Annotated in this window: 54 protein-coding genes and 1 riboswitch; of the genes, 21 read left to right on the top strand and 33 right to left on the bottom strand. The window is 70.8% G+C overall.

Going from position 1 to position 50,386, the window contains the following annotated elements; all coding sequences use genetic code 11:
• Positions 1-33: 33 nt before the first annotated feature.
• Complete coding sequence (locus tag AB0G04_RS42325; RefSeq protein WP_360995791.1) at positions 34-675, bottom strand: response regulator transcription factor; 642 nt, start codon at positions 673-675, stop codon at positions 34-36.
• Between the two features lie 7 nt (positions 676-682).
• Complete coding sequence (locus tag AB0G04_RS42320; RefSeq protein ID WP_360995788.1) at positions 683-1,906, bottom strand: sensor domain-containing protein; 1,224 nt, start codon at positions 1,904-1,906, stop codon at positions 683-685.
• A 135-nt stretch (positions 1,907-2,041) separates the two neighbouring features.
• Here AB0G04_RS42320 and AB0G04_RS42315 point away from each other — a divergent pair, with 135 nt between their 5' ends.
• Both AB0G04_RS42315 and AB0G04_RS42310 read left to right on the top strand, forming a co-directional pair.
• Positions 2,042-3,292 (top strand): alpha/beta hydrolase, encoded by a 1,251-nt coding sequence (locus AB0G04_RS42315; protein ID WP_360995785.1) that lies wholly within the window; start codon positions 2,042-2,044, stop codon positions 3,290-3,292.
• Positions 3,289-3,516, top strand: a complete 228-nt coding sequence (locus AB0G04_RS42310) for a hypothetical protein (RefSeq protein WP_360995782.1) — start codon at positions 3,289-3,291, stop codon at positions 3,514-3,516. The genes AB0G04_RS42315 and AB0G04_RS42310 overlap by 4 nt, the downstream gene beginning before the upstream one ends.
• A 63-nt stretch (positions 3,517-3,579) precedes the next feature.
• On the opposite strand, the gene AB0G04_RS42305 is transcribed toward AB0G04_RS42310, so the two are convergent.
• Positions 3,580-4,587 carry a GNAT family N-acetyltransferase gene (locus tag AB0G04_RS42305; RefSeq protein WP_360995779.1) on the bottom strand — a complete coding sequence of 336 codons (1,008 nt, stop codon included), beginning with the start codon at positions 4,585-4,587 and terminating at the stop codon, positions 3,580-3,582.
• A gap of 151 nt (positions 4,588-4,738) precedes the next feature.
• Here AB0G04_RS42305 and AB0G04_RS42300 point away from each other — a divergent pair, with 151 nt between their 5' ends.
• Genes AB0G04_RS42300 through AB0G04_RS42290 form a run of 3 tightly spaced genes read left to right on the top strand, consistent with a single transcriptional unit; the run spans position 4,739 to position 6,055 of the window.
• Positions 4,739-4,876, top strand: coding sequence for a hypothetical protein (locus AB0G04_RS42300; RefSeq protein WP_360995776.1), 138 nt, complete (start codon positions 4,739-4,741; stop codon positions 4,874-4,876).
• Between the two features lie 8 nt (positions 4,877-4,884).
• On the top strand, positions 4,885-5,364 hold the full coding sequence (locus AB0G04_RS42295; RefSeq protein ID WP_360995774.1) for a SigE family RNA polymerase sigma factor: 480 nt from the start codon (positions 4,885-4,887) through the stop codon (positions 5,362-5,364).
• 1 nt (position 5,365) lies between these two features.
• Positions 5,366-6,055, top strand: a complete 690-nt coding sequence (locus tag AB0G04_RS42290) for a hypothetical protein (protein ID WP_360995771.1) — start codon at positions 5,366-5,368, stop codon at positions 6,053-6,055.
• On the opposite strand, the gene AB0G04_RS42285 is transcribed toward AB0G04_RS42290, so the two are convergent.
• Complete coding sequence (locus AB0G04_RS42285) at positions 6,042-6,938, bottom strand: aminoglycoside phosphotransferase (protein ID WP_360995768.1); 897 nt, start codon at positions 6,936-6,938, stop codon at positions 6,042-6,044. The two genes, AB0G04_RS42290 and AB0G04_RS42285, sit on opposite strands and share 14 nt — an antisense overlap.
• A gap of 345 nt (positions 6,939-7,283) precedes the next feature.
• On the opposite strand from AB0G04_RS42285, the gene AB0G04_RS42280 reads away from it, so the two are divergent.
• Positions 7,284-7,616 carry a cupin domain-containing protein gene (locus AB0G04_RS42280; RefSeq protein WP_360995766.1) on the top strand — a complete coding sequence of 111 codons (333 nt, stop codon included), beginning with the start codon at positions 7,284-7,286 and terminating at the stop codon, positions 7,614-7,616.
• Positions 7,617-7,732: 116 nt separating this feature from the next.
• On the opposite strand, the gene ligA is transcribed toward AB0G04_RS42280, so the two are convergent.
• The 4 genes from ligA to AB0G04_RS42260 all read right to left on the bottom strand — a co-directional run bounded on the left by ligA (position 7,733) and on the right by AB0G04_RS42260 (position 11,037).
• On the bottom strand, positions 7,733-9,739 hold the full coding sequence (ligA, locus tag AB0G04_RS42275; RefSeq protein WP_360995763.1) for an NAD-dependent DNA ligase LigA: 2,007 nt from the start codon (positions 9,737-9,739) through the stop codon (positions 7,733-7,735).
• Between the two features lie 76 nt (positions 9,740-9,815).
• On the bottom strand, positions 9,816-9,974 hold the full coding sequence (locus tag AB0G04_RS42270; protein WP_360995760.1) for a hypothetical protein: 159 nt from the start codon (positions 9,972-9,974) through the stop codon (positions 9,816-9,818).
• Positions 9,975-10,096: 122 nt separating this feature from the next.
• Positions 10,097-10,330 carry a hypothetical protein gene (locus tag AB0G04_RS42265; RefSeq protein ID WP_360995758.1) on the bottom strand — a complete coding sequence of 78 codons (234 nt, stop codon included), beginning with the start codon at positions 10,328-10,330 and terminating at the stop codon, positions 10,097-10,099.
• Entirely contained in the window at positions 10,327-11,037 is a 711-nt protein-coding gene (locus AB0G04_RS42260) for a TetR/AcrR family transcriptional regulator (protein WP_360995756.1), read from the bottom strand. Before AB0G04_RS42260 ends, AB0G04_RS42265 begins: the two co-directional genes overlap by 4 nt.
• Before the next feature lie 101 nt (positions 11,038-11,138).
• On the opposite strand from AB0G04_RS42260, the gene AB0G04_RS42255 reads away from it, so the two are divergent.
• On the top strand, positions 11,139-12,152 hold the full coding sequence (locus AB0G04_RS42255) for a hypothetical protein (RefSeq protein WP_360995754.1): 1,014 nt from the start codon (positions 11,139-11,141) through the stop codon (positions 12,150-12,152).
• Between the two features lie 55 nt (positions 12,153-12,207).
• Here the strand turns inward: AB0G04_RS42255 and AB0G04_RS42250 are convergent, their stop codons facing one another.
• Positions 12,208-13,203 (bottom strand): ribonucleotide-diphosphate reductase subunit beta, encoded by a 996-nt coding sequence (locus AB0G04_RS42250; protein WP_360995751.1) that lies wholly within the window; start codon positions 13,201-13,203, stop codon positions 12,208-12,210.
• Positions 13,203-15,581, bottom strand: a complete 2,379-nt coding sequence (locus AB0G04_RS42245) for a ribonucleoside-diphosphate reductase subunit alpha (RefSeq protein WP_360995749.1) — start codon at positions 15,579-15,581, stop codon at positions 13,203-13,205. Before AB0G04_RS42245 ends, AB0G04_RS42250 begins: the two co-directional genes overlap by 1 nt.
• 121 nt (positions 15,582-15,702) lie before the next feature.
• Positions 15,703-15,918, bottom strand: a riboswitch (cobalamin riboswitch).
• 178 nt (positions 15,919-16,096) lie between these two features.
• Here AB0G04_RS42245 and AB0G04_RS42240 point away from each other — a divergent pair.
• Together AB0G04_RS42240 and AB0G04_RS42235 are read left to right on the top strand one after the other, a co-directional pair.
• A complete protein-coding gene (locus AB0G04_RS42240; RefSeq protein WP_360995746.1) occupies positions 16,097-16,582 on the top strand; it encodes a cupin domain-containing protein in 486 nt (161 codons plus the stop codon).
• Positions 16,583-16,720: 138 nt separating this feature from the next.
• Positions 16,721-17,191, top strand: coding sequence for an NUDIX hydrolase (locus AB0G04_RS42235; RefSeq protein ID WP_360995743.1), 471 nt, complete (start codon positions 16,721-16,723; stop codon positions 17,189-17,191).
• On the opposite strand, the gene AB0G04_RS42230 is transcribed toward AB0G04_RS42235, so the two are convergent.
• Positions 17,161-18,345 carry a GNAT family N-acetyltransferase gene (locus AB0G04_RS42230; RefSeq protein WP_360995740.1) on the bottom strand — a complete coding sequence of 395 codons (1,185 nt, stop codon included), beginning with the start codon at positions 18,343-18,345 and terminating at the stop codon, positions 17,161-17,163. The two genes, AB0G04_RS42235 and AB0G04_RS42230, sit on opposite strands and share 31 nt — an antisense overlap.
• Before the next feature lie 58 nt (positions 18,346-18,403).
• On the opposite strand from AB0G04_RS42230, the gene AB0G04_RS42225 reads away from it, so the two are divergent.
• From AB0G04_RS42225 to AB0G04_RS42215, 3 genes are read left to right on the top strand one after another with little or no spacing between them, the layout of a single operon-like run.
• Complete coding sequence (locus AB0G04_RS42225) at positions 18,404-18,898, top strand: SRPBCC family protein (RefSeq protein WP_360995737.1); 495 nt, start codon at positions 18,404-18,406, stop codon at positions 18,896-18,898.
• On the top strand, positions 18,895-19,236 hold the full coding sequence (locus AB0G04_RS42220; protein ID WP_360995734.1) for a YciI family protein: 342 nt from the start codon (positions 18,895-18,897) through the stop codon (positions 19,234-19,236). The genes AB0G04_RS42225 and AB0G04_RS42220 overlap by 4 nt, the downstream gene beginning before the upstream one ends.
• Positions 19,221-20,477: a sigma-70 family RNA polymerase sigma factor gene (locus AB0G04_RS42215; protein ID WP_360995731.1), complete on the top strand. Its 1,257-nt coding sequence runs from the start codon at positions 19,221-19,223 to the stop codon at positions 20,475-20,477. The genes AB0G04_RS42220 and AB0G04_RS42215 overlap by 16 nt, the downstream gene beginning before the upstream one ends.
• Here the strand turns inward: AB0G04_RS42215 and AB0G04_RS42210 are convergent.
• The 3 genes from AB0G04_RS42210 to AB0G04_RS42200 all read right to left on the bottom strand — a co-directional run bounded on the left by AB0G04_RS42210 (position 20,401) and on the right by AB0G04_RS42200 (position 23,428).
• Positions 20,401-21,042 (bottom strand): sensor domain-containing protein, encoded by a 642-nt coding sequence (locus tag AB0G04_RS42210; RefSeq protein ID WP_360995728.1) that lies wholly within the window; start codon positions 21,040-21,042, stop codon positions 20,401-20,403. The two genes, AB0G04_RS42215 and AB0G04_RS42210, sit on opposite strands and share 77 nt — an antisense overlap.
• 71 nt (positions 21,043-21,113) lie before the next feature.
• The gene (locus AB0G04_RS42205; protein WP_360995725.1) at positions 21,114-22,436 is read right to left on the bottom strand and encodes an SMI1/KNR4 family protein; all 1,323 of its coding nucleotides are present in this window, start codon (positions 22,434-22,436) and stop codon (positions 21,114-21,116) included.
• Positions 22,400-23,428 carry a DMT family transporter gene (locus tag AB0G04_RS42200; RefSeq protein WP_360995722.1) on the bottom strand — a complete coding sequence of 343 codons (1,029 nt, stop codon included), beginning with the start codon at positions 23,426-23,428 and terminating at the stop codon, positions 22,400-22,402. The genes AB0G04_RS42205 and AB0G04_RS42200 overlap by 37 nt, the downstream gene beginning before the upstream one ends.
• 69 nt (positions 23,429-23,497) lie before the next feature.
• Between AB0G04_RS42200 and AB0G04_RS42195 the strand changes: the two genes are divergently transcribed.
• Positions 23,498-24,040: a CGNR zinc finger domain-containing protein gene (locus AB0G04_RS42195; protein WP_360995719.1), complete on the top strand. Its 543-nt coding sequence runs from the start codon at positions 23,498-23,500 to the stop codon at positions 24,038-24,040.
• A 5-nt stretch (positions 24,041-24,045) separates the two neighbouring features.
• Here AB0G04_RS42195 and AB0G04_RS42190 read toward each other — a convergent pair whose 3' ends face one another.
• Positions 24,046-24,405 (bottom strand): hypothetical protein, encoded by a 360-nt coding sequence (locus tag AB0G04_RS42190; RefSeq protein ID WP_360995717.1) that lies wholly within the window; start codon positions 24,403-24,405, stop codon positions 24,046-24,048.
• Positions 24,406-24,613: 208 nt separating this feature from the next.
• On the opposite strand from AB0G04_RS42190, the gene AB0G04_RS42185 reads away from it, so the two are divergent.
• Entirely contained in the window at positions 24,614-26,002 is a 1,389-nt protein-coding gene (locus AB0G04_RS42185) for an MFS transporter (protein ID WP_360995714.1), read from the top strand.
• A gap of 102 nt (positions 26,003-26,104) precedes the next feature.
• On the opposite strand, the gene AB0G04_RS42180 is transcribed toward AB0G04_RS42185, so the two are convergent.
• The gene (locus AB0G04_RS42180; RefSeq protein WP_360995712.1) at positions 26,105-26,488 is read right to left on the bottom strand and encodes a hypothetical protein; all 384 of its coding nucleotides are present in this window, start codon (positions 26,486-26,488) and stop codon (positions 26,105-26,107) included.
• A gap of 276 nt (positions 26,489-26,764) precedes the next feature.
• Positions 26,765-27,115, bottom strand: coding sequence for a GntR family transcriptional regulator (locus AB0G04_RS42175; RefSeq protein WP_360995709.1), 351 nt, complete (start codon positions 27,113-27,115; stop codon positions 26,765-26,767).
• 65 nt (positions 27,116-27,180) lie between these two features.
• Here AB0G04_RS42175 and AB0G04_RS42170 point away from each other — a divergent pair, with 65 nt between their 5' ends.
• On the top strand, positions 27,181-27,945 hold the full coding sequence (locus tag AB0G04_RS42170; RefSeq protein WP_360995706.1) for a hypothetical protein: 765 nt from the start codon (positions 27,181-27,183) through the stop codon (positions 27,943-27,945).
• A gap of 1 nt (position 27,946) precedes the next feature.
• On the opposite strand, the gene AB0G04_RS42165 is transcribed toward AB0G04_RS42170, so the two are convergent.
• From AB0G04_RS42165 to AB0G04_RS42155, 3 genes are all read right to left on the bottom strand, one after another.
• Positions 27,947-28,288, bottom strand: coding sequence for a hypothetical protein (locus tag AB0G04_RS42165; protein WP_360995703.1), 342 nt, complete (start codon positions 28,286-28,288; stop codon positions 27,947-27,949).
• Positions 28,281-30,026, bottom strand: a complete 1,746-nt coding sequence (locus AB0G04_RS42160; RefSeq protein WP_360995700.1) for a hypothetical protein — start codon at positions 30,024-30,026, stop codon at positions 28,281-28,283. The genes AB0G04_RS42165 and AB0G04_RS42160 overlap by 8 nt, the downstream gene beginning before the upstream one ends.
• A gap of 150 nt (positions 30,027-30,176) precedes the next feature.
• Positions 30,177-30,788 (bottom strand): hypothetical protein, encoded by a 612-nt coding sequence (locus tag AB0G04_RS42155; RefSeq protein WP_360995699.1) that lies wholly within the window; start codon positions 30,786-30,788, stop codon positions 30,177-30,179.
• Between the two features lie 167 nt (positions 30,789-30,955).
• Between AB0G04_RS42155 and AB0G04_RS42150 the strand changes: the two genes are divergently transcribed.
• Positions 30,956-32,356, top strand: a complete 1,401-nt coding sequence (locus AB0G04_RS42150; protein ID WP_360995696.1) for a serine/threonine-protein kinase — start codon at positions 30,956-30,958, stop codon at positions 32,354-32,356.
• A 21-nt stretch (positions 32,357-32,377) separates the two neighbouring features.
• On the opposite strand, the gene AB0G04_RS42145 is transcribed toward AB0G04_RS42150, so the two are convergent.
• Positions 32,378-32,617 (bottom strand): DUF4190 domain-containing protein, encoded by a 240-nt coding sequence (locus AB0G04_RS42145; RefSeq protein WP_360995693.1) that lies wholly within the window; start codon positions 32,615-32,617, stop codon positions 32,378-32,380.
• A gap of 574 nt (positions 32,618-33,191) precedes the next feature.
• Here AB0G04_RS42145 and AB0G04_RS42140 point away from each other — a divergent pair.
• Positions 33,192-33,563, top strand: coding sequence for a nuclear transport factor 2 family protein (locus tag AB0G04_RS42140; protein ID WP_360995691.1), 372 nt, complete (start codon positions 33,192-33,194; stop codon positions 33,561-33,563).
• 38 nt (positions 33,564-33,601) lie between these two features.
• Here the strand turns inward: AB0G04_RS42140 and AB0G04_RS42135 are convergent, their stop codons facing one another.
• Positions 33,602-34,753, bottom strand: a complete 1,152-nt coding sequence (locus AB0G04_RS42135; RefSeq protein WP_360995689.1) for an NAD(P)/FAD-dependent oxidoreductase — start codon at positions 34,751-34,753, stop codon at positions 33,602-33,604.
• Between the two features lie 112 nt (positions 34,754-34,865).
• On the opposite strand from AB0G04_RS42135, the gene AB0G04_RS42130 reads away from it, so the two are divergent.
• Positions 34,866-35,564 carry a hypothetical protein gene (locus AB0G04_RS42130; RefSeq protein ID WP_360995686.1) on the top strand — a complete coding sequence of 233 codons (699 nt, stop codon included), beginning with the start codon at positions 34,866-34,868 and terminating at the stop codon, positions 35,562-35,564.
• Between the two features lie 142 nt (positions 35,565-35,706).
• On the top strand, positions 35,707-35,865 hold the full coding sequence (locus tag AB0G04_RS42125; RefSeq protein ID WP_360995683.1) for a hypothetical protein: 159 nt from the start codon (positions 35,707-35,709) through the stop codon (positions 35,863-35,865).
• A 133-nt stretch (positions 35,866-35,998) separates the two neighbouring features.
• On the opposite strand, the gene AB0G04_RS42120 is transcribed toward AB0G04_RS42125, so the two are convergent.
• From AB0G04_RS42120 to AB0G04_RS42090, 7 genes are all read right to left on the bottom strand, one after another.
• Positions 35,999-36,628 (bottom strand): lysophospholipid acyltransferase family protein, encoded by a 630-nt coding sequence (locus AB0G04_RS42120; RefSeq protein ID WP_360995680.1) that lies wholly within the window; start codon positions 36,626-36,628, stop codon positions 35,999-36,001.
• A gap of 10 nt (positions 36,629-36,638) precedes the next feature.
• On the bottom strand, positions 36,639-37,283 hold the full coding sequence (locus AB0G04_RS42115; protein ID WP_360995677.1) for a DJ-1/PfpI family protein: 645 nt from the start codon (positions 37,281-37,283) through the stop codon (positions 36,639-36,641).
• Between the two features lie 4 nt (positions 37,284-37,287).
• Positions 37,288-38,223, bottom strand: coding sequence for a GlxA family transcriptional regulator (locus tag AB0G04_RS42110; protein WP_360995675.1), 936 nt, complete (start codon positions 38,221-38,223; stop codon positions 37,288-37,290).
• A 130-nt stretch (positions 38,224-38,353) separates the two neighbouring features.
• Entirely contained in the window at positions 38,354-38,878 is a 525-nt protein-coding gene (locus AB0G04_RS42105) for an AAA family ATPase (RefSeq protein WP_360995672.1), read from the bottom strand.
• Positions 38,879-38,917: 39 nt separating this feature from the next.
• Positions 38,918-40,189: a histidine decarboxylase gene (locus tag AB0G04_RS42100; RefSeq protein WP_360995669.1), complete on the bottom strand. Its 1,272-nt coding sequence runs from the start codon at positions 40,187-40,189 to the stop codon at positions 38,918-38,920.
• A 4-nt stretch (positions 40,190-40,193) separates the two neighbouring features.
• The gene (locus AB0G04_RS42095; RefSeq protein ID WP_360995666.1) at positions 40,194-41,180 is read right to left on the bottom strand and encodes a hypothetical protein; all 987 of its coding nucleotides are present in this window, start codon (positions 41,178-41,180) and stop codon (positions 40,194-40,196) included.
• A gap of 21 nt (positions 41,181-41,201) precedes the next feature.
• A complete protein-coding gene (locus AB0G04_RS42090; RefSeq protein WP_360995665.1) occupies positions 41,202-42,644 on the bottom strand; it encodes an APC family permease in 1,443 nt (480 codons plus the stop codon).
• Between the two features lie 488 nt (positions 42,645-43,132).
• Here AB0G04_RS42090 and AB0G04_RS42085 point away from each other — a divergent pair, with 488 nt between their 5' ends.
• Positions 43,133-43,915 carry an MBL fold metallo-hydrolase gene (locus tag AB0G04_RS42085; protein ID WP_360995662.1) on the top strand — a complete coding sequence of 261 codons (783 nt, stop codon included), beginning with the start codon at positions 43,133-43,135 and terminating at the stop codon, positions 43,913-43,915.
• A gap of 186 nt (positions 43,916-44,101) precedes the next feature.
• Here the strand turns inward: AB0G04_RS42085 and AB0G04_RS42080 are convergent, their stop codons facing one another.
• The 4 genes from AB0G04_RS42080 to AB0G04_RS42065 form a co-directional block, all read right to left on the bottom strand.
• Complete coding sequence (locus AB0G04_RS42080; RefSeq protein ID WP_360995660.1) at positions 44,102-45,391, bottom strand: hypothetical protein; 1,290 nt, start codon at positions 45,389-45,391, stop codon at positions 44,102-44,104.
• A 330-nt stretch (positions 45,392-45,721) separates the two neighbouring features.
• A complete protein-coding gene (locus tag AB0G04_RS42075; protein WP_360995657.1) occupies positions 45,722-48,064 on the bottom strand; it encodes an excinuclease ABC subunit UvrA in 2,343 nt (780 codons plus the stop codon).
• Positions 48,065-48,320: 256 nt separating this feature from the next.
• Entirely contained in the window at positions 48,321-48,731 is a 411-nt protein-coding gene (locus tag AB0G04_RS42070; RefSeq protein WP_360995654.1) for a VOC family protein, read from the bottom strand.
• Positions 48,728-49,135: a helix-turn-helix transcriptional regulator gene (locus AB0G04_RS42065; protein WP_360995794.1), complete on the bottom strand. Its 408-nt coding sequence runs from the start codon at positions 49,133-49,135 to the stop codon at positions 48,728-48,730. Before AB0G04_RS42065 ends, AB0G04_RS42070 begins: the two co-directional genes overlap by 4 nt.
• Before the next feature lie 133 nt (positions 49,136-49,268).
• Between AB0G04_RS42065 and AB0G04_RS42060 the strand changes: the two genes are divergently transcribed.
• On the top strand, positions 49,269-50,267 hold the full coding sequence (locus AB0G04_RS42060) for a hypothetical protein (RefSeq protein ID WP_360995651.1): 999 nt from the start codon (positions 49,269-49,271) through the stop codon (positions 50,265-50,267).
• The last annotated feature ends 119 nt before the right edge of the window (positions 50,268-50,386 follow it).

The raw sequence follows: 50,386 nt of genomic DNA, 5'->3' as shown, positions 1-50,386 counted from the left end.
CCCGGTTCCGGGCCGCCACCCCGACCGTCCCGGTCAGTTCTGCAGGTAGCGGATCACCGCCAGGACCCGGCGGTGGTCGGTGTCGGACGGCGGCAGGTCGAACTTGCCGAAGATGTTCGTCACGTGCTTCTCGACGGCCCGCTCGCTCACCTTGATCGTGCCGGCGATCGCCGTGTTCGAGCGGCCCTGCGCCATCAGGCCGAGCACCTCCCGTTCCCGCGGGGTCAGCTCGGTGAGCAGGTCACGGTGCCGGGTCCGGCCGAACAACTGGGTGACCACCTGCGGGTCGAGCGCCGTGCCGCCGGCCGCGACCCGATGCAGCGCCTCCACGAAATCGTCGAGCTGGACCACCCGTTCCTTCAGCAGATAACCGACGCCCTCCGAGCCACCCGCCAGCAGCTCGGCGACGAAAGCCGTCTCCACGTACTGCGAGAAGATCAGCACCCCGGTCCCGGGCCACTCCCGGCGCAGCCGGATCGCGGCGCGCAGCCCTTCGTCGGTGTGACTCGGCGGCAGCCGGATGTCCACGATCGCCACATCCGGCGGCCGTACGGCAACCGCCTCGAACAGGGCCGGAACGTCGACGACGGCGAGCACCTCGTGCCCTCGTATCGTGAGCAGCTGAGCGAGTCCTTCCCGCAGGATCGCGGAATCCTCGGCGATGACGATGCGCATTCGTGTTTTACCGCCTCTGAACCGGCATCGGGCAGGGGATGTCCACGGTCACCGTCGTCGGACCGCCCGGTGGACTGTCGATCGTCAGCCGGCCGTCGACCACCCCGACCCGCTCGGTCAGCCCGGCGAGCCCGCCGCCGGCCCGCTGATGGGCGCCACCCCGTCCGTCGTCGTGCACCCGCAGGTTGAGGACGCCGTCCCGCAGGCCCACCCGGACCGTGGCGTTGCGGGCCCCGCTGTGCCGGCCCGCGTTGGTCAGCAGCTCACACACCGTGAAGTAGGCGATGCTCTCCAGCGCCGGCGGCGGCCGGCCGGGCAGGTCGGTCTCGACGGTCACCGGCACCGCGCTGCCGGCCGTCACCGTGGCCAGCGCCGCCTCGAGACCGTTGTCGAGCACCGGCGGATGGATGCCCCGCACCAGGTCGCGCAGCTCGGCGACCGCGGTCGCCAGCGTTGCCTGGGCGGTGTCGACAGCCGCCACGACGTGTTCCGGAGACGCCTGCGCGGTGACCAGCTCACGGACCATGGCCAGGTGCATCCCCACACCGATCAGCCGGGCCTGGGCGCCGTCGTGCAGGTCGCGTTCCAGCCGGCGGAGGGTGATGTCGGCGTCCTTGACCGCCCGGTCACGGGAGTCCCGCAGGTCGCTGATCCGCTGGCTGGCCCGACTCGGCCCGAGCAGTCCACGGATCAGCAGCCGCTCGACGGCGAGCACGGACCGCACCATCCACGGGCCCAGCAGCAGCAGGATCACGCTGGTCACCATGACGGCGTACGCCTCGGTACCGAACTCACCCTCATGGAACGGCAGATAGACGAGGCTGACCAGGCCGTACAGATAGAAACCACAGGTCAGCACCACGGACAGCACCGCCACCGGCGGCTTGATCAGCGCGTAGGCCAGGGCACGCCACCCGACCGGGTCGCTGAGGACCGCCCGCCGCCAGCCGAAGAAGCCCCTGCCCTCCACGACCAGCCGGGCAGGTTCCGGAACCCGGTCACCGAAGGTACGGGCAGCCAGCTCGCGCCGTCCCGCCCCGAGAGCGGCTGCGCCCCGCAGCACCGCCGCCAGCAACCACGCACCGATCGGGGTGAGCGAAAGGATCGTGCCGACCACGCCGCCGACCAGGAGAAGAAGGCCGCTGAGCACGTCGATCGGTGTGACACGCAGGAGATATCCCAGTCCTTGGCGTGACCGGCGGCCGAAGATCGGGGCCAATATCCTCTTCATCGCGGTTCAGCATGCCCGGTCGGCGCCACCGGGCGCGATGGTGCCAGCACGAGCAACGACGGTGCGGATAACCGAACCATCAGGCGCGTGCCTGCCCGACTGTGTCCACGACTGATTCTCATCAGGCTCAATGGCATGCCTCACGCCTCGGTCACCTCACGGAATGCCTGGCTGACGGCCGGCCTCGCCGGTTTCGCCGTCACCACCGGCACCCTGGTCGGTCTGATCCTGCCGTCGCCGCCGGACGCCCCGGCGTTCCTGCCCGGCGGCCTGGCCGCGCCGCTCGCCCTGTTCGGGCCGCCCGTACCGGCGCCGCGTGCCACCGCGGCGACCGTCCCAGCCTGGCTGACCGACCGGCTCTCCCCTCCGGACCCGGGCACCGCCCGCCCGGCCGAGGTCGCGGCGTTCTTCGCCCGGATCGCACCGGCCGAGGCCACCGCGCTGACCCGGCGCTTCCCGGAGATCGTCGGCAATCTCGACGGTGCGCCGACGGCCCTGCGCTACACCGCCAACGCGATGCGCTTCCCGCAGGCGGCCGGCCGGCAGATCCTGGCGTACGACGAGAGCGCCGGCGGCCGCCTCGTCGAGGTCCTCGGCGATCTCGACACCGCCGACCGCACGGTCATCCTGATCCCCGGCGTGGACACCGACGTGACCAACTTCGACACCGGCCTCGGCAAGGTCGAGCGCCGGGCACCCCGATGGCAGGCCCACCGCCTCCACGACCGGATCACCACGGCCCATCCGGATACGCGGATCGCCGTGGTGGCCTGGCTGGGCTACGACCCGCCCGAGGGTATGGGCACCGCCACCGTTCGCGAGGACCGGGCAGCCGCCGGCGCCGCGGCCCTCGTCCGCTTCGTCGACGGTCTGCTGCTCGGCCACCCGGACCGGTCCGTGGTCCTCGTGGGCCACAGCTACGGATCCACCGTCACCGGTCTCGCTGCGCCTCACCTCGGCGCCCAGGTGACCGACCTGATCGCGATCGGCAGTCCGGGCATGGGCGTGACCGACCGGCCGGATCTGCGCACCTCCGCCCGGGTGTGGGCCTGCGCCGCCCCCGGCGACTGGATCCGCCGCGTTCCCGGTGTCCGGCTCCTCGGCCTCGGGCACGGCACCCTGCCGTCCGACCCGGAGTTCGGTGCCCTCCCGTTGCCCTGCGACGACGTCACGGGCCACGACGGCTACTACGATCCGGGCGCCTCGGCTCTGCCGGCCATCGGAGCCATCGCCGCCGGCGGCATCCCGCGCACCGATCCCGGCGCCGGATCGGCCGCCGCGGGCCTACTGGGACCCGCCGGCGAACGGGGTGTCGCCGGGGAGCACGTAGCCACCGGCGACACGCCGGAATCGCTGGCGGCTCGGACGGAGGGAGACGTCGAATGATCATGGACGCCTTCGCGCTCCTCGCATGGTGGGGCCGGCCACGCAGCCAGAACAAGCGACGAGAGCGCAGCACCGCCGCCCGAACCACCGCCGGCAACACCGCCGCCGCCCGCACCGCCGCCGCCCGCACCGCCGCCACCCGCCCCGCCGCGGCAGGGCCGGCCACCGCTGAGCCCGGCGACGAACCCGCCCTCCCCGCGCGGCCCGCACTGCCCCGCCGGTGATCCAGTCCGCCGGGCCGGCGCCCACCGAGCCGGACCGTCCGCGTGTCGTCCGCACAACACGGATCAGCGGGATTCCGGCCTGACGGACTCCATGGAATGGGTGGTCTCGACCGGACGGAACCCGAAACCCTCGTTGATCGACCGCATGGCGTCGTTCGTCGAGGCCGTCCAGGTGTGCACATGCCGTGCCCGCGGATGCCGGCCGACGAGTCCCCGCACGTTACGGGCTTTGGCAAGCGCACCGAGCCGGTGCCCTCGGTGTGCCTTCCGGATGTAGGTGTCATCCTGGTGAACGTCGATGCCGTCAGCGTCCACGAGCAGCTGGGTGTAGCCTGCCGGTTCGCCGGAGCCGGCCGTGATCAGGGTGGTGACCAGCGCGTACCCGACAGCGGTGAGCCGTTCCTGATTGGTGCCGATCCGCTCGGCGTCCCAGCGGGAGGCCTCCACGTCAAGATCACCTGTCGGTACGTCGGCGGCCATCTCGCTGGTGAGTTCGGCGAGAGCCGGCAGGCTGTGCGGCGGCGTGGGACCGTGCCAGGTCTCGGCCCGGTAGCCGGGCACGGCCCGGTCGTACGTGGTCAGGACGGCCTCGGGAACGGGCAGGTCCAGAACCATCCGCTCCTCGGCGAGCCCGGAGACGAAGCCGCGGGCGAGAGCGAACCGGCCGCCCGGCCAGTCGGACAGCCCCTGCCCGCGGGGGACGTGCACCTCGGCGGTGACGGTGTCCCGTCCAGCGGCCCGGGCCCGGTTCAGGCCGGCGGTCCAGAGCGCCCCGCCGACACCGCGGCGCCGGTGTCCGGGCGGGACCGCGATGTCTATCTCGGCCCGATGCGGGTTCTCGCGCAGCGCCCACTCGACGAGCATCGCGCCGGCACAGGTGTCACCGTCCCAGGCGGCCCACGCCTCCCGGTGCCGGTTCGGGTTGGTGGCGTTGGCGGCGAGCGACCTCAACTGGCTGTCCCGGGCGGTGACGAGAGGCGCGTGCCGGTCCGCGGCGGTGCCGGTGCGCCACGCGTCATACCAGGCGAATGCCTCGTGGCCGTCGAATGTCGCCAGCCTCCGCAACTCCATCCGGCCGATGATATCGATCGCCGGCCCTTGAACCCCGCTGCCTCCCCGGGGCGCCGGTACCGGACGACCGCGACGGCACACCCATCCGCCGCCGGTCGAGGCGTTCGTCACGGCCGCCCGCGGTGCCGGCGCGGACCTGGCGATCGTCGACGTGCCGACCGACCGGCACGGTTTCGACATGCTCGACCACACCGACGAGTCACGCGCCGCCGTACGGGAGGCATTCGGTCTCGTCGTCCGGCAGCTTCGTGCCGGAACGACGCAACAGATCCAGGGTCCCGGCGTGTAGTCATAGGTATGAGAGGTGCCGGGTTCGAAACGTTTCTGCGGCAGAGCGCAGCCGGGCTGCTGCGGCTGGGCAATGCCCTGACGCTGGACCGGGCCGCGGCCGAGGATCTGGCTCAGGAGACCCTGATCAGGGTGGGGCTGGCCTGGTCGCGGGTTCGCAAGGACGGCAATCCGGTCGGGTACGCCCAGCGCACCATGGTCAACCTGTTCCTGAACGAGCGACGGCGCCGAAGTCCGATTCCGGTCGCCGAGGTGCCGGACCGGGCCGGGGAGGACCGGGCGCTGACGTCGGTCGACGACGCGGCGCACGTACACCAGTTGCTGGCCGGGTTACCGCCGCAGCAGCGGGCCGCGATCGCGCTGCGCTATCTGGCCGATCTGCCGGACGACCAGATCGGTGCGGCGATCGGCTGCAGCGCGGCCACGGTCCGATCCCACCTGTCCCGGGGCCTCGCGACACTTCGTACCCAGATGACGGCGGAGGGCTGACATGCCGGAATTCCTGTCCACAACCGATTTCGATCTGCCGGTGACGGAGGACTTCCTGAACCGGGTGCACCGCGGTGTCCGCCGCCGGCGGGCTCTACGGCTGACTGTGGCGGGTTGCGCGGTGCTCACGGTCACCGGTGGCGTCTTCGCGGTGACCCGGCCGCATGAGGTGACGCTCCCGGTTCCCGCCGCCAGCTTCGGCACGGCGAGCACGGCGATCGCCGATGTGGACCGTTTCCGGATCGGCCACCTCCCGGAAGGCATCACCCTCGACCCGAGGGCCGACAGCGCCACCCTGATCATCTCGCCGGACGGCGAGGACGTCACCGATGGCCGCTCGGCGGGGCCGCTGGACGCCACCGTGGCGAAGTCGATGCGCCGCTTCGAGCAGACCAACGGTGGTTCCTACCTGTGGATCACCGTGCTGCGCCCGCTGCCGGCGACACCGGAGCGGGGCACCGCCATCCTGCTGAACACGCTGGCCAACCGCTTCCTCAACGGCACCACCACGGTCGCCACCTTCGACGTACCGACCGGCAAGGCTCGCCTGACCCGGACCTCCGGCACCGAGGACGCCGGTCACGGCCTGGTAATCATCTCGCCCGACCTGTCGGTGATCGCGATCGAGGCCAATGCCCGGGTTCCGGCCGACGTTCTCAAGGCGGTCGCCGCGGGCATCACCCCCGCCTGAGCCGGGCGTCCAGCCATGCCAGCAGGTGCTCGGCCTGCTCCCGCTGCATCCGCCGCAGCCGTGGCTCGCCCGGCCGGGCGCAGTCACGCCACGCCCGCCCGGAGAGCCCGGCCAGGGCGACGTTCACGTCGTCGGCCGGCACATCCCGCCAGCAGGAACGCCGCAGCACGGCCTCCGGATCGTGCCCGCACGCGGCGAGATCCGGTAACAGACGGATCAGGTCCATCCAGCCCGGCGCCGTCCACAGATGCGTCCAGTCGACGATCCGCAGACGGCCGCCGGGTTCCCGGATCACGTTGTCGCGGCGCAGGTCACCGTGATGCAGCGCACCGCCCGGCGCGAGCACGTCGAGCCACCGGCTCTCCAGTTCGGCAAGCCGGGTCACCGGCACGGCCACCGGCGGCGGCCGGGTCACCCCGAGCGTCGTCCAGTTCCCGAGCAAGGGCACAAAATCCCGCGCGTACGGCCGGACGCCCCCGATCGGGCAAGGTTCGAGCCGGTCCCGCATCCGTTCGGCCACCGACAGCAGTTCCACCAGGTCGTCCCCGGTCCAGAAGTCGACGGTCACCCCGTCGACGACCTCGTAGGCGGCCACCCGCCAGTCCCCGCACTCCACCGCCCCGGCAAGTCGCGGCCCGAGATCACCGGCCGCGCCGGCCAGCACCACTCCGGCCGCCACCGCCTCACCGAGCCCGTCACCGACCGGTGCCGCCTCGACGAACAGCCGCCGCCCGCCCCGCCCGGCGACAATGGACGCGATCGACGGCGTGAACCCGGCAGCGGCGGCCCGCTCCGCGACGATCGGTGCACCGAGCAGCTCGGCGACCGCCGCACGAACAGCGTCGGGCGCCTCAGCCAGCACCGGCCGGCGATCGGTGGTCACGGCCGCCACTGTAGAGCGTCGCCACGCGACAGAGAATCGCCACGCGACCGCGCCTCTCCGGGACAACCGGCCGGCCGGAACCCACCGGAGCCCGGCCGAGGCGTCACCTGCCTGCCGTCCGGGACCGAAGACCTGTCCTGGCGGGCCGTTCCTCCCGAGTCCCCGCGTTGGGGTTGCGGCGATCCCAGGCGCATACAAGTGTGGGACCGAGGTCATCCGCCGAGTGGCTCGATGACGAACGGCCCGCCTCGATCCCGGTGAATAGCCTGCCCACACCGCCGAACCGTCTCGGACCGCCTCCACCGGCCCGGACGGCATCACGACCGCTTGATCGAAGGAGTGCGCATGCACAAGACATCACTCGCGGACCTCGCCGGGCAGCACCTCGCCGCCGCCCGGACGTCGCCGGCCGGGCGTAGCGCCGAGACTGTTCTCGGCGGCCATGACGCGGTCCTTCGTCAGACCCTCATCGCCCTTGCCGCCGGGCAGCGGCTCGACGATCACGAGAGCCCGGGCGAGGCGACACTGCAGGTGCTCCGCGGCCGGGTCCGGCTGGTCGCCGGTGATGACAGCGCCGACGCGTCCGCCGGCGAACTCCTCGTCATCCCCGACGTGCGGCACCGCCTCGAGGCCCTGCAGGACAGCGCCGTCCTCCTCACCGTCGCCAAGCGCATCTGACGTCGCGGTGCGCGCGCGGAATCCGCAGGTCTCGGATCGCCGGGCGACGACCCTGGACGATGCCGCCGGGCCTGCCGCCTGGGACCTTTCCTCAGCGCGGGCCGGCGCGAACCGGCCTAGGCGAGCATGCGGGCGAACTCCTCCGGATCGATGACGGGAATGCCGAGTTGGGCCGCCTTCTTGGCCTTGCTGGTGGTGGTCTCCGACGTGACCAGCGCCGTGGTCTTGGCCGAGACGCTGCTGCTGGCCGATCCGCCGAGGGCCTCGATGCGCTCGCTGACCGTGGTGCGGGTGTAGCCGGGTACGGAACCGGACACCACATAGGTCTGACCGGCCAGCGGTTTCTCGCCGCCGTCGTCGACGACCCGCATGGTCAGCCCGTGACCGGCGAGCCGGTCGATCACGTCGCTCATCGCGATCAGGCCGTCGACCACGTGCTGCGCCTTGATCATGCCCATCTTGTCGATCTCGGCGATCTCCTCGACGGACGCGGCTCGCAGCGCGTCCATCGACTTGAAGCGGGCGGCCAGCCAGCGGCCGACGCTGCGGCCGGTCATCCGGATGCCGAGGCCGGTCACGACCCGGTTGAACGGCTGCTGCTTGCTGGCCTCCAGGCCCGCGATGATCCGCTCGGCGTTGGAACGGCCGAGCATGACCGTGCCCCCGGCGGTGGTCCTGCCGACCGGCAGCTCGGCGATGTCGTCGACCGTCAGCGTGTAGAGGTCGGCGACGTTGCGGGCCAGGCCGGCCTCGATCACCGCGTCGCAGAACGAGTCGCCGGCGCCGTCCACGTCGAGGGCCTCGCGGCTGCACCAGTAGGCCAGCGCGTTCGCCGCGGCACACGATGCGGTGTGGCAGCGCCAGAGAAGGCTGGACTTGTCCCACGCCCCGCCGCACTGCGGGCAGTTCTCCGGGGCGACCCACGGGGTGAGACCGTGCGGCTGGTCGCCGATCGGTGAGGTCACCCGGGGGATGACGTCACCGGCCCGCCACACCGCGACCGTCTGGCCGAGGGCGAGGCCCTGCTCGGCGACCCACTGCGGGTTGTGCAGGGTGGCCTTGGTGACCGTGGTGCCGCCGACCACGACCGGGTCGATGATCGCGCGCAGGCTGATCCGGCCGGTCCGGCCGACCCGCACCTCGATGTCGCGCAGCACGGTGGAGGCGGTGTCCGGCGGGTATTTGAAGGCGACCGCCCAATACGGCGTGCGGCTGGCCAGCCCGAGCCGCCGGCGGGTCGACTCGGCGTTCGCCTTGATCACCGCACCGTCGATCGGGAAGACGAGCGACGACCGTCTCCCACCGATGATCTCGATCGCGGCGTTGACCTGCTCGGCGGTGAAGCATTCGCCGGCAACCTCGGGGATCAGCCGGCATGCGGCCGGGAAGCCGAGCTCTTCCCCCCGGTCCATCCGGCCGAGGTGGGTTCCTGCCGGGTCGACGCCGTCGCCGGTGATCTCGTAGGTGGCGAAGGTCATCGGTGCCTCGTAGGCCCGGTCGATGCTGCGGATCGCACCGGCCACCGCTCCCCGCGAGTTGACGAAAGCCTTGCCACCGGCCGCGACCCGGTTGGCGCTTGCCGCCTCGAAGTCCTCCACGGTCATGTAGACCTCGCCGCGCACCTCGCCGCTCCATGGCGTGGCCAGGTCGGCCGGCAGCCCGGCAACACCGCGCCGCACCTGGGCGGTCACGTCCTCACCGGTGGCGCCGTCACCACGCAGCGCGGCCAGAACGAGCCGGCCGCCGGAATACTCTGCACGAAGTGCCAGGCCGTCGAGTTTCACCTCGACCAGGCACCCGTCGCCACCGAGCGTGGCGACGAACGCGTCGACCTCCTCGGGCGTCTTGATCTTGTCGAGGGAGAGCATCGCGGTCGGGTGCCGGACATCGCCGCCCGCAGAGGCCCCCGCGGCCACTGCGGTGGTGACGCCACGGTCGTCCCACTCCGGGTGTGCCGCGACCGACGCCGCGATCCGGTCGGCGAGGTCGTCGTATTCCGCGTCGGTCATCACCGCGTCGCCGGTGTCGTAATACGCCCGGGCGGCGCCGCGCGCCCGCGCCACCGCCTCGTCGAAGGCGACATGGTCGTCGAAGGCTGCGGTTTCCGGTGAACGATTGAGCATGCCGGAAGGGTACGGCCAGGGTCCGACAAGAATCCCGCCTTCCGCCCGCCCGCAGCACCGGTCCCGCCGCCTCGGGTCAGCCGGCCCCGGGCAGGGTCGTGGGACCGCTGAGGAACTCCTCGATCCGGCGTAGGTCACGCGATCGCAGCCCGCGAGTCTCGTTCGGCGCCACGACCAGTGCCCGGCCGTCGGCCACCCAGGTCGCGCACTCGTCGGCGTGGTGGCCGACCTCCACGTCGTCGGTCCAGATCAGGCGCCGGCCGGCGGCGATCCCGCGGCGGGCGGCGGCCAGTTTCGCCTCGCAGGCGGCTGTCCCGGCCGCGGCCGAGGGGAAGGCGCGGGGCAGTTCGGGCAGGGTCAGACCTTCCTCCAGCGCGGTCGCGTCGCCGCACCATGTGGTGCACCCGGTGACCTCGGCCAGCGCGTCCTATGGATGCGGCGGATCATGTCGACCACGCGTGGTTCGTACCGGATCCGGTAGAGATAGTCGTCGGCCGACGAGTAGACCTCGACCAGGCGGGGCCGGGTGTACCAACCGGCGCGGAAGGCGTTGACCACACCGTCGACGTCGAGCAGCCAGACCGGTATCACGACGCGGGCGGCACGGACGCGGGCGGCACGGACGCGGCCGGGGCGGGCCGGGCAGACGCGGCCGGTCCCGGCGACGGGGGTGCGGGACGGAACGGCACGCCGGCTGGGGAGAGCAGTGCGCGCACGCCGGCGACGTAGTCCGGCGCGCACGTGGAGGGCAGCAACAGCCGCTGCAGGAGGTAGCCCTGGACCAGGCTGAGCATGGCCGCGCCGACCTGGTCGGGTACCGCGTCGGCGGGCAGGTTCCCGGCCTCCTGCCAGCGACGGGCGGCCTCGGCGCAGTGCCCGCGGAGCCGGGTCACGACGCCGGAGACGCGGCCGAGCAGCTCCGGGTTGCGGATCGCCTCGGCCCATACCTGTACGGCCAGTCTGGTCAGGTCGGCGCCGGTCCCCGGGTCGCCGATGAGCTGTTCGGTGACGCCCTGGATCATCGTGCCGGCCACGTCGGCCGGTGCCGGGGTGGCGCCGTCGGCCAGCAGCTTTTCGAAGACCTCGTCGGCGGTGGACATCACCAGGTCGGCGACGGCGCCGATCAGCTCCTCCTTGCTGCGGAAGTAGCTGTAGACGGCACCGGCGGACAGTCCCGACTCGGTGATGATCCCGGCCATCGAGGTGGCGTGGAATCCGTTGCCGGCGAAGAGGCGGGCCGCGGCGGCGACGATCTCGGCGCGGCGTCCGGCGCGGTGGGACTCGGTGACGCGTGGCATGCGCCCCAAACTAAAACGAACGACCGTTCTTGACAAACCCACTTCACCGGGGGACTCTAAAACGAACAATCATTCTCTTTGGGATCTTCGAAGGAGTCGACATGACCAGCGACAAGCCGTCGCCCTGGCCGCAGGTCGCCGCGACGGTCGGGCTGCTCACGGTCATCATCAGCGTGCTGCTGACCGCCTTCGCCTGGCCCGCCGTCCGATCCACGGTGCACGACGTCCCGATTGCCGTCGCCGGGCCCGCCCCGGCTGTCCAGCAGGTCACCGCCGCCCTGGAACAGCGTCTGCCCGGTGCTTTCGAGGTCACCGCCGTCAACGGCACGGCGGAGGCAGAGCAGCTCATCCGCGACCGGGAGGCGTACGGGGCGATCGATCTGACCAGCGGAAATCCCCAGGTCATCACGGCCTCCGCAGCGAGCGCGCCGGTGGCGCAGACTCTCCAGGCACTCGCCGCCGGGCTCGCGCAGGGTGAGACGCCCGCGGTGGCGGCCCGTGACCTGGTGCCGTTGCCCGCCGACGACCCGCGGGGCGCCGGTCTCGCCGCCGGAGCCCTGCCCCTGGTGATCGGTGGCATCATGGCCGCCGCACTGCTCACGGCGCGGCTCCGGGGTACCGGTCGCCGGGTGGCCGGCGCACTGCTCTTCGCGATCACGGGCGGGCTGGCGATGGCCGCGATCCTGCAGTACTGGCTGGGTTCCCTCGGTGGTGACTACCTGGCGAACGCCGGCGGCATCGCGCTGAGCGTCGGCGCCACCGCCCTCACCCTGCTCGGCCTGGAGTCGCTGCTCGGCGCCGCCGGCCTCGGTCTCGGCGCCGCCGTGATGATGCTGGTCGGCAACCCGCTGTCCGGCGTCTCCAGCGCGCCCCAGATGCTGCCCGGCTGGTCCGGCGAACTCGGCCAGTTGCTGCCGCCGGGCGCCGGTGGCTCGCTGCTGCGCTCGACCGCCTTCTTCGACGGCGCCGCCGCCGGCCCGCCGATCGCCGTTCTGCTCTCCTGGCTGGCCTTCGGCGCGCTGCTCTGCGTGGCGAGCACCCTGCGTGCCCGCCGCCGGCCGGCCGCGATCGCCACCGAACCGGCCTCGCGGGAGACCGAGGCGGCCACGGCCTGACGAAACCGGCAAAGGAAGCGGCCCCCTCCGGGAGGCGGCCGCTTCACTCCGGACCTCAGAAGTCGTCGTCGAAGCTCACCGAGCCGGAAACCCCCATCTGGTACGCCGAAACGCGCCTCTCGAAGAAGTTCGACAACTCCTGGACGTCCTGCAGTTCCATGAACGCGAACGGATTGCCGCTGCCGTAGATCGGCTTCATGCCGAGCGTGACGAGCCGCCGGTCCGCGACGTGTTGCAGGTATTCGCGCATGTCACCGAGCGACATTCCGGAGACGCCCTGCTCGAGCAGGTCCTCGGCGAACTGCACCTCGCATTCGACGGCCTCGGCGAGCATGTCCCGGACCTGCTGTTCCATTTCGGCGTCGAACAGATCCGGCTCCTCGGCGCGCACCTGGTCGACGACGTCGAAGGCGAACGCCATGTGCATGCTCTCGTCGCGGAAAACCCAGTTCGTCCCGGACGCGAGACCCTGCAGGACACCGCGGGACCGCAGAAAGTAGACGTACGCGAAAGCGCCGTAGAAGAACAGCCCCTCGATGCAGGCGGCGAAGCAGATCACGTTGAGCAGGAACGCCCGCCGGTGTTCCCTGGTCTCCAGCTTGCGCAGATCGAAGACCGAGTCGATCCATTTGAAGCAGAAGTCGGCCTTGCGCGCGATCGACGGGATGTTGTCGACGGCCGCGAATGCGGCGGCGCGCTCGTCGAGGTCGGGTACATAGGTGTCGAGCAGGTTCAGATAGAACTGGACGTGCACGGCCTCCTCGAACAGCTGCCGCGACAGATAGAGGCGGCCCTCCGGCGAGTTGACGTGCTGATAGAGGTTGAGGACCAGGTTGTTCGCCACGATCGTGTCGCCGGTGGCGAAGAACGCGACCAGCCGTGACACCAGGTGCTGTTCGGCGGGCGACAGCTCGGCAAGGTCGGCGAGGTCGGAGTGCAGGTCGACCTCCTCCACGGTCCACGTGTTCTTGATGGCGTCCTTGAACCGGTCGAAGAAGTGCGGATACTTCATCGGCCGCAGGGTCAGGTCCATTCCGGGGTCGAGCAGCATCACTGACAGGCCTCACACGATTCGGGGTTTTCCAGGGAGCAGGCTTCCGCGGCGGTCATTGCCGGGATGAGCGAGACCGGTGCGGCCGGCGCGACGGCGACGGTGGCCTGCTGGATCCGGGTCGCCGGGCGCGAACGCAGGTAATAGGTCGTCTTCAGCCCGGCCTTCCAGGCGTAGAGGTACATCGAGGAGACCTTGTTGATGGTGGGCGCGGCCATGAACAGGTTCAGCGACTGCGACTGGTCGATGTACGGGGCACGGGCGGCGGCCAGGTCGATCAGGGCGCGCTGCGGAATCTCCCACGCCGTGCGGAACAGTTCGCGGACATCGTCGGGCAGGTCGAGAATGCCCTGCACCGACCCTTCGGCCCGCTTGATCGCCTCGCGGATGGGGGCGGTCCACAGACCGCGGGACTTGAGTTCCCGTACCAGATAGGTGTTGATCTGAAGGAATTCGCCGGACATCGTCTCGCGCTTGAACAGGTTGGACACCTGCGGCTCGATGCATTCGTAGGCGCCCGCGATCGACGCGATCGTCGCCGTCGGCGCGATGGCGACCAGCAGCGAGTTCCGCAGGCCGTGCTCGGTGATCCGTTCCTTGACGGCGGCCCACCGCTCGGTCTGCACCGGCGTGACGCCCCACAGCTCCGGGTGCAGGTCGCCCTTGGCGGCGCGGGTCTCGGCGAACGCCGGGTGCGCACCGAAGCTCTCGGCCAGCGCGACGGAGGCCTCCAGCGCCGTCAGGTAGATCTCCTCCTGGACGCGCGTCGACAGTTCACGCGCCGCCTCGGAGTCGAACGGCAGCCGCAGGGTGAAGAACGCGTCCTGCAGGCCCATCAGCCCGAGTCCGACCGGCCGCCAGCGCGGGTTCGACGCGGCCGCCTGCTGCGACGGGTAGTAGTTGATGTCGATGACGCGGTCCAGATGGACGACCGCGGTCCGGACCGTCTCCCGCAGTTTCTCCCAGTCGATGCCGTCCGGCGTGACGTGCGCGCCCAGGTTGATCGACCCGAGGTTGCAGACCGCCGTCTCGTCGTCGTTGTTGACCTCGAGGATCTCGGTGCACAGGTTCGACAGGTGAATCGTGTTGCCCGGTTCACCGGTCTGGTTCGACAGCGCGTTGGAACGGTCCTTGAACGTCATCCAGCCGTTTCCGGTCTGGGCGAGCGTGCGCATCATCCGCCCGTACAGATCCCGGGCCTTGACGGTTCTGACCGCCTTCTTCTCCGCGGCGCGGTAGGCCTCGTCGAACGCCTCGCCGAACAGGTCGGGCAGTTCCGGGGCGTCCGACGGGTCGATCAGCGACCATTCGGCGTCGGCCTCGACCCGGCGCATGAACTCGTCGGGAATCCAGTTCGCCAGATTGAGGTTGTGGGTGCGCCGCGAGTCCTCGCCGGTGTTGTCGCGCAGTTCCAGGAACTCCTCGACGTCCGGATGCCACGGCTCGAGATAGACGCACGCCGCGCCTTTACGCCGGCCGCCCTGGTTGACCGCCGCCACGCCGGCGTCGAGCGTCTTCAGGAACGGGACGATGCCGTTCGACTTGCCGTTCGTGCCCCGGATCAGCGCCCCGCGGCCGCGGACCCGGGACCAGGCGATGCCGATTCCACCGGAGAACTTCGACAGTTTCGCGACCTGGTGGTAACGCTCGTAGATGGAGTCGAGCTCGTCCTTCGGCGAGTCGACCAGGAAACACGACGACATCTGGGTGTGCCGGGTGCCCGAATTGAACAGGGTCGGTGAGCTGGGCAGATAGGCCAGCGACGACATGAGCCGATAGAAGCCGATCGCCTCGCGGGCGTCCTTGGAGAGGCCGCAGGCGACCCGGAGCAGCCAGTACTGCGGGGTCTCCACGACCAGCCGCTCGTGCGGGTGGCGCAACAGGTAACGGTCGGCGACCGTGCGCAGGCCGAAGTACTCGAACCGCAGGTCACCGGTCACGTCGACGGCATCGTCGAGTTTGCGGGCGTTGCGGGCCACGAAGGCGGCGGTCTCGTCGCCGATCAGGCCGAGGCCGTGGGCGTACCGGATCGACTGGCTGAAGCTGGCCACACCCTGCCCGCGGACCTCCTTGTCGACGTAGGCGGAGAGCAGCCGGGCCGCGAGGCGCGAGTACTGCGGTTCCTCACCGATCAGCTCGGCGGCCGTCTGAATCGACAACTTGTCCAGCTCGGCGGTCGTCGCGCCGTCGTACAGGCCGCTGATGGTCCTGGTCGCCACCCGTAGCGGGTCCACTTCGTCCAGGTCGGAGACCCACAGCTCGACGGCCTTGACGATCTTGTTGACGTCGACCGGTTCCAGGTCACCGTTTCTTTTGCGCACCTGCATCACGTGCCGGCGTTGCTCCGGCACGCCCGTCTTCTGCGGCGTGAGTGTCATGCCTGCTCTCTCCTCGCGAGCTCGGCGCGCGGGGGCAGACACCATCGGTCCCCGGGCACACGGCCGCGAGGACACATCCGGCGTCGGCCGTCCCACGCGGCCTTCGACCGCCGCACACCACCATGGCGTACGGCGCGCTGGCAGGTCTTCGGACTCGCGGGCACGGCTGAAAGCCACCTACTGGCCGTCGCTTCCCAGGCTCGTGCGAGCCCAGTGCTCATCTGACGGCGGTCGTTCCCACTCACCGCTGCGGGGCAGTCCCGGTTTCGCACCGGGTTCCCTGTTGCCTCGGTCAGGTGTGTGACCACCTGACCGAACCAGCTGCGAGGAACACCATATATGGGCGGCTTCCGAAACTCCTAACCCAACATGCTGTGTTGACCATGTCACTCCCCCGCGATACCGGAGTGCCCTCCCCGGCGACGGGGAACGGGCGGAGAGCGGTCGGCTGCCGGGTCGTCACCTTCGCCGGAAAGTCGTCCGGCCGGTTCCGGTCTTCGGGTAGACATAGATCCATGACATATCCGCCGCCGCAGTATCACGGGGACGACGGGGAGAAGAGCGCCGTCTACCGGCCGGCCGGGACAGCCCCCGACTTCGTCTATCCGAACAACGGCACCCGGGTTCACTACCTCTCCAGCGGTGCCTCCACCGGAGGGCTTTTCGGCCTCTACCGCTGGGAGTGCGGGCCCGGCGTCACCGGCCCCGACCCCCATTTCCACCGTACGATCAGCGAATCCTTCTACATCCTTTCCGGCGTCATGAGCATCTATGACGGGAACCGGTGGATCGAGGCGGAACCGCACGACTGGGTGCACGTGCCGATCGGCGGCATCCACGGGTTCAAGAACCGGTCCGGTGAACCCGCCTCGATGCTGCTGCACTTCTCCCCCGGCGCGCCGCGCGAAGGCTATTTCGAGGGTCTCGCCGGCATCGGGCAGATGAGCGACGAGGAGAAGGCCGCCTTCTACCTGGAACACGACAACCACTGGCTGGACTGAAAACCCGGCTGGCTCTCACCGCCGTCTCAAGCACGCTGAGACAGTGGGAGCTGCCAGCCCAACAACCCAAGCTGGACCCCACCGCTGCCTCAAGCACGCTGAGACAGCGGTGGGGGCCAGCCGGAAGGGAAGGGGTGGGTGTTGGACTGGACGGCCACGTTGCCACGCAAACGGATGGGGGCCGGGGTTCTGCTCTGTGACGAGCAGGATCGGGTGCTGCTGGTCGAGCCCACTTACAAGCCGCACTGGGAGGTTCCCGGTGGCTGCGTCGAGGCTGACGAGTCGCCACGGGCGGCAGCGGCGCGGGAACTGCGGGAGGAACTCGGGCTCTCCGTACCGGTGGGACGGCTGCTGGTCACCGACTGGGTTCCGGCGCGCGAGGGGCGTACCGAAGGATTGATGTTGATCTTCGATGGCGGAATCCTCCTCGCAAGGGACGCTGCCGGTATCCGGCTGCCCGCCGAGGAGCTGCGGGGATGGGCCTGGTGCACCGGGCCGGAGGCGGAGGAGCGGCTGCTGCCGTTGCTGGCCCGGCGGGTCGCCGCGGCGCTGCGGGCCCGGTCGGGCGGCGGGTCCGCCTACCTGGAGGACGGATTCGGCGCCGCCTGAGAGGAAGCCACCTGCGAAGACGCCGCGTGCGAAGCCGCCTCCTCCACCTCGGCGAGGATTCTGGTCGCCCCGCTCGCGGTGGCCAGTTCCCGGGCCTCGGTGATCAGATCGGTGGCATCCCGGCCCTCGGCTGCCGCGATGTGGATCAGACCGACCAGGTTCGCCGCGACGCCGGTGGTGAATCCGGCCTCGCGGCGCAGCGTGGTCGACTCCTCCAGCAGGGCACGGGCGCCGGACAGGTCACCGGCCCGGTGCGCGGCCACGCCGAGGTGCCGCAGCGCGTAGGAGCGCAGCAGCGGGTCCGGGGCCAGTTCGGCGGAGCGGCGCAGGTATGGCACCGCCTCGGCGTCGTCGTGCAGGACGAACTGGTGATAGATGCCCGTCCAGCACAGCGCCTCGGCCTCGCCGCGCACGTCCCCGGCGCTCCGGTAGAGCGTGAGAGCCCGGTCCAGCAGAACCGGCTCCTCGCTGTGATCGCCGGTCCCGGTGATCAGGCGGGCGTGCGCCAGTTTCGCCCGGGAGAGACACAGGGCCGCCTCGAGCGCGGCCAGGTCCCGCTCGGCGGCCGTCAGCAGAGCCGGGTCGCCGGCGAAGGCGGCCCGGTCATAGGCGGCAGCGGCCCGGCGCAGCGCTGCCGGAACGTCGTGCGGCGCCGGCGCCTCGGCCGGTTGCCGCAGTTCCTTGCGCATCTGCTGGGAGGTGACCCGGTAACCGGAGGTGCGGTAGAGCTCGATGGCCACCGGGTTGGCGCCGAACACGTTGAGCTCCAGCGCGGCCGCCCCGTGCGACCGGGCCGCCGCCTCGCCGGCCGCGAGCAGTGCCCGGCCCAGCCCCTGACCCCGGCGGGACTCGATCACCTCGATGTCGTAGACGAACGCGCAGTCCGGGACCTCCCGCGGGTGGACGAGCCCGATCCACAGGCGGCCGATCGGGGATCCGCCGGCCTCGCCCGTCAGCAGCAGCATGCCGTCGGTCGCGGGGCCGTCGGGCAGGCGTTCGGCGGTTTCGGCGCGGGCCCGTTCGTAGGCGCCGTCCTCCGGCCAGTTCCCGGCTCTGACCTTCTCGGCGGCATAGCCGACGGCCAGTTCGTGCTGCCACTCGTCGTACTCCGCGGGGGTCATCGCACGGACGGTCACTTCGGTCGGCTGGGTCATCCGGAAATTTTATTCGCCGTATGTGTAGTAGACAGCCCCGCCCGTTCGTCATGTCGGTGTGAGCAATACGAGGAACCAGGAAACAGACCTGGTCACGGGTACGGGAGTGGCCGTCACGCTGATCGTGCCACTGCCGCCGGAGCAGGTGTGGAAGCTGATCACGGCGGTCGAGCGGATCGGCGAATGGAGCCCCGAGGCGACCGGCGGCCGCTGGTGCGAGGAGTCGCCGGGCCCGGTCCGTGGCGCGCGGTTCATCGCGACGAACCGTTTCCCGCACGGGCTCGAGACCACGGTGGTGTGCCGGGTGACCGAGGCACGCGAGCCGGAGGTGTTCGCGTGGGACGTGCTCGACGACGACGGTGCGACCGGGTCGTCGTGGCGGTACGAGCTGTCCGGTGGCGGCACACCGGGCACCACGATGGTCCGGCAGTCGTTCCGGCACGGTCCGGGAATGACGGGCGCGCGGCAGGGCGGGCGCTGGGACAGCAGGCTGACTGTCCTGTGTAGCAACATGATGTCCACGATCAACGCGATGACGGGGGTAGAACGATGAAGTACCTGATGCTGGTGTGTGTCGACCCGGATTTCACGCCGGGACAGGACGACGGCAAACCGGAGATCGACGACTGGGCCGGTGCGATGGACGACAAGGGCATCCGGCTGATGGGTGACCGCACCAGGCCGGCGAGCGCGGCCACCACCGTCCGGGTCCGCAACCGTGAGGTGCTGGTGACGGACGGGCCGTACGTGGAGACCAAGGATGTGATCGCCGGGTTCGACGTCCTCGAGTGCGAGGACCTGGATCAGGCGATCGAGGTGGCGTCGCAGCATCCGATGGCCTGGGCCGGCGTCATCGAGCTGCGGCCGGTGTGGCCGTGGGGCGAAGACTGACGATGAGTCACGGCATCGCGGAGATCTACGCCGACGGGTGGAGCCGGATCGTCGCCACGATGATCCGGTTCACCGGGGGTGACTGGGATCTGGCCGAGGAGTGTGCGCAGGACGCGTTCACGCAGGCGCTGCGGGTGTGGCCGGCGGACGGCGTACCGGACCAGCCGCTCGCGTGGCTGACGACCGTGGCGCGCCGCCGTGCCCTCGACCGGATCCGTCGTGCCGGGGTGGAGCGGGAGAAGCTGCGGGAGGTGGTGATGGAACCGGTGCCGCCGCCGTACTCCGGGGACGCAGACATCCCGGACGAGCGCCTCGAGCTGATGTTCACCTGCTGCCACCCGGCGTTGAACGTGGAGGCGCAGGTCGCACTGACCCTGCGTACGGTCGCCGGGATGAGCACGGCGGAGATCGCGCGGGCCTTCCTGGTGCCGGAGAAGACGCTCGGTCAGCGGCTGTTCCGGGCCAAGCAGCGGATCAAGCAGGCGGGCATCCCGTTCCGGGTGCCGCCTGGGCATCTTCTGCCGGAGCGGCTGTCGGCGGTGCTGCACGTGCTGTACCTGCTGTTCAACGAGGGCTGGGCGGGCCGGGAGCAGCTGTGCACCGAGGCGATCCGGATCGTGCGGACGCTGGCCGCGTTGATGCCGGACGAGCCGGAGGCGCAGGGCCTGCTCGCTCTGATGCTGCTGCAGGACGCCCGTCGCGAGGCGCGGACCGGGCCGGACGGCGCACTGCTCACCCTGCAGGACCAGGACCGGTCACGGTGGGACCGCCGCCGCATCGACGAGGGCGCGGCGCTGTGTGAGCGGGCGTTGCGCCGGGGGCGGGCCGGGCCGTTCCAGTTGCAGGCGGCGATCGCGGCCTGCCACGCGACCGCGGCGAGCCTTGACGAGACGGACTGGCCGCAGATCGTCGGCTTGTACGAGGTCCTGCGGCGGGTCTCGCCAGGGCCGGTGGTGGAACTGAACCGGGCCGTTGCGGTCGCGATGGCCTCCGGGCCGGAGGCCGGGCTTGCGCTGGTGGACACGATCGAGGGGCTCGACGGCTATCACCTGCTGCACGCCACCCGCGCCGAACTGCTGGCGCGGGCCGGCCGGGCCGACGAGGCCGCGAAGAGCCTGAGCCGGGCACTCGAGCTGGCGCCGACCGAGTCCGAGCGGCTGCTGCTCAGCGCCCGGTCAGCAGACGCTCGGCGAACCGGGCCTCGAACCGGGCCGCTTTCCGGGCCACCGCCGGCAGGGTGATCACGAGGAACATGGCGACGGCGGCGTTGAAGACCGCATTGGTGAGATAGGCGTCGCCGAAGCCGAGCAGTTCGGGCAGTTCACGATTGTTGTCCGGCAGCGCCCAGCCCCACAGCGCCCAGGTGCAGCCGCCGAGGATGCCCGCCCACCAGGTCGCGAGGACGGTGAACGAGATCGTGCTCGGGATCCAGCGCAGGGTGGCGTGGGCCAGGTCGCGCCACGTCTGCCCGTCGATCAGCACGGCCCACAGCCGGGACAGGAGAGAGGACGCCTCCGCCGTACGGTAGGAGGGGTTCTGGATCTCTCGGCCGAGGACCCGGGCGATGCGCTCGCGCTCGGTGGAGGCGAAGCCGCGGGCCTGCATCAGGGCGAAGAAGGTGAGCGGCACGCCGACCCAGACCACCGCGAGGCCGAGTCCGGCGGACAGTGCCGCGGTGCAGACGACGACCGAAGCCACTCCCAGCGGGAGGCCGGTCAGGACATAGCGGGTGTCGTCGGCCAGCCGGGGCAGGACCCGGGTGACCGGGGCGGGCATGAGAACCGGTTCGAGCTGCGTCGTGGTCATGCCCTAGACGCTATTGAGGCGCACGTCCGTTGTGGATATGGCGGGCCTCCCCTTCGGGGGTAGTGCCAGCACTACCCCCGGAGGACCTCCCAGTCCACCGCACCGTCCACGACCCGCGGCCGGTAGCGCCCCTCGTAGGGTCGCCCCGTCTCCAGCGACGTCGCGGTCTTCTCCAGCAGTTCGATGACCGACGCGGGCCAGCGCTCGAAGTTCGTGCCGTCCTCGGGGTAGAACTCGCCGACCCGGCCGTGACCGCCGGGCCGCTGGTCGGCCACCAGGCTGCCGCCGTCGCCGGCCTGGGCGAACGGCACGAAGTCCGGATGCCACCACGGTTCGCCCCATTCGCCGCTGGCGGTGTCGGTGCCCGCCAGGACCTTGCAGTTGACCTGCCAGTCGCGATAGAGCGACTGCACGCTCTCCGGGGCGAAGAACGGTGGCAGGGCGAACCGATCGGCGCCGTCGTGCCGGCGCAGCGAGGCGACCAGGTCGCCCGGGAAGGCCACCGACATCCGCCGTTGCGTGGCGTCGATCGTGGCGAGCGGCGCCGGTGGACCGAGCGAAGCGTGGCTGACCGGCGCGTTGGCGGCCAGCCACTTCTCGATCCGCTTCCAGGCCCGGTCGACGCGGGCCGTAGTGGCCCCGTCCGGACGGCCGACGGGCACGTGGCCGGCGTACTCGGGGCAGACGTCGGTGGAGACCCGTTGCCGTGCCGGGGGGACGGCCCGCGGCGCGAAGGAGACGACCGCGGTCGGCGTGTACGACGAGAGGGACGAGCTCGTCGTGGTGGTGCTGTTGCAGAACGCCAGACCGCAGGCGGCCAGGACCATGACCGCGAACACGCCGAGAAGGGCGAACACGAACCGTCTGCCGTCGACCGGCCGGGGGCCCGCCTCCGCCGGGGCCGGTTTCTGTGCCTCGGACGGGACCGGCCCGACCGGTCTGACGGAGAGTTCGCCGTTCTCCATCGTCGCCACCGACGCCGGGATGTTCCGGCCGGAGAGGGCGTCGAGCGCGAGGGAGAGATGGTTCTCCGCGTCCGGTCCGGGCGCGGCCGCCACCAGAACCGGCGCGGGCAGCCGCACGGCCAGATCGACGAGGGTCCAGCCGTCCCGGCCGAGCGGCATGAGCAGCCCGGTGCCACCGGAGATGAGCACGAGGTCGTACGCCCTGGTCATCGCACCGATGAGGTCGCGTGTCCGTTCGACGCTCAGCTGTTCGGCTTCGGCCAGGTGAAGGAAACCGGGCACCGCGATCACCTCGCCGGGCCCGACGAGCACCGCCGCGACGTGCTGTCCGGACTGTTCGACCAGGGCCTTCACCGTGCCACTGACATCGATGTCACTCGACGTCGCCGCAATCACCCACGGGCCGCGGCCCGCCCATCCCCGCTCCACTCCGTCACCTTAGACACCGCGGGTCCGGTTTGCGGCCCCGTCGGGACAGCCGGCACGGCAGGCTCCATCGGAACGGCAGGCTCCACCGGAACGGCCGGTTCGGCCGGGATGGCCGCGATGCCGGCGAGGATCAGCAGGCCGCCGGCCATCTGCAACGGGGTGAGAGCCTCGCCCACCACGATCCACGCGAGCACCGAGGCGAACACCACCTCGAGCAGCCCGACGAACGACGCGAGCCGCGAGCCCAGCCGGCCGGAGCCGAAGATCCCCGCCGCGTACGCCACCGCGGTCCCGAAGAACGCCACCACCATCAGCGGCACCCACCACGGCACGATGGCGCCGAGCAGCGGAACCTGACCGAACCGGGCCTCCATCGGCACCAGCCCGACGGCACCGGCCAGACCCAGCGCGAGCCCGCCGAGTACCAGCCCGGCACCGGCCAGCGCGACCGGCGGCAGCCCGTCGGACGGCCGTGCCGCGACCACGAAGTAGACCGCGCAGCCCACCGCGGCCGCGAACGCCAGCGCCACACCCACCGGGTCGACGGCGTTGATGGCACCGGGCCCGATCACCAGGACCAGGCCGCCGATCGCCAGCACCGAACCGACCAGCACCATCGGCCGGGGTACCCGCCGGGTGGTCACCGCGACCCAGATCACCAGCAGCAGCGGCGCCAGATATTCGACGAGCAGCGCCGTGGAGACCGGGATCCGGCGGATCGCCGCGAAGTAGGTGAGCTGCGTGAACGCTACCGCGATGAGGCCCATGCCGAGGATGCGCCAGCGGCCGCGCGACAGCGCGTCCCAGCGGCCGCGCAGCGAGAACAGCACGAACGGCAGCAGCAGGACGCCGGCGACGAGCGCGCGTGCGGTGACCGCCGCGGCCGGCGACCAGCCGGCTTCGAGCAGCGGTTTGATGAAGGCACCGGACGTGGCGAAGGTGGCGGCCGAGGTGACCGCGGCGGTGAGCCCGACGAGCTGCGGCGATTTCACGGCGTCTCCCTGTGATGGGCTAAGTTGAGTACACCCCTGACGCTAGGCCGCGCTGAATAAGGAGTCAAATTGCTTTTTGCCCCTGACACCGAGGAGGCGCTGCAATTCGTCGTGGACCTCGCCAACACCGCACCCGGCGCCTCTCGCTCCGGCGGCGACGAACTGACCACCCTCGGGCAACTCGACGCGCTACTGGTCAGCTACTCCGGCCGCAAGGACCGTGACCAGGCCGAACTCGCGGCCGTCCGGGAGACCCGCGACCTGCTGCGCGACGTCTGGACACTGGACCGCGACGATGCCGTCCAAGCCGTCAACCGGATGCTCCGCGAAGCCCGCGCCGTGCCCCATCTCGTGCGTCACGACGACTACGACTGGCACATCCACGCCACCGAACCCGACGCGCCACTCGCCGAACGCATCCGCGTCGAAGCCGCCATGGCACTCATCGATGTCATCCGGATGGACGAGACCGGCCGCCTCCGCGTCTGCGGCGCCGACGACTGCGACGGCCTGTTCCTCGACCTGTCCCGCAACGGTTCCAAGCGGTTCTGCTCGGTGCGCTGCGGCAACCGCGTCAACATGACAGCCTTCCGGGCACGCAAGAACCGGTAGGACGGTCAGGAGACATACCAGTCGAAGACCTCCCAGCCGTACGGCGAAAGCATCGTCACCAGCATCAGCGCCCCGGCCGTGGTAGCACCGGCCAGCAGGCGCCAGTACTCGTTGCCGGCCCGGTACTCACCGCTGCGCAGCAGAACCAGCCCACCCACCACACCGATCAGCCCGGACAGCGGCCCGAAGAGGGTCGCCAGCACAGCCGGAACCGCCCAGGCCGGCGGCGCCTGCTCCGGAAAGGACGTCGCGTCCGTGGTGGCGAAGGCGACGACCCCGTAGAAGTACGAGGCGGCCACGACCACCTGCGAAACGACGAGAACCCAGGTCAGACGCCGGGCGGGAACGGTGACGGTCGGCTGCATCGTGGCAAGATACCGCTCCGCGGCCGCCGCCAGCGCCCGGCGGAGCGATCTGGGCGCCCACCGATGTGGCTCTCGGCCGCGGCTACGACCTCTACGTCTTCCGCTGCCCGGTCTCGTTCGGCCACCCGACCGCGACCGCCATGCAGTGACGGCCCGGAGTGGTAAGGGCCACCCCCGCGGAGCGGCCCGTACTCGATAGATTCGGCGGGTGCCCCGCCGGAACACTGTCGTCCTCACCGTCTGTCTCGCCGCCGCGTTCACCACCCTGGTGGACCAGGCCAGCCTCAACACCGCGATCCCGGCGCTGCGCGAGTCGCTGGGTGCCGGACCGGCCACGATCCAGTGGATCGTCGCGGGCTACTCGCTGACGTTCGGGCTGGTCATGGTGCCGGCCGGGCGGCTCGGCGACGCGCACGGCCGCAAATGGCTGTTCGCCGGCGGGATCGCCCTGTTCACCGTGGCCGCCGTGGTGGCCGGGACCGCCTCCGAGCCGTGGATGGTGGCCGTCGCGAGACTCGTCCAGGGCGCCGGCGCGGGAATCGTCAACCCGCAGGTGTACGGAATCATCCAGGACCTGTTCACCGGCCGGGAACGGGCCCGCGCGCTGGGCGCCTACGCCACTGCCGCCGGGATCGCCTCGGTGCTCGGGCCCCTCGTGGGTGGCACGGTCCTCGGTGCCGTCGGTGACGAGCACGGGTGGCGGGTCGTGCTGCTGCTGACCGTGCCGTTCGGGCTGCTCACCGTACCGATGGCCATGACGTTCCTGCCTTCCGGGCGGCCTGCGGGGGCGCGCCGGACCACCCTGGACCTGCCGGGACTGGCTCTCCTCGGTGCCGTGACGTTGTGCCTGCTGCTGCCGTTCGTGCTGCCGGCCGGACAGGTTCTGCCGACGGCTGCGTGGCCGGTGATCGCGGTGGCAGCTCTGGTGGCACTGGTCTGGTGGGAACGCCGGTACGCCCGGTCCGGCCGGACGCCGGTGCTGATGCCGGAACTGCTGGGCTCGCGGGGGTTCAGTCTGGGCACGCTGACCGCGATGTTCCAGTTCGGGGCGTCGCTGTCCACGGTGCTGGTGCTCGTGCTGTACCTGCAGGACGGTCTGGGCTGGTCACCGCTGGCCGCGGCGTCGACGACGGTGTTCGGGGCGGTCGGGTTCGCGGTGGCCGCCTCGCAGAGCTGGCGGCTGCTGGCCCGCTTCGGCCGGGCCGGGGTGGTCGGCGCGCTGATCGGTTCGGTGGTCTCGATCACGGCGACGATCGTGGTGGTGCACACCGTCGGAGAACCGTTGATCGGCGTCGCCCTGTCGGTCACCCAGTTCCTGTCCGGCTTCACCGGTGGCTTGATGATGTCGCCGAACCAGGCGCTCACCCTGGCCCACTCACCCGCCGGGGCGGCCGGGCTGGCCGGCGCGTTCCTGCAGGTCTCACAGCGGATCTCGGCGACCCTGGCGACGGCCGCGGTCACCGGCCTGATGGCGGCGAGCCAGCAGGTGACCGCGGCGCTGGCGATCTGCCTGGCGATGATGACGGCCTCGGCCGTCTTCGCGGCCCTCGATCTGCGCACCCCGCGCACGGCCCCACGGGTCCCCGTCCCCGCCTGACCCGACCACCGCGGTTCCGTCGGCCCGTCAGCCGCAGATCCGCCGGCCGCAGCCCGGCAACGTTTCGCGACGCGGATCACCTGTCTGGGCCACGGCTGGCGGTCAGGGGGTTCGCGCGGTGTCGAGGAGGCTGTTGACCAGGGCGGCCACGGTCTCCGGATCGCGGACGGTGGCCACGAGGTAGCGGTCGGACGACAGCTCCAGCCGGACGGCCGGGCTGCTGCCGCGCGTGATGAGCCCACGCCCGCGGCCGTCGAAGCTGAGCCGGTATCCCCAGCCACCCCACTGTGCGATCTGCACGGTGGTGGGTGCGGCGGAGACGATCTCGCGCAGCGGCACCCGGACCTTCGGCCACCCCCACGGCCCGAACCCGATCGTCACTCCCCTGCCGTCGACGCCGAACCGGGCCTGCAGCACCACCAGCACCAGCCCTGCCACGATCAGCAGCGGCACGGCGATCCAGACGTCCACGGCGACGGCGAGCACCGCGGATCAGGGTCCGGCGCATCCGCCAGGACAGGGCCGGGGCGAGGGCCGCACCGAGCGCCACGAGCACGCCCAGCGCCGCGATCACGAGCGTCGTGGTGACCATCGCGGCGATGCCGGCGGTGCGGTCGACGTGGCCGGCGATGTTCCAGTGGATCGGCAGCGGGTCGGGCAGCCGTTCGCTCCAGGCCCGCCGGGTCAGGGGCACCAGCAGGGCGGGCAGTGCTGTCAGCGCGACGGCCGGCAGCCAGCGCGCCCGGCCTCCCTTGTCGATGGTCATGCCAGCCTCCGTACTTCCTCGACTACCTCGTCGATGTCCAGTCCCAGCCGACGGCCCGCGTCGAGCAGGGTGTGCACGGCGTCGACCAGGCGGGCCCGGTCGGCGGCGTCGCCGCGGCGGATCGTGGCGCCACGCCCGCGGCGCAACTCGATCAGGCCCTCGTCGCGCAGTCGCGCGTACGCCCGCAGGATCGTGTGCATGTTGACCTCCAGCGCCTCGGCCAGCTCCCGGGCGGCGGGCAGCCGATCGCCGGGGACGAGGCGGCCGTCCGCGACCGCGCCACGCACCTGCGAGGCGATCTGATCGGCGAGCGGTATGCCGGAGGCCGGGTCGATGCGAACCAACATGTTCGCATTCTATGCAAACAATCAATACAAGCGCAACGCGTATGCCGATCGATACGATGGGTCACATGGTCTGCCCCACCTGCGGCTTGGACAACGACCCGGCCAGCACCCTGTGCGCCCGGTGCAACTCCGCGCTGACGAGGCAGGCTCCGAGCCACCCGCCGCCGATCCCACCGATCCCGCCGTCCCGGTCCCGGCGGTCCGTCCGGATCCCGCTGCTGGCCGGGACGGGTGTGCTGCTCCTGATGCTGGCGGTGGCCGCCGGCCTCTATCTGAGGGCAGGCCACGACGAGCCGGACCCGGTCGTGCAGGCCTCAACCCGGACAGTTCCGGCCACCGCCTCGGCGACGGTGCCGGCCACCGAAGCCACGACGACGCCACCGCCGGACCCGCGGGCACAGGCGCGGGCCGTCGACGCGGTGCTGTCCGACAGCGTGGCCAGCCGCCGCAAGCTCAACCAGGCGATCGAGCGGGTCGGCGACTGTGCGGGCCTGTCCGGCGCGGTGGCCGACATCAGGGCGGTCGGCGAGGAGCGTCAGTCGCAGATGGACACCGTGCGCGACGCCGACCTGAGCGCCCTGCCCGACGGCGAGACTTTGCGGGCCGCACTGATCGAGGCGCTGCGTTTCGCGTGGGAGGCCGATCAGGGCTTCCTGGCGTGGGCTCAGCCGACCCTGAGCGGTGGCTGCGACGCGGCCGACGACTCCGGGTACGCCCGCGGCCGCAGCGCCTCGAACAGTGCCGGCACGGCGAAACGCGCCTTCCTGGCACAGTGGAACCCGGTCGCCCGGGCCAACGGCCTGAGCGCCCGGTCCGCCGACGAGATCTGAATCAGAACGGCCAGCCGGCGGCCACGATGCCGGCGATCACCCCGAGTGCGGCGACCGCCTCGGCCGCCGTCTGCACGGTGCCGAGCTTGCTGCTCAGGCCGTCCAGTGCCTGCTGAACCCGGCCGCGGTTCTCCTCGGTCGGGTGGGCCAGCGCCTGCTCGATGACGACGATCTCCGGCTCGACGGCCGCCGGATCCGGGGCGGTACGCCGGATCGTGTCCAGCCCACCGGTGATCGTGTCCCGCTCGTCGCCGTAGTGATTGGTCTGGCTGACCGTGTTGTGGTCGCCGAAGACCTGCTGACCACCGTGGAAGGTGAAGTTCTCGAAGCGCTGCTCAGCCACCGGCCCCTCCTCTGGACGCTTTCGGGATGTTCGTCTGGCTGATCCGGTTGTGGCTGCCGAACACCTGCTGACCGCCGTGGAACGTCTTGGTGCTGAAGTCGAACGACACATTGGCCGCCTTGGCGCGGAACTCGGTGGTGTCGACACCGTGCTCGTCGAGGAAGTCCAGAATCGACCCGGTGACCGCCTTGTCCAACAGGGCAATGTACTTCGCGGCGTCAAGATGGTGCATGTACTTGCCGGTGGGCCAGTCCGAGCCGTGTTCCCGGACGCTGAGGTCGGCACCGTAGTCGTAGAAGCGGAACTCGTCGGCGTCTCTGGCCGACTTGGTCATCCGGCCCTGCAGCCGGATGACGTTCCAGCCGATCCGGGCCAGGTACAGCACGCCGAACAGGTTGTCGCGGAAGAAGTACCGCAGGGTCGTCTCGGCGGCGTGCACCGGCACGCGCTCCGGCTTGAGGATGTCACCGAGCTGGTAGAGCCGGCGCACCTCGGGCATCACGGTGGCGACGAACTCGGCGTAGAGCAGCCCGCCCTCGAGGGCGAGATGGACGAAGGTGGTGACCGCGACGCCGCTGTCCTGGGCAGGCAGCACGGGCCGGCCCTGCGGGGTGCGCACCTCCTTGCCGTGGGCGGGGACGACGGCCCGCAGGTAGTGGCGCATACCGCCCTGCGGGCACGCTTCGATCGCGGCGAGCGTCTCCGCCGAGGCCATCGTGTACGGCGTACGCGTGGCCGGGTCGATGAGCGGGTCGTCGGTGCGCCGCCACCCGTCGGCGGCGACATACGGCACGACGAACACGTTCGGGATCTTCTCGCCGTCGCTGAGCTGGTCCGATCGCAGGCCGAGGATCGCCGCCGACACCCGCCGGTTCAGTTCCGCGCCGTCGAGCCGGATCCGCCCCGGCTTCGCCTCTCCCTCGGGCTGTCCGGCCGGGTGGAGCGTGATGGCGAACTCCCACCCGTGCTCGAACCAGCCGGCCCCGATGAACGGGTCCTGGTCGTGCACGGCGATGTTGCCGCGCTGCATCCCGGCGACCACGGCGAGCCGGCGCTCGACCCGGGGGCTGGTGCTGCGCGGCGCGGTCGTCGGGACGCCCGGTGCGAGTTCGGTGGTGATGATGCCGAACACGTGGCGGCGGGACAGGAACAGCACCGCGAACATGGCGGAGGCCAGCAGCAGCGGGTAGAGGAAGTCGAAGACGGTCAGCCCGTAGCCGTTGTCGTCGAAGCCGGAGCCGTAGTAGTCGCTCCCGTAGTCGCCGAAGAGGAGCAGGTCCTCCAGGTCGCCCATGCTCTGCAGCACCGAGAAGGCGACCGAGCAGAACCCGACGAACACGACGGCTGCCACGATCGCCCAGCGGACCTGTGGTGCCAGCCCGCGCATCACCCGCGAGCGGACGGCCACCACGAACCCGCACAGCAGCAGCCAGAAGAACGTGGCGAGCGGGCTGAGGCAGTACCCGACGATCAGCACGAAGGTGACCAGCGCGTACCGCAGGAGCAGCAACCGCCGGGCCCGCAGGCTGTGCCGGACCACCGGATCGATGTCGAAGCCGTAGGACGGCGGCACGGCCTTGCGCTCGGACTCGACGACCTCCCTGATGACGTCGTCGGCGAACGAGACGTCCACGTAGGGAGCCGCGCAGAGATGCCGGGTGGTGGCGTTCATCGTCTCGGGCGGCCGGTAGCCGGGGGTGCTCAGCAACGGCTGGGACTGCTCTTCCGGCACGACCATCGCCACCCTCCGATGTGGAACAGGACGGCCAACCTATCGACTTTCGTCCACGGAAGGGGTCCCCCGAGCGGCTCATCGTGTCAGCCGACATGGACGTCGGGCGCCGCCACCGGCCGGACACGTCCACGACGGGCGGCCCGTCGCCGGGGATCAGTGGTCCGGCCCGTCGAAGCCCACGTACTCCCGCTCCCATTCGGGGATCTCGCCGGGCGCGCCGGTGATCCGCCACCGGTAGACGTGGTGGCCGCCGCCCGCATGGTGCCGGATGTGGCCGCGCCCGGAGAAGAAGTGGATCCGCACCCGGTCGCCGGCTCGCTGCACGACCGGGTCCGGGTAGACCTTGGAGCCGGTGAACAGCTCCCCCGCTGGCCAGCCGGCATCCGCCGCGAACGCCTTCACCACCGGCCCGCCGGGGTCGTCGCCGGAGAAGAGCTCCGCGACCACCTCGGCGTACGCGAGCGGATCCAGATCGTCGCCGAGCCGCCGGCCGAGATCGTCCATGGTGGCCCGCTCGTTGAGCAGACGCATCGCACCACCGGCCGTGAACAGCACCCCGTGAACCGGGTCGGAGTTGAGGATCGCCGTGTCCTCGCGGAGCCTGACCGCGTTCCCGATCCGCCAGGCCGCCGACCCGTCCACCATGGCCCGGCCGGCGAAGACCGTGACTGTGCCGCCGGGCCGGACGATCACCCGGTCCGCCCGGCCGCCGCCGAGCGCGTATCGCTCGATCGCCGCAACGACCTGCTTCGCAGTGACCCCCACGCCGTCATTCTCCCGCCCGGCCCCGGTCCGGTGGCATCGGCGCCGGCCCGCCAGGCCGGCCATCCGCGGTACATCACCTCGCTCCCGAGCGGAGCGCGCTGGTCCACGAGCTGAAACGGGCGCTCACCGGATACCTGAACCAGCCGGCCGGCCTCTAGGCTGTCGCGGTGTTTCAGGCCGGCGTACGACTCGGGAACCGCTACCTCCTGCAACAGCGTCTCGGCGCCGGCGGGATGGGCGAGGTGTGGCTGTCTGTCGACGAGGTGCTGCGGCGCACCGTCGCGGTCAAGGTCATGCTGCCCTCGGTGGCGGGCGACCCGGACTTCGCCAGGCGGTTCGAGGCCGAGGCCACCTCGATGGCCCGGATCAACCACCCGGCTGTCGCGTCGATCCACGACTTCGGCCGGGACCAGGGCATTCTCTACCTGGTGATGGAGTTCGTCGACGGCGAGTCGCTGGCCCAGCGACTGAGCCGGGAGGGCCGGATCGCCCCGGACGAGACGATGCGCCTCATCGAGCAGGCCGCGATCGGCCTGCAGGCCGTCCACGATCAGGGCCTGGTGCACCGCGACATCAAACCGGCGAACCTGCTGGTCCGCCGCAACGGCACGGTGGTGATCACCGACTTCGGCATCGCCCGGCACGAGGCCGCAAGCCGCCTCACGGTTTCCGGAGCCATCCTCGGTACGCCCACCTATCTCTCCCCCGAGCAGGTACGCGGTGAGCCCGCGGGCCCGCAGAGCGACGTGTACTCACTCGGCCTCGTCGCCTACGAGTGCCTGGCCGGCGACAAGCCGTTCGCCGGCGACAGCCCGTACGCGGTCGCCCTTCAGCGCCTGCAGGAGGGCCCGCGCACGATCAAGGTGACCCTGCCGGTGCCGGTCCAGGCGACCGTCGAGCGAGCCCTGGCGATCGACCCGCGGGACCGCTGGCCGTCCGCGGCCGCGTTCGCCACCGCCGCCCGCGACGTGGTGTCCGGCCCGCCGTCAGCGCCGGTTCCCGCTCCGGCCCCCACCCCGGCCGTCTCGAGGCGCATGCCGGCGCTGATCGCCGCCCTCGCCGCGCTGCTGCTCATCGGTGGTGGCGCCGCCGTCTGGGGCTTCCTCGGCGGCGACGACAAGGCCGGCGCGACCCTCCTGATGCCGGCGGAATCGGACCCGTCCCGTGGCCCGGAGCAGCAATGGGAGCCGGAGAGGTTCACCACGTGCGGCGACGCGTACTGCCCGGTCGAGCCGATGTGCTGGGGCGGGATGACCTCCACCAGTGGCGTCCCGCTGCCCCCGCGGCGGGTCGGCTGCGAGGAACCGCACTACTGGGAGACGTTCCGCGCCGTCCCGCTCCCCGCCGGCGGCGTGACGATCGACAGTGACGCCCCGCTGATCGAACGGGACGACCTCGCCGAGGCCTGCTCGGAGCTTGCGATGGCCTCCCGCAGTGTCGAGCCGGCGAAGACCCGCCGCTGGCAGCGCGACGCCTGGCCGATCCCGGTCGGCGCCGACACCACGCTGCACTGCATCGCGAGTGCACCGGGTGGCGAGTCCACCGGTGGCTACTTCCGCCGGCCCTGACACGTCCCGGCCCGGCCGCTCCTAGGCCAGCGCACTCAGAACCAGCAAGCCCATCGCGAACGTCGACAACAGCCCGACGACGACGGCGAAGACGGCCCGTCCCGTGCCGTGCGCTCCCTCGCGGCGGGCGCGGGCCAGCGCCCACACGCCCAAGCCGAGGGCCACCGGTCCGAGGATCCACACGACGATCGAGAAGAGGGCGAGATAGCCGGCGACCACCGACTGCCAGGAGCGCCCGACCGGGACCATCCAGTGCAGCACGGTGCCGGGACCGTTCTTCTCCCGCCCGCCGGCGGGAGAAGGCGGCGGGTACGCGCCATACGGAACCGCGGGCGGCGGATACGCACCGTGGGGAGCCGCGGGCGGCGGGTACGCGCCATACGGAGCCGCGAGCGGCGGATACGCACCGTGGGGAGTCGCAGGCGGCGGATACGTACCATGCGGAGCCGCAGGCGGCGGATAGACGCCGTGGGGAGCCGCGGGCGGCGGATAAACGCCATGAGCGACCGCGGGCGGATACGCGCCATGCGGTTGCGGGTAGGGAACGACGCCGGCCATCTCGTAGGTCGGGGCAGGCTGTGGGCGGCCGCCGATCAGGTTGCCGCAGCCGGTGCAGGTGGCCGCCGAGACCGGCACGGCGAAACCGCAGGTAGAGCAATGCATGGCCGCACCTATCGGCGGTTCCGGTCGTGACCTGCGGCTTGAGGCTCCGCAAGAATGCGAGGCGACTCCGGCCGGCGCTTCCGGGCGCGCCGCCGACTTGATCCATTTCGGTCAGCCAAGGGCGGTATGGTGCGATCGAGGGACCAGCGGAGACGACCGTACGGAGGCCACGATGCCCGCCACTGAGGCCGCACTTCTCGACGCCGAGCATCGCCTGCAGCAGGCGCAGCGGGACGGGGACGTGGCGGCGCTGGATCGGCTGCTCGACGACCGGCTGGTCGCGATCGGGCCGGACGGGACCCGGTTCCACAAGGGTGACGACCTGGGTGCGTACCGGTCGGGCAGCTCGAGGATCGACTCCCTGGCCGAGGAGGATCTGGAGATCCTGGCCGTGGGGACGACCGGGGCCACGTTCGCCCTGTGCGCGGTGGCCGGAACGTTCGGTGGGCAGCCGATGACGGCGCGGCTGCGGTACGCGCGCACGTGGACGTACGACGAGCAGACGGGCTGGCGGATCGTGGCCGCCCAGATCTCTCTCGCCTGAGCGCCCGGCCGCCGGGGCAGCCGGGCGGAGGCGGGCGGTCAGGACAGCAGGCGGCCGAGGTTCTCGGGAGCGAAGAACTCGGCCGGTGACGTCACCCCGGAGTTGAGACGGGTGAAGGCGTCCATCGCCTCCTGCTTGCCGGCGATGCCCATGACCAGCTGGATCATCTGCTCGTCCGGCGGCTGCAGCGACGCGATGCCGAGCGTCATCTGATAGAACGGCATGGCGCGCGCGTCCCGGCGGGCCTGGTATCCGGGCAGGTCGTCGCCGGTGATGGCGTCGGCAAGCAGTTCGGCGTCGAGGAACGCGTCGGTGATGCCCTGCGCGGTGATGTAGTCACGGTTGTAACCCGCGTCGCCGACGAGCGCCCAGCCGGGACCGTGCGGCACCCGGAAGTAGTTGTGCACGGACGCGCCGACGAACTTGCTCTCCCGCTTGGCCTCGGCGATCCGGGCGGCGAACGCGGGCGCCGACTTGAACGTCTTGAACAGGGTGCCTTCGACGTCGTTGCGGTGCTCGGCGAGTTCGGCGTACGACCAGCCGCCGATCACGAGCGTCAGGTCGTCGTTGGTCGGGCAGACCGCCCAGCCCCGGCCGGGACGGCTGTACGCCTCGAACGTGTCGGTCGGCAGGTTGCTCCAGTAGGAGTAGTAGCCGACGGTGAGCGGTGGGTGCTCCTCGTAGGCGGGCGCGTTCACGGCCTTGGCGACGACCGAGTTCCGCCCGTCCGCGCCGACCACGAGGGTGGCGTGCTCGACGGTGCCGTCCTGGCCGCGGATGCCGGTCACCCGGCCGTCGTCGAAGAGGATCTCCTCGACGGTGTACCCCTCGCGGATCTCGGCTCCGGCAGCGGCGGCCGCATCGAGGAGGATCTTGTCAAGGAGGATGCGGCGGGGCGCGTAGGCGTACGGCGAATCGGGCGTTCCGGGGGCACCGGTGATGGTGACCGGCCCGAAGTCGGTGGAGTACCGCCCGACCGGCGGCGCGCCGGTGGCCACGACCTGGTCGAGCAGTCCCCATCGCCGCAACGCCGACACGCCCGGCGGGTGCAGGACGTGGGTGGAGACCGTGTCGCTGGGGAAGGTGTCCCGGTCCACCAGCAGGGTCCGGTACCCGCGCCGGGCCAGCAGCGTCGCGAGCGGGGAGCCGGCGCAGCGCGCCCCCACCACGATTACATCGAAATTCGTCATCTTCTCCCCAAGTAGCCTTACGGAACGCGGCCGAGGCGATCTTTCGGCCATAGTGGAGGCTGGGGTGCGGCCTGTCGAGGGGCCGTCCGGACGGGTGACGGAAAGGGCGGGTATGCCGAAACGCCGATGGATCATCGCGGGACTGACCGCGGCACTGCTCGGCCTCGGTGCCGGCGCGACGGCGCTCGCCGCTCCCGCGGTCGCGGCGATCGCCTGCCCGCAATGCTACGGACTCTCCGACCTGGGCGGCGGTGTCTACGCGGAGCAGGACGACGACCGGTTCCGGGAGATCGTCGCGGCGGCGGACCGGCGGATCGGCGCCTTCTACGGCGAGCGGACCACCGACGCCCGGGTGCTGATCTGCGCCACGAAGGACTGCTACTCGAACATCGGCGGGGGCGGCGAGAAGGGGCGGGCGTTCGGCCGGTGGGCTCTGATGCTGTCCCCCGACGGGGCGAACGAGGCGATCGCCACGCACGAGCTGGCCCATCTGGAACTGCACAAGCGGCTCGGATCGGCGTACGACACGGTGCCGGACTGGTTCGACGAGGGTCTCGCGGTGCTGATCTCCGACGACGCCCGCTACCTGCGACCGGCGACCGGGGGCGACCGGTGCCGGGTGCCGTACGCGGAGGCGGCCACGATCACGACGGTCGACTGGGCGGGAGCGGCGCCACGCGGTTCGGACCGTGGATACCTGCTGGCCGGGTGCGTGGTCAGCCGATGGGTGGACGAGCACGGCGGGCCGTCCGCCGTGCTCACCCTGATCAGCGAACTGCGTGCGGGCAAGCCGTTCAGCGAGGTCGGGTGACCGCACCGGTGCGGCCCGTCCCGGCTTTGTGTGCGAGGTGTGCAGGTTCTGTGCGAAGTCTGTCGAGCGGCTCCCCGGCCCGCACCGCCGGGTGATGTGATGCGCGCGGTGACCGGAGTTCCACCGCGCAGAGGAGTCCTCGATGAGATACGTCTTCGTCATTCTGGCCGTCGTGATCGGCGCCGCCGCGTTCGTGTACGGCGGAGCGGACGACTCGCCGGGCTTGCAGCTGCTGGGTGCCCTGATCGTTCTCGGAGCGATCGCGCTCGCTGTGCGGCGGGCCCGGCGGTGCACCCGATGACGGACCGGCAGAACGGCGGCTGCCGCCGGCGGTTTCAACCACCGCGGGACGGGCATCCGTGCGACATGTGACAGGGCGTCCCGCCGCGATGATCCAGCAGCCGGGACGCCCTGTTCCCCGTCACGGTCCCCGCTCAGGCGCGGGCGTACCTCGGCACGTACTCCTGGCCGGAGATCCCGGCGATCGCTGCCATGATCGCCTCGGTGGCGGCCCGCCGTTCCCGGGCGTTCTCCGGATCCGTGGCGATCGCCGCCAGCTGCACCGGCTTCCCGAACACCACCCGCACCCGGGCCGGTCGCGGCACCACCCTGCCCGGCGGCAGCACCCGGTCGGTGCCGAACATCGCCACCGGCACCACCGGCGCTCCCGACTTCAGCGCCAGCCACGCCACCCCGGTCCGGCCCCGGTAGAGGCGGCCGTCCGGTGACCGGGTGCCCTCCGGGTAGATCCCGAAGGCGTCCCCGCGCCGCAGCACCTCCAGACAGGTGTCCAGCGACGCCACGGCGGCCCGCTTGTCGTCCCGGTCCACCGCGACCTGCCCGTCGCGGGACATGAACCAGGAGACGAACCGCCCGGACGGCCCGCGCCCGGTGAAGTACTCGGCTTTCGCCATGAACGTCACCTTCCGCGCCACCGCCATCGGCAGGAACGTCGAATCGGTGACGGAGAGGTGGTTGGAGGCGAGCAGCAGCGGCCCGCTCGAAGGCACGTGTTCGGCCCCCTCCACCCGCAGCCCGACGACCTTCTTGACCAGTTCGTACACGTGCGCCCTCTCAGTGAACCCCGGTAAGGATGAAATTTCGGTAGGCCTGCACCACCGCTACCACCTCCGGAGGCGCGGCATGCGGCGAACCGGCCGCAAAAGGTGGCCGGGGGTCGTACTCGATACCCAACTGCACGGCCTGTGCGACGGTCGCGTCCACTATGCGGGAGGTCAGTTCGAGGGCCATGTCGATTCCGGCGGACACCCCGGCCGCCGTCACATACTTCCCGTCGGTGACCACGCGCTCCTCGGCGGGGAGGGCACCGAGCGGGGCAAGCTGATCCATGGCGAGCCAGTGCGTGGTGGCCCGGCGGCCGGTGAGCAGACCGGCCGCGGCGAGGATCAGGGAACCGGTGCAGACCGACGTCGTCCAGGTGCTGGTGCGGTCGGCGGCACGGAGCCACTGCGGAATCGGGCCGCCGGTCATGTGATCGGTCTGCCCGGGACCACCGGGAACCACGATCACATCGGGATGCGGCACGTCCGCCAACGTAGCCGTGGCGGTCAAGGCGAGACTGCCCACGTCGTTGCGGACCGGCCCGGTCCGCGTCGAGGTGAACACCACCTCGGCATCCGGGATCCGGCTGAGCACCTCGTAGGGGCCGACGGCGTCCAGCGCGGTGAAACGCTCGAAGAGAACGATCGCTACCTGCATTTTCTCAAACCTCCATGGGTACGGGACACAAGCGCCGCTGATATTCCGAAGGGGTGACACCCAGCACCCGCACGAAGGCCCGGCGCATCGCCTCCGCAGTGCCGTAGCCGGCCGATCTGGCGACCTGTTCCACCCCGCCGGTGGTGTCCTCGAGCAGCCGCCGGGCGGTCTCCAGGCGGGTCGCGTCCACGTACCGCCCGGGGCTCTGCCCGACCTCGGCGGTGAACGCGCGGGCGAACTGACGTGGTGACAGGTTCGCGCGGCGGGCCAGTTCCGGCACCGACAGGTCGGCGGCCGGGTTGTCGGCGATCCACCGCTGCACCTCCCGCAGCCCCGGCCGGGACGCGACCTGGGCGGAGAGCTGGGCACTGAACTGGGTCTGGTTGCCCGGCCGGCGCAGGAACATCACCAGGTGGCGGGCGATGAGCAGCGCGGTGTCCCGGCCCCGGTCCTCCTCGACCAGTGCCAGGGCCAGGTCGATGCCGGCGGTGACCCCGGCCGAGGTGGCGATCGGCCCGTCGCGTACGAAGATCGGCTCGGGGTCGACCAGGACGTCCGGATATCGGCGGGCCAGGGTGCCGCAGACCTGCCAGTGGGTGGTGGCCCGCCGCCCGGCCAGCAGGCCCGCCTCGGCCAGCAGGAACGCGCCGGAGCAGACCGACATGACCCGCGGCACGGATGCCCCGTGGCGCCGCAGCCAGGCGACCACGTCCGGGTTCTCCACGCGGGTGCCCTCGCCACCGGGCACGATCACGGTCGCCGGCGACGGGGCCGCCGACAGATCAAGATCGGGCACGAGAGTGAGCCCGCTGGACGTGCGCACCGGTGTACCGCCGGGGCTCGCCGTGACGACCCGGTAGCCGGCGCCGGCGAAGACCTCGAGCGGCCCGGTCACGTCGAGGCTCTGCACGCCGTCGAAGAGCAGGATCAGAACGGTCACGTACCCAGCGTCGCGGCACCGGCCGATGGCGGCAACGCCGAGAATCCCACCTTTCCCGCCATGCGGCGTCCCCGGCGCCCCGCCACCGAGACCCCGCTGCGGGCCTCGGCGGTGCCGTCCCCGAATCCGGTCAGACGCCGCCGATGGCCTCGCTGATCGCCTCGATCAGGCGGGTCGCGATCACCGGACGGTCGGTGCCGACGATCAGGGTGGGGCCGATCCCGAGCGGTTGCGCCTCGGCCGCCCAGCGTGGCCAGTCCTCGGCCAGCCGCCGGCCGTCCTCGTGGACGGCATGCCGGCCCCGGTTCCGGTAGCGTTCGATCGCCAGCTCGGGAGGCACGGCGCACCAGATCTCCACCGTGCGGCGGGCGCCCGACCGGGCGATGCCCTCGATCACGTAACCGAGGTCGCGAGGGCGGAACCACCAGCTCTCCAGGATGACGACACCCGGGGTGGCGGCCGCCAGCTCCCACATCACCTGGGCCGCGACCCGGCCCAGGGCCGCCGGCGGAACTCCGGGCGCGGCGCCGGCCATCGCCTCCTTGAGGGCGTCCTTGCCGATCAGGGGTACGCGCAGCGCAGGCGCCAGTCGTCCCGCGAGGGTGCTCTTCCCCGACCCGGGAAGCCCGTTGATCAGAATCAGCCGGTGCGCCACAGGTGCATGCTGTCACCCGTACGCTCCCCGGTGCACCTATCAACCGGACAGGACCCGGTCCTCTCCAGCTTCGACGGCACGCCAGCCGTTCTGCGGGCGGGTCCGGCACTCGGCCATCACCGCCCAGCGGGCCACGACCCGGCTCAGATCGGCCACGAACTCGTCGACGACCTCGTGTCCCACGCCCGGCATGCAGATGATGTGGCAGTAGTCGCCGTCCACCGACAGCACCCAGCCGAACTCGGCGGTCAGCGACAGCGGCGGGGTCTGCAGCACCACGGTGAACGCGTCCGGGTGCCGGAAGACCGGCCAGCCGGTGGAGCCGATCCGCTCCACCGCGTAGGCGGCGACCCGCCGGGCCCGCAACGCGCGGGCCTGGTGGCCGTCACGGCCGTACATGGCGATGGCCGCCCACAGCACGGCGGCGGCCTGCCCGCACCGGGACCCGAGGACCGTGCTGTCGACCGTGGCGGTGTAGCTGATGTGCTCGCCACGCGACACCCGGACGCTGTCGCGCATCACCACGACACCACAGGGGATCGGGGTGCCCAGGAACTTGTGCCCGGAGATGGCGATGCTGTCGACCGGGCTGCCGGCGCCCAGGCCGAGCGTCCCGTCGAGGGCCAGCGGGATGCCGGACAGGGCGGCGTCGACGTGCACGTGGCGGCGCATCACCCCGTACGCGTCCAGAATGGTCTCGATCCGGTCGGTCTGGTCGACGGCCTCCCACAGGGTGGTCCCGGCGGTGGCGACCACGATCGCGGGCCGGCCCTTGTACCGCGCCACCAGCTTCTCGAAGTGGTCGTAATCCATCTCGCCGTACCAGCTGTCGCGCACCACGACGACGTCCTTGGGGTGCAGCCCGAGCAGGTTCGCGGTCTTGCGGATCGAGTAGTGGCTGGCGTGGGTCAGATACAGCACCGCGTCCGGGAAGCGGTCACGGGCCACCCTGAGTGCGGCGATGTTGCTCTCGGTGCCGCCCGAGGTCACGTACCCCCAGCGATCGTTCTGCGGCAGTCCGACGACATCGGCGAACCACCGGACGACCTCGAGCTCCAGCGAGTTCGTGTGCGCCTCGCCGGACGGCGCGGTGCCCGGGTCGCCGACGTTGTTGAACAGCCGGGTGAACACCCGCTGGGTCCGCGACCAGTCGATGTCGGTGGCCGCCGGGAAACCGATCGTCCGGCGTTGTGCCCGGGCCGCCCGGCTGACCAGCGTCGACATGACAGCGTCGACGTCGGTCAGCCCCGGCGCCCGGTCCAGCCGGATCGCCTCCGCCCAGTCCTCGGGTCTTATTCCAGAGGCGTCCACCAGATCACCAGACCTGGCCGGCGGGGTTGAGGTGATCTCTCAAAGTCTTCTCCAGTTCCAGGAAAGCCGGCCAGGCCTGCCGCAGCTGGACACCCAGCCGGTCCGGCACGTTCTGCGTGGTGGAGTAGACCTGGGTCGCGTCGAGCGGGTTGTTGCAGATCAGATCGTTGCCGCGGCCCCGGCGGTTGTCGTCGCGGACCATCCGGATCTCCGAGCCGTCGACGAGCCGCACCGCGCCCTCCCCGGGCACGTAGCTCATCGCCTGGAGGCTGCTGATGCCCGAGCTGAGCAGGACCGGGACCACGTCGTACCACTGGCGGCTGTCGGTGTTGAGGGTTTCCATGCCGATCCCCACGTAACGCGTCGGTGTCGGCGGGCGCTCGATGTCCCCGACATTGACCATCAGGTAGTCCGGGTCACGCGGGTCCCAGGCCCGGTCGACCTTCTCGTGCTGGGTGATGAAGGTCTCGGCGGTGGCGTTGAGGCCGGTCAGGAACGCGAGCAGGTTGTCGTACTCGGGACCGGCGTACCCCCAGCGGGAGGCGCTGAGGACCTGGTAGCCCAGATGCTGATTGGGTGCCTCGGTGACGAAGAACAGCGTCACCCCGTGCGGTGCCAGCGGCTGGTCCCGCGAGTGCACCCGCTCCAGGGCCCGGGTCACGTGGATGGCGTTGATCCCGCGGAGGCTGGTGCCGGCACTGTGCCGCAGGTACGCCCAGCGCCGGTCCTCCTGGCTGGGCCCGGTCTGGTTCTGGTGCCACTGGGCCGTCTGCGGCTGCTGCTGCGGCGCCGCGTGCTGGTGCCAGGCTGGTGGCTGCTGCTGGTACCCCTGAGGGTAGGGCTGCTGGTACTCCTGCGGCTGCTGGTACTCCTGCGGGTAGGGCGGCTGCGGCGGGTACTGCTGCGGGTTGACGGGCGGCCCCCAGGGCGGGGTCTGCGAACCGTCCTCCCAAGAGGGCTGAGCATGTCGGCCGGGAACGTTGTACGACACGTGGAGGTTTCCTTCGCAGGCTCAGAGGTCGATCCGGTCGGGGACCGCGTACACGCTCGGCACGCCGTGGCTGATGCCCTCGTAGATCTGTGGCCGGGACCGGCGCAGGGTGCTCGCCCGCCAGATCCCGGCGAGCGCGGCGAGGACGAGCAGAGCGGGAAGGGCGTACGGAGCGAGCGAGCCGGGCTTGGCCCCTACCAGGGCGTCGAGCTGAAGCAGCATGGTGACGAGGATGGCGAGGCCGAAGGCCAGGCCGAACAGCGGCGCGATCGTGGTGTTCCAGCCGCTCTCGCCGGAGCCGGTGGTGCGGGCGAAGTAGCGCAGCGCGGCCGCCGCGGACACGATCAGCAGAGCGAGCAGCCCCATCGCGCCGACGGTGCTGGCCCAGCCGAACAGGGTGGTCTGCGGGTCGGCGCCGGAGATGGCCCAGACCAGCACGACGACGGCGGCCAGCGCGTTCTGGGCGCGGCTCGCGCCGACCGGGGCGTCGGCCGCGGTGCCGGAGCCGGTGCGGTAGAGGTACTGGTGCAGAACCTGCTCGCGGCTCATCGCGAAGGCGTACCGGTTGATGATGTTGTGGAAGCTGATCAGCGAGGTCAGGATCGCCAGGACCAGGATGACCACGCCGAGGATGCCGAAGACCGGGTGCACCTGGTCGGACAGCAGCGTCACCGGCAGGTTCGGGTCGTCGGCAGCGGCGGCCGCGACCTTGCCGGAGCCGGTGGCGGACTGCATGGCCCACGCCGCGGCGGTGTAGATGCCGATCAGGCTCAGCGCACAGATCATCATGCCGCGGCTGATGGCCTGTCCGCGCTTGCCGGCGACGCTGTCCTCCTCCTCGATGAACGCGGCCATGCCCTCGGGACCGGTGTACGCGGCCAGGGTCAGCGCGACCGCCAGACCGAGACCGGGAACGCTCAGCCCGGCCGGGTCGAAAGCGGCGGACGGGATGCCGTCGGCCGGGTCGAGGAAGCCGACGATCACGAAGAGGCCGACGACCAGCAGGGACAGGATCAGCACGCCCATGACGATCTGGGTGGACAGCACGATGCGCCGGGTGCCGAGCACCGTGACCACGCCGATCGCGAGGGCGGCGAACAGCCACCAGGCGTCGATGCCGGTGATGCCCGACATGATCGCGCCGAACAGGCCGTAGAGGCTGATCTGCAGTGCGTTGTAGGCCAGGAGCGCGACGAAACCGGCCCCGACGCCAGCGGTCGGGCCCAGCCCGCGGGCGGTGATCGCGTAGTACGGCGCCGAGTGCGGGACCGCCCGGATCATCGCGGCGTACCCGACGAGCAGCAGCGTGACCACGCCGCCGACCAGGGCGAAGAGCAGAGGGAGCGCGGTGACTTCGGAACCGGCGTAGGTGGCGACGATACCGCCCACGAGTACGACCATCGGGGCGGACGTGGTGGCGCCCAGAGCCCAGGCAGCACCCGCTGTCACCGTTCGGCGAGCCATGGCCGCGGCTACTGTAGCCATGATTATCTATCTCCTTGAGGGGGGCAGGAGTCGGTAGGGGGTGTCCTATGTGGACGGATGCAGAAGGTTAATCGGTCCTTTCCGGGCCCCTCCCCTCAGGGGCCAGCAGATCGCTAGATCAACTCGCCGCATGCACCTTACGCGCTGAACGGCCGGTATGGCTATCAGTCACATTCAATGCGACGGGTGGGCGCGGAGACCGAAAACTCACATTCGGTGACCGTGGTCGGGACCGGTTTCGCACTCCGGCCGCGCGCGCCGCACCGGATCATCGGTACCGATGAGTATTCGGAACCCGCAATGGCTGCGCGAGCAGGAATCCGTCGTCGAGCGGCATCGGGGCGAGGGACAACGATCTCCAGCGCTGAAAGGCCCCGGTGTGCACAGACGGTGACATAACTATTCGATCGCGGCGCATAAGATTTTCCGTACCGGAACTCGGGTTCCGATGAATGACCGGAGGCGACATGCGGGTCCATCACCTCAACTGCGGGACCATGCGTCCGGCGCTGACGCCGGGCGGCCTGGTCTGTCACGTCCTGCTCGTCGAGACGCCCGACGGGCTGCTGCTTGTCGACTCCGGTTTCGGCCTGCGCGACGCCGCCGACCCGGCCCGCCGGATCGGCGGGGCACGGTTCCTGATCCGGCCGGTGCTCGACCCCGGCGAGAGCGCGGTACGGCAGGTGGAACGCCTCGGTCACGATCCCGCCGACGTCCGCGACATCGTGCTCACCCATCTCGACGCCGACCACTCCGGGGGTCTCGCCGACTTCCCGAAGGCCAGGGTGCATCTGACCGCCGCCGAATCGGACGCCGCCCGGCGGCCGCGCACCCGGACCGAGCGCTACCGGTATCCACCCGCCCAGCGGGAGCACGGCCCACGGCTGGTCGAGCACTCCCCCGCGACCGGCGACGTGTGGCGAGGTTTCGCCGCGGGCACCGAGATCCGGCCCGGAGTGGTGCTGATCGCCCTGCCCGGCCACACCCGCGGCCACGCGGCCGTCGCGGTCGACGCCGGGGAACGCTGGATCCTGCACGCCGGCGACGCTTTCTACCACCGCGGGCAGATCGACGGATCCACGCGCAGCCCGCGGATGCTCGTCCGGTCGGAGCGGATGGTCGCCCACGACCGCGCCCTGGTCGAGGCGAACCACGCCCGCCTCACCGAGCTCTGGGCGACGGCCGGCCCGGACCTGACGATAGTCAACGCGCACGATCCCGAGTTGCTGCGCCGAGCCCTGCACGGGTGAGGACCGCGTCGTCGCGCGCGAACGTCCCAGCCGGCCCGAGCCCGCCGACGCGGCAGACCCCGCGCGGCCGGACATGTCACGCCGATGCCGGCCCATCGACGCGGCAGACCCCGGCACGGCCGGCCAGGACACGCCGATGCCCGGCCCGCCGACGCGGCGGACCGGGCATCGGTCGGATGTGGAACGTCAGCAGCGGCCGTTGACGACCTTCGGCTCACCGCGGGTGGTGGCCGGGACGGTCACGCAGGCGACGCTGCTGCCCGAGGTCACCTGGGCGACGCCGGTGCGGACGACCTTGATCTCGACGCCGGAGAAGGCCATGTCCTCGGCGGCCTGCTTCAGGTACTTCGACGGCTTGCCGCCCTTGCTGAGCGCCGACACGACGGCCTGCTGGCCGACGAGCTCCGCCCAGGTCTTGGCGTCGCCACCGCCCCGGCCGCCGTCCGGGCCCGCGCCGGTGCCGGCCAGGCCCGAGCCGAGCGCCTCGAAGATCGGGGCCAGGTCGATCTTGGTGGCGTCGGCCGGGGCGACGATGTCGGCGCTGTTCGCGATGTCCACCCGCACCGACGCGCGGCCGGTGTTGCCCTCGACGAACTGCAGCAGGTTGATCTCGAAGGCTTCGAACTTGCCGTTGTCGACCCAGAGGTCCAGGACGATCGGCTTCTCGGCGGGAGCCTTGTCCATCTCGGTGCCGATGGCCTCGTCCAGGATCGAGGCCTGCTCCTTCGTGGCGATCTTCTCGAGCGCCTCGACGAAGCGCTTGGCCTCGGCGTGCGCCTTGGTCGTCGAGGTGGTCACCACGAGGTGCTTCTTGTCCTTCTCGTCGCGGACCACGTCCGCGCCGTCGAGGAGGTTCTGCGCGCTGGTCTTCAGCTCGGCGGCGATCTTGTCGCTGTCCTCCTGGCTGGCCGCGCTCGCGCTCACGCCCGCCTTCTTGGTGAACTCCTCGATCTCCGCGGAGTCGATCGAGATCCAGCCGCCGTCGATGAGCTTGTCGATGCCGGGGATCTCGGCGCCCGCCTCCTTCGCGATCTCGTCGACCTCGGAGGCCGGGGCGCCGAACTTGGCGGCCAGCTCCCGGACCGGGACCTTCACGTAGGCGATCTTGTCGATCACGCGGATCTCAGCGCCGGTGACACCGTCGATGGTGGCGTTGATGAGCGCCTTGTCGTCGGCGACACCCGCACCGCCCTTGTCCCAGGCGACCGTGAACGACGAGTTGTAGAGCTTGCGGAGGATGTCCGCGTCCTCGTCGGTGAAGCCCTCCGAGCCGGATTCCTTCTTGGCGAGCGCGATCAGGTCGTCGACGCTGCCGCCCGGCTTGATGGTGAAACCGGTGCTGCTCGCCGCGCCGAGGTTCTCCGCGGCCTTCTTCAGCTCCAGCTTGGGCTCGAGCTGCTGGAGCTGGTTCGCGCACCCGACCGTGAGGGTCAGGGCGGTGACGCCGGCCACCGCGCCGGCCACAAAGCGCTTCATGCGCAGAATTCTCCATTCCAAAGGCGGACGACACTCCCCCGTGCCGCGGATTGGCAGTGTACGAGCATCAATCAACCGCCCGCGCACCAATTACCCCGGCCCGGGTCGCCCGGTCGCACACTCCGGCCGAAAAGCCCAGCGGGCCCCGCCGGAACGCGGGACCCGCTGGGCTTGTTTGCGCACTTCAGGGCTTTCCGTAGGACATTTCGGCCGACACTCTCGCGCCGCCCGGCGTTTCCGGGCCGAGACCCATTTGTTGCGCAGCCGCGATTCGGCGAGTGCCCAATGTCACGACACGAAATGGTCTCGGCCGGCGAAACGAGAAAAGACTCAGGACCCCACGTAGCTGGCCAGGTGCTCTCCGGTGAGCGTGGACCTCGATTTCACGAGATCGGCCGGTGTGCCTTCGAAGACGATTCTCCCGCCGTCGTGGCCGGCGCCCGGCCCCAGGTCGATGATCCAGTCCGCGTGTGCCATGACGGCCTGGTGGTGCTCGATGACGATCACCGACTTGCCCGCGTCGACCAGCCGGTCCAGCAGTCCGAGCAGCTGCTCGACATCGGCCAGGTGCAGACCCGTGGTCGGCTCGTCGAGGACGTAGACGCCGCCCTTGTCGCCCATGTGGGTGGCGAGCTTGATCCGCTGCCGCTCCCCACCGGAGAGCGTGGTCAGCGGCTGGCCCAGGGTCAGGTAGCCCAGGCCCACGTCGGCGAGCCGCTTCAGGATCGCGTGCGCGGCCGGGATCCGGGCCTCCCCCTCGGCGAAGAACTTCTCCGCCTCGGTGACCGGCATGGCCAGGACCTCACTGATGTCCTTGGCGCCGAGCTTGTAGTCGAGCACCGAGGCCTCGAACCGCTTGCCCTCGCACTCCTCGCACGTGGTGGCCACCCCGGCCATCATGCCGAGGTCGGTGTAGATCACGCCGGCGCCCTTGCAGGTCGGGCAGGCGCCCTCCGAGTTGGCGCTGAACAGTGCCGGTTTCACCCCGTTGACCTTGGCGAAGGCCTTGCGGATCGGCTCCAGCAGACCGGTGTACGTGGCCGGATTGCTCCGCCGGGACCCGCGGATCGCCGTCTGGTCGATCGACACCACGCCGTCGCGCTTGGCGACCGAGCCGTGGATCAGCGAGCTCTTGCCCGAGCCGGCCACGCCGGTCACCACGACGAGGACCCCGAGCGGGATGTCGACATCGACGCCCTGGAGGTTGTGGGTGGCCGCGCCACGGATCTCCAGCGCGCCGCTCGCCGTGCGGACGGTTTCCTTGAGCGAGGCCCGGTCGTCGAGATGGCGGCCGGTGATCGTGCCGCTGGCGCGGAGGCCCTCGACCGTACCCTCGAAGCAGATGTTGCCGCCGGCCGTTCCGGCGCCCGGACCGATGTCGACCACCCGGTCCGCGATGGCGATCGCCTCGGGTTTGTGCTCCACCACGAGCACCGTGTTGCCCTTGTCGCGCAGGCGCAGCAGCAGCTCGTTCATCCGCTGGATGTCGTGCGGGTGCAGGCCGATGGTCGGCTCGTCGAAGACGTAGGTGACGTCGGTGAGCGCCGACCCGAGGTGCCGGATCATCTTGGTGCGCTGCGCCTCACCGCCGGAGAGCGTGCCGGCCGGCCGTTCCAGCGAAAGGTAGCCGAGGCCGATCTCGACGAACGAGTCGAGCGTGTGCTGCAGTTTCTCCAGCAGCGGGGCCACCGACGGTTCGTCGAGGTCACGAACCCACGCGGCCAGGTCGCTGATCTGCATGGCGCACGCGTCGGCGATGCTCACACCCTTGATCTTCGAGTTCCGGGCGTGCTCGGCCAGCCGGGTGCCGTCGCACTCCGGACACACCGTGAAGGTGATGACCCGCTCGACGAAGGCGCGGATGTGCGGCTGCATCGCGTCGACGTCCTTGGACAGGAACGACTTCTGGATGCCCGGGATCAGACCGGTGTAGGTCAGGTTGATCCCGTCGACCTTGATCTTGGTGGGCTCCTTGTGGAGCAGGTCGTGCAGCTCCCGCTTGGAGAACTTGCCGATCGGCTTGTCCACGTCGAAGAAGCCGCAGCCACGGAAGATCCGGCCGAACCAGCCGTCCATGCTGTAGCCGGGGATCGAGATCGCGCCCTCGTTGATCGACTTCGTCTCGTCGTACAGCTGGGTGAGGTCGAAGTCGTTGATGTTGCCCCGGCCCTCGCAACGCGGGCACATGCCGCCGGTGATGCTGAAACTGCGGCGCTCCTTGGTGGTGACGCCGCCCTTCTCCGTGGTCACCGCCCCCGCGCCGGAGATCGACGCGACATTGAAGGAGTACGCCTGCGGAGAGCCGATGTGCGGGTCGCCCAGCCGGCTGAACAGGATCCGCAGCATCGCGTTGGCGTCGGTGGCGGTGCCGACCGTGGAACGGGGGTCGGACCCCATCCGCTCCTGGTCGACGATGATCGCGGTGGTGAGGCCCTCCAGCACGTCCACGTCCGGGCGGGCCAGGGTCGGCATGAAACCCTGCACGAAAGCGCTGTACGTCTCGTTGATCAGGCGCTGCGACTCGGCCGCGATGGTGCCGAACACCAGCGAGCTCTTGCCCGAGCCGGACACCCCGGTGAAGACCGTGAGCTGGTGCTTCGGGATCTCGACGCTGACGTCCTTGAGATTGTTGACCCGGGCACCGTGCACGCGGATCGAGCGATGGGCGCTCAAAGTGTCTCCCCCCTGAGAAACTCGACTGTCACGGAGCGGGCCGGGCCCGTTGCCGACGGAATCGGTCCGCCGTCGGGATCGGTCACGGTCGCCACACGGCGCCGGGCCGGCCTCCGTCGCCAGCCTCGGCGACGGTCGCACCGGCCGCGGTCAGCCCGGCAAGCTTCGCATCGATGTCCCGCACGTGCCAGTACGCCACGGGACGGTCCTGATGCCTTCGGTCGTCATGTCAGCCACGCTAGGTCGTCCCCGGGCCTCAGGTGAGCTGGTTGATGCGGACCAGGTTGCCGGCCGGGTCGCGGAAGGCGCAGTCGCGCAGACCGTACGGCTGGTCGGCGGGCTCCTGGACCACGTCGGCGCCGGTGGCGGCGAGCCGGTCGAAGGTCGCCTGCAGGTCGGTGGCGGCCAGCACGATGCCGGCGTACGCACCCTTCGCCATCAGCTCGGCGATGGTCCGCCGTTCCTCGTCGGTGACGCCCGGATCGGCGGCCGGCGGCTGCAGCACGATCGATGTCTGCGGCTGGCCGGGCGGCCCGACCGTGATCCAGCGCATGTCGCCGTAGCCGACGTCGAGACGAACCTCGAAGCCGAGGCCGTCCCGGTAGAACGCGAGGGACTCGTCGGGGTTGTCGGTGGGCAGGAACGCGGAATGGATGACGATGCTCATGCCGATGATGCTAGGGACGGCTTGTCACCTGCCGCTTCTCGATTCCTGACCGGTCGTGTCACCTGTTTGGTGATGCAGCCGGGCAGTCCCTCGATCCGGTGCCCGAGCTTGCGGTACGCGCTCGGCGAGATGCCGACCAGCTCGGTGAACCGGGTGCTGAAGGTACCCAGTGACGAGCAGCCGACCGCGAAGCACACCTCGGTGACGGTCAGGTCGCCACGGCGCAGCAGGTTCATCGCCCGCTCGATCCGGCGGGTCATCAGATAGCTGTACGGCGACTCGCCGAACGCGGCCTTGAACTGCCGGCTCAGGTGCCCGGCGGACAGGTGGACGTACCGGGCCAGCGCCTCGACGTCGAGCGGCTGGGCGTAGTCGCGGTCGATCCGGTCGCGGACACGCCGCATCAGTTTCAGCTCGCGCAGCCGGGCGTCGGTCACCGGCCCAGGATAGTTCACCTGCCCTTCGCCTCTTAATGTGAATAGCCTTTTATATTTACGTCCACCAATACAAGGAGGACGTGTGCGAATCATGCGCTCAATGGCGGCCGGAGTCCTGGTCGCGACGGCTCTGGCCACCCCCGCGCAGGCGGCACCCAGCCGGGCCGAGATCGCGCTCCGCTGGGCGCCGATCCACTACCAGGACGTCGACACGACCGGCTCGCACGCGCTCGCCGGCAAGAGTGACTACATCACCCGATACGACTTCGACGGGAATCTGAACGGCAGGGACAACTGGGACAACGCCGGGACGAACACCGACGCCGCCGTCTACTACTCGGTCCTGGAGACCAGCACCCACTACTACCTCACCTACCTCTTCTTCCACCCGCGCGACTGGATCGACCACCCGTTCTTCGAGACCGAGCACGAGAACGACGGTGAGGGCGTGCTCGAGATCGTCGAGAAGGACGGATCGGAGTACGGCTCGCTGAAGGGCGCCGTCACGGTGGCGCACAGCGACTTCTTCTCCTACAAGCCGGCCGCCAGCGGATGGGCCAACGGCAGCGAGACCATCGACGGCACCCTGCAACTCCAGTCCTCACCGCACGACTCGTTCCAGCACCCGGTCACCGCCCAGGAGCGCGGCGGTCACGGGCTCAAGGCGCGGCCGCAGTACGACATCAACGGCGACGGCATCGTCTACTACCCGTCGCTGACCGTCTCCGAGTCGCCCGCCAACTCCGACGACCGGGATGTCCGCTACCGGCTCATCGACATCTTCGCCGCCGGCGGGCTGTGGGCTCAGCGCGGCAACACCCAGCTGTTCGCGTCGCTCGGCACCTTCGCCGGCGACACCAGCGGCGGCTGCGGCACCGGCACCTACTCGTGCGGCACCAACTCGGCGAACGCGCCGTGGGGCTGGGACGACGGCAACGACGCGGTGAACCGCGGTGAGATCGCCACCGACCCGGCCAAGCTCGCCGCCAGCTACTTCTCGGGGACCGGCACGCTGTCGCGCACCTACACCCACAACCCGTTCAGCGGCGCCGCGGCCGCCCTCGAGGCCGCCCGGTCGCTCCCCCCGACCGTCGACTGACCCGCCCGGCTGTGGCGTACCGCTGTCTCAGGCGGGCGGGTTCCGCGGGAAGCCACCCGCCGGGGGGGGAGTGGGAGGTGGGGGGGGGGGGCCGGGCGGGCGCCGGGGGGGGCGCGGCG

The sequence above is a fragment of the Actinoplanes sp. NPDC023801 genome, assembly GCF_040639655.1.
In the GTDB taxonomy this organism is placed as follows: Bacteria; Actinomycetota; Actinomycetes; order Mycobacteriales; family Micromonosporaceae; genus Actinoplanes.
The sequence above is the reverse complement of the archived record's forward strand: the minus strand, read 5'-3'. Positions and strand labels throughout refer to the sequence as shown.

What these genes read in the sequence shown, in the direction of transcription:
- AB0G04_RS42115 (WP_360995677.1), bottom strand. Translation starts at nt 37,283, where the DNA reads ATGCAGGTAGCGATCGTTCTCTTCGAGCGTTTCACCGCGCTGGACGCC.
- AB0G04_RS42220 (WP_360995734.1), top strand. Translation starts at nt 18,895, where the DNA reads ATGAAGTACCTGATGCTGGTGTGTGTCGACCCGGATTTCACGCCGGGA.
- AB0G04_RS42325 (WP_360995791.1), bottom strand. Translation starts at nt 675, where the DNA reads ATGCGCATCGTCATCGCCGAGGATTCCGCGATCCTGCGGGAAGGACTC.
- AB0G04_RS42210 (WP_360995728.1), bottom strand. Translation starts at nt 21,042, where the DNA reads ATGACCACGACGCAGCTCGAACCGGTTCTCATGCCCGCCCCGGTCACC.
- AB0G04_RS42295 (WP_360995774.1), top strand. Translation starts at nt 4,885, where the DNA reads ATGAGAGGTGCCGGGTTCGAAACGTTTCTGCGGCAGAGCGCAGCCGGG.
- AB0G04_RS42310 (WP_360995782.1), top strand. Translation starts at nt 3,289, where the DNA reads ATGATCATGGACGCCTTCGCGCTCCTCGCATGGTGGGGCCGGCCACGC.
- AB0G04_RS42290 (WP_360995771.1), top strand. Translation starts at nt 5,366, where the DNA reads ATGCCGGAATTCCTGTCCACAACCGATTTCGATCTGCCGGTGACGGAG.
- AB0G04_RS42170 (WP_360995706.1), top strand. Translation starts at nt 27,181, where the DNA reads ATGGTCTGCCCCACCTGCGGCTTGGACAACGACCCGGCCAGCACCCTG.
- AB0G04_RS42230 (WP_360995740.1), bottom strand. Translation starts at nt 18,345, where the DNA reads ATGACCCAGCCGACCGAAGTGACCGTCCGTGCGATGACCCCCGCGGAG.
- AB0G04_RS42065 (WP_360995794.1), bottom strand. Translation starts at nt 49,135, where the DNA reads ATGCGGCGTGTCCGCGACCGGATCGACCGCGACTACGCCCAGCCGCTC.
- AB0G04_RS42280 (WP_360995766.1), top strand. Translation starts at nt 7,284, where the DNA reads ATGCACAAGACATCACTCGCGGACCTCGCCGGGCAGCACCTCGCCGCC.
- AB0G04_RS42190 (WP_360995717.1), bottom strand. Translation starts at nt 24,405, where the DNA reads ATGCAGCCGACCGTCACCGTTCCCGCCCGGCGTCTGACCTGGGTTCTC.
- AB0G04_RS42245 (WP_360995749.1), bottom strand. Translation starts at nt 15,581, where the DNA reads ATGACACTCACGCCGCAGAAGACGGGCGTGCCGGAGCAACGCCGGCAC.
- AB0G04_RS42060 (WP_360995651.1), top strand. Translation starts at nt 49,269, where the DNA reads ATGGCGGCCGGAGTCCTGGTCGCGACGGCTCTGGCCACCCCCGCGCAG.
- AB0G04_RS42260 (WP_360995756.1), bottom strand. Translation starts at nt 11,037, where the DNA reads ATGCCACGCGTCACCGAGTCCCACCGCGCCGGACGCCGCGCCGAGATC.
- ligA (WP_360995763.1), bottom strand. Translation starts at nt 9,739, where the DNA reads ATGCTCAATCGTTCACCGGAAACCGCAGCCTTCGACGACCATGTCGCC.
- AB0G04_RS42135 (WP_360995689.1), bottom strand. Translation starts at nt 34,753, where the DNA reads ATGACGAATTTCGATGTAATCGTGGTGGGGGCGCGCTGCGCCGGCTCC.
- AB0G04_RS42090 (WP_360995665.1), bottom strand. Translation starts at nt 42,644, where the DNA reads ATGGCTCGCCGAACGGTGACAGCGGGTGCTGCCTGGGCTCTGGGCGCC.
- AB0G04_RS42125 (WP_360995683.1), top strand. Translation starts at nt 35,707, where the DNA reads ATGAGATACGTCTTCGTCATTCTGGCCGTCGTGATCGGCGCCGCCGCG.
- AB0G04_RS42240 (WP_360995746.1), top strand. Translation starts at nt 16,097, where the DNA reads ATGACATATCCGCCGCCGCAGTATCACGGGGACGACGGGGAGAAGAGC.
- AB0G04_RS42250 (WP_360995751.1), bottom strand. Translation starts at nt 13,203, where the DNA reads ATGCTGCTCGACCCCGGAATGGACCTGACCCTGCGGCCGATGAAGTAT.
- AB0G04_RS42160 (WP_360995700.1), bottom strand. Translation starts at nt 30,026, where the DNA reads ATGGTCGTGCCGGAAGAGCAGTCCCAGCCGTTGCTGAGCACCCCCGGC.
- AB0G04_RS42070 (WP_360995654.1), bottom strand. Translation starts at nt 48,731, where the DNA reads ATGAGCATCGTCATCCATTCCGCGTTCCTGCCCACCGACAACCCCGAC.
- AB0G04_RS42085 (WP_360995662.1), top strand. Translation starts at nt 43,133, where the DNA reads ATGCGGGTCCATCACCTCAACTGCGGGACCATGCGTCCGGCGCTGACG.
- AB0G04_RS42320 (WP_360995788.1), bottom strand. Translation starts at nt 1,906, where the DNA reads ATGAAGAGGATATTGGCCCCGATCTTCGGCCGCCGGTCACGCCAAGGA.
- AB0G04_RS42080 (WP_360995660.1), bottom strand. Translation starts at nt 45,391, where the DNA reads ATGAAGCGCTTTGTGGCCGGCGCGGTGGCCGGCGTCACCGCCCTGACC.
- AB0G04_RS42315 (WP_360995785.1), top strand. Translation starts at nt 2,042, where the DNA reads ATGCCTCACGCCTCGGTCACCTCACGGAATGCCTGGCTGACGGCCGGC.
- AB0G04_RS42130 (WP_360995686.1), top strand. Translation starts at nt 34,866, where the DNA reads ATGCCGAAACGCCGATGGATCATCGCGGGACTGACCGCGGCACTGCTC.
- AB0G04_RS42140 (WP_360995691.1), top strand. Translation starts at nt 33,192, where the DNA reads ATGCCCGCCACTGAGGCCGCACTTCTCGACGCCGAGCATCGCCTGCAG.
- AB0G04_RS42305 (WP_360995779.1), bottom strand. Translation starts at nt 4,587, where the DNA reads ATGGAGTTGCGGAGGCTGGCGACATTCGACGGCCACGAGGCATTCGCC.
- AB0G04_RS42175 (WP_360995709.1), bottom strand. Translation starts at nt 27,115, where the DNA reads ATGTTGGTTCGCATCGACCCGGCCTCCGGCATACCGCTCGCCGATCAG.
- AB0G04_RS42255 (WP_360995754.1), top strand. Translation starts at nt 11,139, where the DNA reads ATGACCAGCGACAAGCCGTCGCCCTGGCCGCAGGTCGCCGCGACGGTC.